We start from the raw sequence: 55,952 nt of genomic DNA on the forward strand, positions 1-55,952 counted from the left end.
TCGAAGTTTCCGCGCAGCCGCTTCACGCCGGTCGCCGCGTCGCCGAGATAGCACGGCAATAGCGCGCGGCCGATGCCGGCCTGGCAGGCCGCCAGCGCCGCCGGCAGCGAATTGACGCGCATCGCGATGCGTTCCGGCGGCACGTGCGTGCGCAGCCAGCGCGCCGAGGACAGGTGCGCCAGCGTATCGTCGAAACCAACCCAGTCGGCGTCCGCCGTCGCGGCTCCGCCCGCTTCCGCGGCGGGCGCGTAGGCCGCAGTGGCGATCGCGCCGATGCGCCGCGCCGACAGGCCGTCCGGCGGCGCGGCGCTCGCGCGCAAGGCGACTTCCGCGTCCTGGCGCTGCAGGTCGAAGAACGCGTTCGCCACGACGAGATCGCAGCGCAGCGCCGGGTGCCGCGCGCTGAACTCGCGGCACAGGCGCGCGGCAAGGCCCGCCAGCGTGTCCGGGATCGTCACGCGGATGCGCCCCTCGGCGCGCGCGTCGCGGCCGGCGAGCTGCCGCTGCAGCTGGTCGACATCGACCAGCAGGCGCTGCGCTCCGGCGATCGCCAGCTCGCCGGCCTCGGTCGGCACGTAGCCGCGGCGGCCGCGCCGGAACAGCGCGCTGCCGACGCGCGCCTCGATCGCGGCCAGGCGCCGGAACGCGCCCGAATGCTCGATCGCGAGCGCCTTCGCAGCCGCGGTCAGGCTGCCGTGCGTGCCGATCGCGCGGACCAGTTCGAGGTCGTCGAGGGACAGCCGTTCTTGTCGCATCTGCAAGCAATCCTTGTCCATCCGGCGTGTTGGAACGCGGCGCATGCGCGCCGACATCGACGGCTCCACCACACGAGGAGTCCGTCATGAAACTCTACTTCACTCCCGGCACCTGCTCGCTGGCGCCGCACGTCGTCATCCGCGAACTCGGCCTGGACGTCGAACTGCGCCGCGTGCGCCTGGGCCCCGACGCCGTCGTGGTCGCCGACGGCCGGCGCTACCGCGACCTCAATCCGCTCGGCTACGTGCCCCTGCTCGAACTCGACGACGGCAGCCTGCTCGGCGAGGGCGTCGCGATCGTGCTGTACCTCGCCGATCTCGCGCCGCAGGCCGGGCTGGCGCCACCGTCGGGAACGCGCGAGCGCGCCGAACTGCACACCTGGCTGACCTTCATCTCCTCGGAGCTGCACAAGTCGTTCAGTCCGTGGCTGTTCCATCCCGAATACGGCGAACAGGCCGCGCAGATCGCACGCGAACGCATCGCGCAGCGTTTCGCCCACGTCGAGCGGCACCTGGACGGGCGCGACTACCTGCTCGGCGAGCGCTTCGGCATCGCCGATGCCTACCTGTTCACGATCGCCGACTGGGCGCGTCCAGCCGGGATCGCGTTGGAGCCGTACCCGCGGCTGGCCGCCTATCTGGAACGCGTGCGTGCCCGCGACAGCGTGGCGGCCGCGCTGCGCCACGAGAAGGCGGCGACGGCGGCGCAGCGATGAGCGCTTCCGCCGCCTGGGCGATGCTGATCGCCGCCGGTTTCGTCGACGTCGTCTGGGCGACAACGATGAAGCTGTCGCAGGGCTACACGCGGCCGCTGTGGACGATCGCCTCGCTGCTGTCGCTGGCCGCGTTCGTGTTCCTGCTCGGCCGCGCGCTCGTCGCGCTGCCGGTCGGCAGCGCCTACGCGGTGTGGAGCGGCATCGGCGCGGCCGGCACCCTGCTGGCCGGCGCGGTCTTCTTCGCCGAGGCGTTGACGCCGCTGCGTCTCGCCGGCGTCGGGCTGATCGTGCTCGGCATCGTCCTGCTGCATTCGGCGCGGGCTTGAGGTGGGCGTCGCCTGGGAAACCGCATTCGCCCAGCCGCAGAGTACGCGGAGGTCGACGAGTTCTTTCTCCGCGGCTCTGCGAGAAGTGCTTCTGCGCAGCCTACCTATTCGCCGAGTGCCGGCGCGAGGATCGAGACCCACAGTGCATAGCCGGCACGATTCATGTGCAGGCGATCGTCGAGGAACAGCTCGGCGCGCGGTTGGCCCTGCGCGTCGAGCATCGGCGTGAACACGTCGACGTAGCCGACGTTCTCGCCTCGCTCGATGTCCGCGCGGATCAGCGCATTGGCCTGGCGTATCGCCGGCAGCAGCGCGGCGCGCGACGGGCTCGGCTTGATCGAGACGAACAGGATGCGCACCGCCGGCAGCCGCGCGCGCACGGCGCGCACGAAAGCGTCGAAACCGGCGCGCACCTGCGCCGGCGTGGCGCCGGCGGCGAGGTCGTTGTCGCCGGCGTAGAGCACGACCGTGTGCGGCGAGTACGGCGTGACCAGCTGCTCGACGTGGCGCGTCGCGTCGGCGATGGTCGAGCCGCCGAAGCCGCGGTTGAGCACGTTGCGCCCCGGGAAATCCCCGGCCAGGCCGCTCCACAGCCGGATCGACGAACTGCCGGTGAAGACGATGCCGCCGGGCGCGGTCGGCTGCGCACGGTCGGCCGCGGCGAAGCGCTGCATGTCCGCTTGCCACGGATCCACCGGCGCGCGCTGCGCGCCGGCGCCACCGCCGAACAGGAGCAGCAGGGCGATCGCCGCCCACGATGCGCAACGGCGGAGCAGGGCGCGCGTCACGCCGCGTCCTCCGCCAGACGCAGTTCGCTGTCGCGATCGAAGTAGTGCATGCGCGCCGCGTCGTAGCCGAGGCGGACGCGGTCGCCGGGCTTGGGCAGGCCGTAGGGCGGCAGGCGCACGACCAGATCGCAGCCGCCGCAACCCAGGTTCAGGAACGCTTCGTTGCCGACCGGTTCGACCGCCTCGACCTGCGCCGGCAGCACGCCGTCTGTGTCGTCGCGGCCCAGATGCAGGTCTTCCGGGCGCAGGCCGACCGTGATCTCGCGGCCGACGTAGCCCTGCAGCTTCGGCCGCAGCGACGGCGGCGGCGCCAGCGGCATCTCGACGCCGTCGGCGATGCGCAGGCGAAGGCCGCCGTCGCCGTCGAGCAGGGCGCCCCACAGCAGGTTCATCTTCGGACTGCCGAGGAAGGTCGCGACGAAGGTGTTGACCGGGCGCTCGTACAGCCGCATCGGCGTGTCGATCTGCTGGATGCGCCCCTCGTTCATGACCACGATGCGGTGGCCGAGCGTCATCGCCTCGATCTGGTCGTGCGTGACGTAGATCATCGTCGCGTCGAGGTCGCGATGCAGCTTGGCGATCTCCACGCGCGTGGACAGGCGCAGCTTGGCGTCGAGGTTGGACAGCGGCTCGTCGAGCAGGAACACCGCCGGCTTGCGCACCAGCGCGCGGCCGAGCGCGACGCGCTGGCGCTGGCCGCCCGACAGCTGCGCCGGCTTCAGCGGCAGCAGGCGGTCGAGGTCGAGCATCGCCGACGCCTCGGCCACGCGCCGCTCCACCTCGGCCCGCGCGGTGCCGCGCAGCTTCAGGCCGAAGGCGAGGTTGTCGGCCACGCTCATGTGCGGGTACAGCGCGTAGTTCTGGAACACCATCGCGATGTCGCGATCGCGCGGCGAGACGTCGTTGACGACGCGCTCGCCGATGGTCAGCGTGCCCGAGGTGATCGATTCGAGCCCGGCGACCATGCGCAGCAGGGTCGACTTGCCGCAGCCGGACGGCCCCACCAGCACCAGCAGCTCGCCGTGCGCGATCTCGAAGTCCGCATCCGCGACGCCGACGTAGCCGTTGTCGTAGACCTTGCGCAGGTGATCGAGTCGGACCCTGGCCATCGTTCCCCTCGTCGCGGCCGGGTCGCGCACTGCAACCCGGGCTGCGGAGTTTGCATCAGTGAAGGGCCGCGGCGACGCAGGCATCGTCTGCACATCGCGCGCGGCTTCGGATACACTGCAATGTAATCGTTTTCATCCGGGCATTTCCAGCATTTCTCGCAGTGGGGCGGATCGATGAGCAGGGACTTCGAGTTTCCTAAGGGATTTTTGTGGGGCAGCGCGACCTCGGCCTACCAGATCGAAGGTTCGCCGCTCGCCGACGGCGCCGGACCGAGCATCTGGCACCGCTTCGTGCGCACGCCGGGCATGGTCAAGGACGGCGACACCGGCGACGTCGCCTGCGACCACTACCGGCGCTACAAGGACGACGTGAAGCTGATGCGCGACCTCGGCCTCAAGGCCTACCGCTTCAGCGTGGCCTGGGCGCGCGTGCTGCCCGAGGGCAGGGGGCGCGTGAACCCGGGCGGTCTGGACTTCTACGAGCGGCTCGTCGACACCCTGCTCGAGAACGGCATCGAGCCGCTGCTGACGCTGTACCACTGGGATCTGCCGGCCGCGCTCGACGACCGCGGCGGCTGGCTCAATCCCGACGTCGCGCACTGGTTCGCCGAGTACGCCTCGGTCATGTACCGCAAGCTCGACGGCCGCGTGAAGAAATGGGCGACCCTGAACGAGCCCTGGGTGGTCACCGATGGCGGCTACCTGCACGGTGCGCTCGCACCCGGACACCGCAACCGCTTCGAGGCGCCGATCGCCAGCCATCACCTGCTGCGCTCGCACGGCGCGGCGGTGCAGGCCTATCGCGCCGAGGGCAAGCACGAGATCGGCCTGGTGGTGAACCTGGAGCCGAAGTACCCGGCCAGCGACAGCGCCGAGGACCGCGCCGCGGTGCAGCGCGCCGACGCCTACATGAACCGGCAGTACCTCGACCCGGTCTTCCTCGGCCGCTATCCGGACGAGATGAAGGAGATCTTCGGCGAAGCCTGGCCGGAGTGGCCGGACGAGGACTACGCGCTGATCCGCCAGCCGATCGACTGGCTCGGCTTCAACTACTACACGCGCAGCGTGACGCGGCACGACGAGCAGTCCTGGCCGCTGCGCGCCAGCGCCGTGCGCCAGCACGCGACCTACAGCGAGACCGGCTGGGAGGTCTTCCCGCAGGGGCTCACCGACACGCTGGCCTGGCTGCGCGACCGCTACGGCAATCCGCCGGTGTACATCACCGAGAACGGCTCGGCCTTCTACGATCCGCCGACCGTCGAGGGCGACACGCTCGACGATCCGCTGCGCGTGGACTACCTGAAGAAGCACCTGCGCGCGATCCACGACGCGATCGGGCAGGGCTGCGACGTGCGCGGCTACATGGCGTGGTCGCTGCTGGACAACCTGGAATGGTCGCTCGGTTTCTCCAAGCGCTTCGGCATCGTGCACGTCGACTTCCAGACGCAGAGGCGCACGCCGAAGGCAAGCGGCCGCTTGTATGCGAAGATCGTCGCCTCGAACGGACGGGCCTTGTCGGAGCCGGCGTAGGAATCTTGCGAAGCACCCGGGAAGCCTCGATAAGCTTCGTCATTCCCGCGAACGCGGGAGGTGCTTTTCAACAGCCGGAGGCTGGTCATCCATCTCGCTCTTGATCGGGCGGGGAAAATCAAAATGGATCCCCGCGTTCGCGGGGATGACGGTCATCGAGGCTTTCGGGATGCCTTGGAGAAAAGCTCTCTCGCAGAGCCGCAGAGAACGCGGAGAAAAAGAAGAAAACGGCAGAGCGTCTCTCTGCGTTCTCCGCGCCTCTGCGAGAAAAAATGCTCGGTCGTTCGGCCCGTCCAGACTTCCAGGAGACCCCGCGAGTGCACGACACGCTGCTGCTGTTCGGCGCCACCGGCGACCTCGCCGCGCGGCAACTGTTCCCCTCGCTGCTGCATCTGCTGCGCGACCGCCTGCTGCCGGAAGACTTCCGCATCGTCGCGGTCGCGCGGCACGCCTACGATGACGAAGCCTTCCGCGCCTGGCTCGGCGAGCGCCTGGCCGGCATCGAGAACGGCGCCGAAGTGCGCGCCGAACTGCTGCGCCGGACCGAATACGTCGCCGTCGACCTGAGCCAGCCGGAAGCGATCGCCCAGACGCTGCGCGGCTACGCCGATGGCCATCGCTGCGTGAGCTACCTGGCCACTCCGCCGTACCTGTTCGTGCCGATCGCGCAGGGGCTGAAGGGCGCCGGTCTGCTCGAGGAGCCCTCGCGCCTGGTGCTGGAGAAGCCGATCGGCAGCGACCTCGAATCCGCGCGCGCGATCAACGCCGCGCTCGGCGCCTGCCTCGGCGAGGACCGCATCTTCCGCATCGATCACTACCTCGGCAAGGCGGCGGTGCAGAACCTGCTCGCGCTGCGCTTCGGCAACACCTTGCTGGAGGCGGTCTGGCATCACCGCTGGATCGAATCGGTCGACATCCTCGTCGCCGAGACCGCCGGCGTCGACGGCCGCGAGAGCTACTACGCCGACTACGGCGCGCTGCGCGACATGGTGCAGAACCACGTGCTGCAGCTGCTGTGCCTGATCGCGATGGAGCCGCCGGCCTCGCTCGACGCCGCCGTGCTGCGCGACGAGAAGCTCAAGGTGCTGCGCGCGCTGCGGCCGTTCCGCGCCGACAGCGTGCTGGCCGATTCGGTGCGCGGCCGCTACGAGGCGGGCCTGGTCGACGGCGAGCCGGTGCGCGGCTTCTCGCTGCAGGCGGTGCAGGGCCGCGAGCCGGTCGAGACCTTCGTCGCGCTGCGCGCCTCGATCGACAACTGGCGCTGGGCCGGCGTGCCGTTCCGCCTGTGCACCGGCAAGCGCCTGGCCGAGCGCGTGACCCAGGTCGTGGTCACGTTCCGGCCGACCTCGCACTGGCTGTTCGAGAAGCCGCGCCGCGAGCGCGCCACGCCCAACCGCCTCGTGCTGCGCCTGCAGCCGCAGGAGAACGTCGAGCTGGAACTGATGAGCAGCCTGGCCGGGCCGGAATGGGGCGCGCTCGAACTGCAGGCGCTGCCGCTGGACCTGTCGATGCCGACCGTGCAGCGGCGCATCGCCTACGAACGCCTGCTGCTGGACGCGCTGAACGGCAATTCGACGCTGTTCGTGCGCAGCGACGAAGTCGAGGCGGCGTGGACCTGGATCGACAGCATCATCGCCGCCTGGCGCGAGGCGGAGACGCCGATCCTGCCGTACATGGCCGGCTCGTGGGGGCCGGCGGCGGCGGCGAATTTCCTGCCGCAGGCACCGGCGCGCACGCTCGGTGCGCAACGCGACCGGCGCGTCCCATGAGCGGTCCGGCAGCGACCGGGCCGGTGCTGCTGGCCGACGTCGGCGGCACCAACGTGCGCTTCGCGCTGGCCGACCCGCTGCGCGGGCAGCCGCTGCTGTCCGACAGCATCCGCCGCTATCGCGTCGTCGATTTCGCCACCTTCACCGACGCCGCGCTGGCCTACCTCGGCGAGTGCGGCGTGCGTGCGCGCCGCGGCGTGTTCGCGTTCGCCGGGCAGGTGCGCGACGGCGAGGTGCAGGTCACCAATCACAGCTGGTCGGTCTCGCGCGAACGCGTGCGCGCCGAATTGGCGCTGGCCCACGCGGTGTTCGTCAACGATTTCGCCGCGATGAGCCTGTGCGTGCCGCTGCTGGGCGCGAGCGACGTGCACCGCATCGGCGACGCGCCGCCGCCGTCGCTCGAGGGCACGCGCACGTTCGCCGTCGTCGGTCCCGGCACCGGCCTGGGCGTCGGCGCGCTGCTGCTGCGCGAAGGACGCGCCGCCGCGCTCGAGACCGAAGGCGGCCACACCAGCTTCGCGCCGCGTACCGAGGAGGAGATCGAAGTCCTGCGGCGCCTGACCGCGCGCTTCGGCCGCGTCTCGAACGAGCGCCTGCTGTGCGGCAGCGGACTTTCCAACCTGCACGAGGCGCTGGGCGAGATCCACGGCGTCCTCGACGGCACGCTGACGCCGGAAGAGATCACCCGGCGCGCCGGCGCCGGCGAGGATGCGGCCTGCGTGCGCGCGGTCGAGACGTTCTGCGAGCTGCTCGGCGCGGTCGCCGGTGACTTCGTGCTCGCGTTCGGCGCCTGGGACGGCGTCTGGCTCGCCGGCGGCCTGACGCCGCTGCTGCTGCCATGGCTCGAACGCGGCGGCTTCCGGCGCCGCTTCGAGGACAAGGGGCGCTTCACCGAAGCGATGACGCGCGTGCCGAGCACTGCGATCCTGCATCCGGACGCCGGCCTGCTCGGCGCGGCCGCGTTCGCGCTGCAGGAGCCCGCGGCATGAGCGGCGCGGCTCGCGCGGACCGCGCCGTCGTGCACGCCGGCGCGGACGAGCGGGAATGGATCGCGGCCGCGGCGGCGTCGATCGCACGCGCACTGGGCGAGGCGCTGGCGGCACCGGGCGAGGTACGGCTGCTGCTGTCCGGCGGCACCACGCCGGCGCCGGTCTATCGCGCACTCGCCGCGCAGTCGCTGGACTGGTCGCGCGTGATCGTCGGCCTGGTCGACGAGCGTGACGTGGAACCGGAGGCCGACGGCAGCAATGCGCGCCTCGTGCGCGAATCGCTGCTGCGCGGGCAGGCCGCGGATGCACGCTTCGAACCGCTGCGCGCCGCCGGGCAACCGCTGGAGCAGGCCGTCGCCAAGGCCAACGCGCGCTGGCCGCTCGCGCCGGTCGCCGTCTGCGTGCTCGGCATGGGCGAGGACGGACACACCGCGTCGCTGTTCCCCGGCGCCGCCAACCTCGCCGCGGTACTGGCCAGCGACGAACCGTACGCCTCGATCGACGCCCGCGGCTGCGCCGTGGCCGGTGCGTTTGCGCATCGGATCAGCCTGACGCCGGCCGGCATGGCGCAATCGGCGCATCGGCTGCTGCTGATCCGCGGCGCCGACAAGCGTGCCGTGTTCGAACGCGCGCTGAAGGAGGGCGAGGCGGGCGAGCTGCCGGTGCGCGTCGCGCTTGATCTGCCGGGCGAGCCGCTCCACGTGTATTGGTGTCCCTAGAAACGATCGGCGGCGTCGTTTCTATTTTTTTCTCCCGTTTGCGGGAGACGGTGACCGGAAGAGTCGGTTGAAGGAAGTGTGAGAGGCCGTCTCCAGTTCTCCCTCACCCGCGCCTGCGGCGCGACCTCTCCCGCGAGCGGGAGAGGTGAATGGCCCATATCGCCGCGCCGCTCTCGCGCACGCGTCGAACAGCAGCGGCAACGGTACATTTCTAGAACGGTAGATTTCCAGAACGGTACGTTTTCATCACGGTACGTTTCCATGAGGAAGACAACGGCTCCCATGCACCCACGCCTCGAACAGGTCGCCGCGCGCATCCGCGAGCGCAGCCGCGACAGCCGCCGCGCCTATCTCGACCAGGTCGAAACCTCGCGCGCGCGTGGCCCGCATCGCGCGCATCTTTCCTGCGGCAACCTCGCGCACGGCTTCGCCGCGTGCGGCAGCGGCGACAAGGACGCCTTGAAGAACGGCGTGGCGCCGAACATCGGCATCGTCACCGCCTTCAACGACATGCTCTCCGCGCACCAGCCGTTCGAGACCTATCCCGAGCACATCAAGCGCGCCGCGCGCGCCGTCGGTGCGACCGCGCAGGTCGCCGGCGGCGTGCCGGCGATGTGCGACGGCGTGACCCAGGGCCGCGTCGGCATGGAGCTGTCGCTGTTCTCGCGCGACGTGATCGCGCAGGCGACCGCGATCGCGCTCAGCCACGACATGTTCGACGCCGCGCTGCTGCTCGGCGTGTGCGACAAGATCGTGCCGGGCCTGCTGATCGGCGCGCTGTCGTTCGGTCACCTGCCGTTCGTGTTCGTGCCCGCCGGGCCGATGCCGTCGGGCATTCCGAACAAGGCCAAGGCCGAGGTGCGCGAGCGCTACGCCGCCGGCCAGGCGACGCGCGCGGAACTGCTCGAAACCGAATCGGCCTCGTACCACGCGCCGGGAACCTGCACCTTCTACGGCACCGCCAACTCGAACCAGATCCTGCTCGAGGCGATGGGGCTGCAGCTGCCCGGCGCCTCGTTCGTCAATCCCGGCACGCCATTGCGCGACGCGCTGACCGACGCGGCCACCGCGCGCGCCGCCGCGATCACCGCGCTCGGCGACGACTACCGGCCGATCGGCCGTCTCGTCGACGAACGGGCCATCATCAATGCGATCGTCGCCTTGCTCGCGACCGGCGGCTCGACCAATCACACGATCCATTTCGTCGCCGTCGCGCGCGCGGCCGGTCTGGTCGTCACCTGGGAGGATTTCGACGCGCTGGCCGAGGTGGTGCCGCTGCTCGCGCGCATCTATCCGAACGGCGAGGCGGACGTGAACCATTTCCACGCCGCCGGCGGCACGCCGTTCCTGCTGCGCGAGCTGCTCGACGCGGGTCTGCTGTTCGACCTCGACACCATCGCCGCCGGCGGCATGCGCGCCTACGCGCAGGAGCCGCGGCTCGCCGACGGCAAGCTCGCCTGGGCCGATGCCATCCCCGCCAGCGCCGACGAGGCGATCCTGCGCGCGGCGGCGAACCCGTTCGAGGCGACCGGCGGCCTGCGCCTGCTGCGCGGCACGCTCGGCAGTGCCCTGGCCAAGGTCTCGGCGGTCAAGCCGGAATACCGTCGCATCGAGGCGCCGGCCGTCGTGCTCGACGATCCGGGCGAGTTGCGCGCGCGGCACAAGGCCGGTGCGCTGCCGCGCGATTTCGTTGCGGTGGTGCGTTACCAGGGGCCGCGCGCGAACGGCATGCCGGAGATGCACAGCCTGATGCCGCTGCTCGGCATGCTGCAGAACCAGGGCAGGCGCGTCGCCCTGGTCACCGACGGCCGCCTGTCGGGCGCCTCGGGCAAGGTGCTGTCGGCGATCCACGTGACCCCGGAAGCGGCGCTCGGCGGCGCCATCGCCTGCGTGCGCGACGGCGATACGGTCGTGCTCGACTGCGAGCGCGGCCGGCTCGACCTCGCCATCGCCGAGGACGAATGGCGCGCGCGCCGTCCGGCGCCGAATTCCGCGCCGGCGGGACAGGACCTCGGTCGTTCGCTGTTCGCGTTCAATCGCGCGAACGTGGGTTCGGCCGACGAGGGCGCGCTGTCGATTTCCTGCGGTCCAATTTCCCCGCGCGACGATCGGAAGCGCGGCACCGAAACCGAATACGACGTCGGACGGTTGACTGCGCACGCGCCGTTCGAAGCGAAGGACGCGTAGCCGTTGCAGCTAGCGGCGCCCAGCGGCGGAAAGCCGTTGCAGCAAACGCCGCAAGGGCTCGCGGTACTGCTCGCCGAGTTCCTTGTGCCGTGAATGAATGGCCTGCGCCCTGGTGGCCAGTTCGCGCGCCGGCGCGAGTTGGCCGAGCGCGAGCCGGCACTCGGCGAGCGCGATCTGCGCTTCGGCGATCTCCTGGCTCATCGGCAGCAGCAGTTCTTCGCGCGCCGCCAGCGCCCGCTGCAGCGGCTGCAGCGCGCCGCTCGCATCGCCCATGCCGGACAGGGCCAGTCCATCGAGCAGGTCGGCGCTCGACGCCTGTCTTTTGAGATATCCGGCCTGGCCGCTGCCTTCGATTTCCGCACGCGCGTTGGCGACCGACCGTCTCGCGCCAGCGAAGTCGGACGAACGCAGATGGAGCTTCGCTTCGAGCAGCCAGCGGGTGACCTCGCGTAGCGTCGAGTGCGCTTGCGCATCGCCACTGGTGGCGAAATCGTCGAGTGCTTGCCGCGCCTGGTCCACGCGGTTCTCGGCCAGCGCAAGGAATCCGCGCAGGCTGGCGACCCAATCGACGGTTTCCATGGATGGTTTCTGGCCTGCCGCCGCGCGCACCGCGGCGTCCTCGTCGATCGCCGCGCGCGCTTCCTCGTAGCGCCCGGCCTCGATTTTCGCCAAAGCGATGGAGCCAAGCGCGTCCGCCAGCCCGATTTCCTTGAATACGCGTCGGCGATACATCGCCACCGCCGTTTCAAGATCGGCCAGCCCCGCGTCGAGATCGCCAGCCGCGGCCAGGGCCCTGCCGTGCTCCTGGAATGCCCATCGGCGATCGTTGTTGTCGGGATCGGAATGCGCTACCGCTTGTGCCTTGGCGGTCGCCAGCAGATCGATCCCTTCGCGCGTGCAACCGCTCCAATACGACGCCTTGCCAAGCATCACTCGCGCGGTAGCCGCGTGCAGACTGTCTTCTCCACGCGTGTCGAGCGCGTTTGCCAGGGCCAGGCGCGCGTTGCGCTCGGCGCCCGCGAAATCAGGCAGTGCCAGCAGCATGTCGGCCAGATCGCGGTAGGCGGTCATCAGGTAGGTTCGCCCGCCCGGCTCGGCGTCGTACATGTCGATCGTGCGCCGCAGCGAGGCGATGCCCTGGCCTAGACTGCCACTGCGGCTCTGCTGCAAGCCCAGTTGGTACCAGGCGACGGCCAAGTCCCGCGACGGCGGAAACGCCTCGAATACCCGCACCGCGCGGCGCGCGCTGTCGAGTGCGTACGGGACGTCGATATAGCCGTAGAAATACGCCTGCACGACCAGCAAGTTGCCGCGTGTCGCCGAAGTCTCGTCGCCGTTGTCGTCGAGAATCGCGCGCGCTTCGCGCAGCAACGATTCGCCTTCCCTCGCCGCGCTGGTCGAGTACAAGGTGCCGGCGAGATCGGTCAGCACGCCGGCCAGCTGAGGGGAATGCGCGCCGTAGAGTTTGCGGGTGATTTCCTCCGACTGGCGCAGCGTGCGAATACGCTCGTCAGGCATCCACAGGTCGTCGTAGAGGTCGATCAGCAGCTGCAGCACGCCGAGTTTCGCCTCCGGCGCGTCGGCCATCGCGGTATCGATCTTGCGTGCGCCGAGATCGAGCAGTTCGCGCACCGTGGTTTGGCGGGCCTTGACGGGATCGCCTTGCGCGCTCGAATTGGCGCGGAAGATGTCGCGCAGGAAATCCTGCACCGCCGTGGCGGTACGCGCTTCGCGTTCGGCGCGCCGCGCCTGCCAGACGGTGCCGGCCAGCCCGGCGCCGAGCGCGAGGATCAAGGCGACGACGCCGGCCACCACCCAGCGATAGCGGCGCAGCAGGCGGCCGAACACGTACAGGCGCGCGCCGCTGCGCGCGGCGACCGGCTGATTGCGCAGGTGGCGTTCGACGTCGGTGCGCAGCGCGTCGACCGTCGCGTAGCGATGTGCCGGCTCCTTGCGCAGGGCGCGCGCGACGATCGCGTCGAGATCGCCGCGCAGGAGGCGTGCCGGCACCGGTGCGTCGACCAGGGAAAGCGCGGTCGCGCTCGGCTTGGGCGTGTTCGGATCGGCCAGCGCGCGCATCGCGCGCATGATCGGAAGGCCGTGGACGGGCGATGCCTTGGCGCCGGTGAGCAGTTCGTACAGCAGCAGGCCGAGCACGTACACGTCGGTGGCCGTGGTCACCGGCTCGCCGACCAGCTGCTCCGGTGCGCAGTAGTCCGGCGTCAGCATCATCTGCGTGGTGTCGCTCGAACGGCCGAACGCCGGATCGAGCAGCTTGGCGATACCGAAGTCGAGCAGGCGCACGCGGCCGTGTCCGTCGACCAGGATGTTCGACGGCTTCAGGTCGCGGTGCACGATCAGGTTGCGATGCGCGTAGGCGACTGCCGCGCAGGCCTGCAGGAACAACTCCAGGCGCAGGTTCCTGTCGGCGCCGTGCTCCTCGCACCATTGCGTGATCGTCCGGCCTTCGACGTATTCGAGCACGGCCCAGGGGCGGCCGTCGTCGGCGACGCCGCCGTCGAGCAGGCGTGCGATACCCGGATGGTCGAGCCGCGCGAGAATGCTGCGCTCGGCGTGGAAGCGCTCGATCTGCGCGACCGCTTCATGACGCAGCAGCTTCAGCGCCGCGCGTTGTTCGAAGCCGCCGATCGCGCGCGACACTTCGTAGACCTCGCCCATGCCGCCGCGGCCGATCGCGCGCACCACGCGCCAGGCGCCGAAACGGCTGCCGGCGAGGAGGTTCGGCGCTTCGACGGCGATCGCATCGATCTTGAGGCGCGGGATTTCGAGAAATTCCGCCGCGGCATCGTGCGCGCGCAGCAGCGCAGCCAATTCGTCGCGCAGGGCCGCATCGTCCGCGCAGCGCTGTGCGACGAACGCGTCGCGTGCCGACGCGGGCACGTCGCACGCCTGCGCGAAGAGATCTTCCAGACGCTGCCAGCGCTGCCCTGACATGGGGTCGCTCCCTCGCTCCCGCCTGGTAGCGAGCTTGGACGCGCCCCGGCATCCCGTCAATGCGATGCGTCGCGGGTCGCAAGGCGGCGCGCCACCGGCCAGTCGCGGTTGGAGCGACCGGCGGAATCAGGCATCCTGAGCATTCGACTCGTCGCATCGCGCGACCGGCATCGCCGATCGCCTCTGCGCTGCTTCATCTTCCTCCGACTTCAGCGCGCTTTCCCATGAAAACCCATTCCGATTTCCAGTCCAGCCAGGACACCGCGATCAGCGCCCTGCGCGCCGCCGGCGTGCTGCCGGTGGTGACCGTCGATTCCGCGGCGCAGGGCGTCGCGATCGCGCGTGCGCTGGCGCAGGGCGGCCTCGGAACCATCGAAATCGCGCTGCGCACGCCGGCCGCGCGCGACGCCATCGCGGCGATCAAGCAGGAACTGCCCGAGGTGATCGTCGGCGCCGGCACCGTGCGGGTGCCTGAAGACATCGAACGCGCGCGTTCGGCCGGCGCGGACTTCCTGGTCACGCCGGGCACGACGGCGGCGCTGGCCGAGGCGCTGGTCGAGTCGCGCATCCCGGCGACGCCGGCAGCGGCGACGCCGAGCGAGCTGCTCGAACTCGCCGCGCGCGGCTTCCGCATCGCCAAGCTGTTCCCGGTCGGCGCACTCGGCGGGCTGAAATTGATCCGCCTGCTGCAGGGACCGCTGCCGGACCTGCTGCTGGCGCCGAGCGGCGGCATCACCGAGGCCGAGACGCCGGAGTACCTGGCGCAGCCGAACGTGGTCTGCGTTGGCGGCTCGTGGATGGTGCCGCGCGACTGGCTCGCGGCCGGGAAGCACGACGAGGTCGCCGCTGCGGCGGCGCGCGCGCGGCGTCTGGTCGACGCGGCGGCGCTGGCCTAGATCGGAAGATTGCCCCGCACTTCTCCCTCTCCCGCTGGCGGGAGAGGGCTGGGGTGAGGGCAAGCTTGAGATGTCGTTGCGGATTTCCCTCACCCGTCGCGCGGTGCGCGCCGACCTCTCCCGCACGCGGGAGAGGTGAACGCGTCCAAGTGCGGATCGCTTGCACTTCTCCCTCTCCCGCTGGCGGGAGAGGGCTGGGGTGGGGGCAGGCTGGAGATGTCGTTGCGGATTTCCCTCACCCGTCGCGCTGCGCGCGCCGACCTCTCCCGCATGGGGAGAGGTGAGAGCACCAGAGCGCGGATCGCGCGAAATCTTCCCTTTCCTGCCGGCGGGAGAGGTGAAGGCATTCGATTGCGGATCGCGCGCACTTCTCCCTCTCCCGCTGGCGGGAGAGGGCTGGGGTGAGGGCAAGCTCGAGATGTCGTTGCGGATTTCCTTCGCCCGTCGCGCGGTGCGCGCCGACCTCTCGCGCACGCAGGATAGGTGACGCTGACGGAACCTTTCAGCGCTGCGGCGCGGGTTGCACGATCACGTCGGCCGGCAGGCTGTGCACGACCAGCTCGCCGTTGCGCCAGCTCAATGCCTTGCCGTCGAGCCGCGCCTTGCCGCCGACGTATTCCTTGGGTGCGGCGAAGACGAAGCCGCCCGGCGGCTTCGCCCCGGTGTCGGCAATGCGCAGGCGCAGCGCGTCGCCTTCGCGCTGCAACGAATAGCCGAGCTTGCCGTACGGCGTGTGCAGGTTCTCGATCGCTATGCCTTCGCCGGCCAGCCATTCGGCCGGCACGCCGGCGGCGAGCACGAGCGCGCGGTCGCTTTCGCGCTCGTAGGCGAACAGGTCCAGTGCGGAGCGGATGAAATCGGACGCCACCCAGCCGTGCGGCATGTCGCCGATGAAGCGCGATTCGCGCGGCAGGCGGCCGACGACCTCGGCCCACTGGTTCCATTCCGCCGGACGGCGGTCGCGCATGAACCCGTCGATCGCCTCGTGCGCGCGCTCGCGCCAGCCCAGGCGCACGAAGGTGCCGACGCTGCGCCATTCGTACGGCGTGTAGTCCTTCCACGTGGCCGAGTCGCGACGCTGCGTGAACTGCTGCCAGTAGCGCTCGAACGTGTGGTGCAGCAGGTCCTGCGGCAGGTGCGCCTGTTCGCCGCCGGGCGACAGCGCGATCGTGGTCGAGGTGGCGTCGAAGTCGCCGAGCTCGGCTGCGCCGGGCAGGTAGTCGATGCCGTGCATCGCGACGGCGGTGCGGATCGAGGCGTACAGGTCGTCGCGGAACTGGTCGCGCGAGCCCGCCAGCCGGCGCGCGTCGTCGTCGCGGCCGAGCGCCCTGGCGAGGTCGACCGCGTCCTTGTAGCCGGTCAGCGCCCAGAAATCGTCCCAGTACGAATGCATCGGCTTGGCCGAATAGCCCTCGTGGCTGATCGAGGCCGGCATCAGACCGTAGAACGCCCGACGCTCGCCGCTGCGGTTGGCCGGCGTGCGTTCGCTCGCGCGCAGTTCGTCCATGTAGCGCGCGGCGGCGTCGACGTGCGGCCACATGCGGTCGAGCAGGGCGCGGTCGCCGCCGTAGCGCCACACTTCGGCGACGAGATGGATCAGCTCGCCGTGGCTGTCGTTTTCCGGTACCGGATCGGAGCCGCGCCGGTCGATGCAGCACGGCACCTTGCCGTTGGCGAACTGATACGGCGCGTACCATTCCAGGTAGTCGCGCGCGACGTCGCCGCGGCCCAGGCGCAGCAGAGCCTCCGAGGTCATCGCGCCGTCGCGGATCCACGAGCGCGCGTAGGCGCGCGTGCCGGGCCGGATCGCCGCGCCGTCGCGATTGATCAGGATGTGCGCCAGCGCCGTACGCAGCGTATCGGCGAGCGCGCGGCCCTGCGCAGGCAGGTGCAGCACGACGCGATCGAGCTTGTCGCGCCAGTCCTGCGCGGCCCTGTCGCGCAGCAGGCGGTACCAGCCGTCGGCGGTGATCTGGAACGCGTCGGCCTGCGTGGCGCCGTCGAGCGGCATCTGCAGCACGACCGTGCGCTGCGCGCCCGCCGGCAGCTCGACACGATAGAGCAGCACGCCGGAAGCGAAGCCGGTATCGTCGCGCACCGCGTTCGTCTCGGGCAGCGTGCCGTCGGCGAGGCGGTCGACCGCCATGCCGGCGTCGAACGCGCTGGCGCGGAAGCCGTCGACGTGGTCGAGCGGATAGACGCGCGGCTTGCCGTCGACGTAGACCGCTTCGCGCGCGCCTTCCGACGGCTTGCGCCAGGCCAGCTCGCGGATCGGGCTGATGCCGCCGGGCGTGTTGAGGAACTGCACCGACGGATTGACCTGGAACGGCCGCAGCGCCAGCGCCAGCACCAGCGAGCGCGGCGTCGCGTCTTCGTTCTTCAGCGTGTAGCTCGCGTACAGATTCGAGCCGTTTACCGCTGGAGCGGTTCCGGCGTTCGACGCGGCGAACGTCTCGACCTCGAGCGCGAGCCCGTCGCGGCGCCAGCCCACGCGCGGCACCGGCAGATAGCCGTCGAGCAGGCCGTGCGAGATGTCCACGTCGGCCCAGCTCAGCAGGCGGCGCTCGCCGGTGCTCGAATCGAGCAGGAACGGCTCGATCGAGAATCCGCCGCGCGCCACTTCCAGCGCGCCGTCTTCCGAGAACAGGCCGGTCTCGTGGCCGCCGTCCGTACCGACCACGGTCCAGTAGGTCTGCTCGTCGTAGAAACCGCGCGGGTAGCGGCCGCGTGGCGCGGCCTTGGCGAGTTCGGCGAAGAACGAATTGGCCGAGGCGCCGAAGGCGAGATCCTTTATCTCCACTTCCGCGAGCGCGTAGCCCTTGTGCGGGCCGTCGTGCAGGCGCAGGCGCAGGTAGCGCGCTTCGGATTCGGGCAGGTGCAGCGGATCGACGCCGCCGTTGCCCTGCGTCACGCGGCGCACGGTGCGCCAGCGTTCGCCGTCGTCGGAGAGGTCGACGTCGTAGCGCGAGGCGTGGGAGCCGTCGGCCCAGCGCAGGAGGAGGCCGCCGAATTCGCGCGACGCGCCCAGATCGAGCGTCAGCGACTGCGCGCCGCCGCCGCGGCTGCGCCAGCTCGTGTCCGCGTCGCCGTCGACGGCGTTCGCCGCCGGCGCGCCGTTTTGCTGCGAGCTGGCCCGGGCCAGCGGCCGCGGCCAGCTCGCCGGCGCCGGCGGCAGCTCGCGCAAGGTCAGCTGCTCGAAGCAGACCGAGCCACGGCCGCCGTTGCCGGCGTAGACCGTGAATTCGACGCCGTCGCTGTGGCGCAGCGTCCTGTCCTTCGTCGGCCCCCAGGCGAAATCGACGTGGCGGCGCTTGTAGCGCTGTTCGCGCCATTCGCGCGGGAAGGCGAAGTCGGGCCGGTTCACCCACCAGACGTTGTCTCCGGAGGCATCGGCGAGCTTGAACTGCAGCGCGTTGTCCGCTCCGTCGCCGCGCACGCGAAAGGAGAACTCGTAGTTGTCCGGGTAGTCGATCGGCAGCTTGCGCCGCATCGCGGCATAGCCGGAAACGCCGTGGAAATCGAAGTCGAGGCAGAGCGCGTTCGCGTTGCCGTCGCGCAGCGGGCGCAGCCTGGCCTCGACCTGGTCGGAGGCGACCGCGGTCCAGGCGGAGGCGTCGTCGAAGCGGTCGAGCTGGCGAGGTTCGGTCGCGTCCGCCAGCATGGGACAGAGAAGGAGCGCAGCCGCGATGCCGATCCTCATCCCTTCACGCTCCCGAGCAGCAGGCCCTGGATGTAGTGCCGCTGCAGCACGAGGAACAGCAGCAGCACCGGCAGGATCGTCACCACCGAGCCGGCCATCATCAGTTCGTTGTCCTGCACGTGTTCGCGCGAGAGCGCGGCGAGCGCCACCGGCGCGGTCTGCCAGGCCTGGTCGCTGAGCACGATCAGCGGCCACATGAAGTCGTTCCAGCTGGCCAGGAAGGTGAAGATCGCCAGGGTGACGACGATCGGCTTCAGCAGCGGAAGCACGATCGTGGCGAAGATGCGCGCTTCGCCGGCGCCGTCGATGCGTGCGGCCTCGAGCAGGTCGTCGGGAATCGAGCCGGCGTACTGGCGCACCAGGAAGATGCCGAACACGCCGGCCATCATCGGCACCACGACGCCGCCGTAGCTGTTGACCAGCCCCAGCCATTTCATGATCAGGAACAGCGGGATCATCGCCACCTGGGCGGGGATCACCAGTGCGCCGAGCAGCACCTGGAACACGCGCTCGCGGCCGGCGAAGCGCAGCTTCGCGAACGCGTAGCCGGCGGCGAGGTTGAAGGCGAGCGAGAGCAGGGTGGTGGCGACCGCCACGCCGAGGCTGTTGAGCAGGTAGCGGCCCATGCCGGCGCGCTCGAACAGTTCGCGGTAGTTCTCCAGCGTCGCCTGCGCCGGCAGCAGCGGCGGCGGAAAGCTGCTCGCCTCGCCGCGATGCATGAACGAGACCGACAGCATCCACAGCAACGGGAACAGCGCGACGAAGGCCATCGCGACCAGCAGGCCGTTGACGGCGGCGCGCTGCCAGAGGGAGTTCTTCATGCGTAGCCTCCGCGCCGGCCCAGGCGCAGCAGCAGCCGCGTCACCAGCAGGATCAGCGCGAACAGCAGGAACGCGATCGCCGAGGCGCGGCCCAGGCTCCACCACTTGAAGCCTTCCTCGTACATGAAATACAGCACGCTGACCGTGCTCTGCAGCGGATCGCCCTGGGTCATCACGTACGGTTCGGCGAACAGCTGGAAATAGCCGGACACCGTGATGATCGACACCAGCAGCAGGGCCGGGCGCAGCATCGGCAGCGTGATGTGGCGCAGGCGCTGCAGGAACGAGGCGCCGTCGATCTGCGCCGCTTCGTACAGGTCGCCGGGAATGCTCTGCAGCGCGGCCAGCAGGATGATCATGTTGTAGCCGAAGTTCTTCCACACCGCGAACGCGATGATCGCCGGCATCGACCAGTGCGGATCGCCGAGCCAGTCGATCGGCGCGATGCCGAAATGCGCGAGCGTGTAGTTGATCAGGCCGTAGCGGGTGTGCAGCAGGTAGCGCCAGATCACCGCCACGGCGACGATCGTGGTGACCACCGGCGCGAACAGCGCGGTGCGGAAGAAGCCCTTGAAGCGCGCGAGCCTGGAGTCCAGCAGCAGCGCGGCGCCGAGCGAGGCGGCGATCGACAGCGGCACGCCGACGCCGACGAAGTAGAACGTGTTCAGCAGCGACTTCCAGAACAGCGGCGTGCGCAGGATGTCGAGGTAGTTGCCCAGCCCGACGAAGCGCAGGTTGTGCAGGTCGGCCAGCGCGTACAGGTCGAAATCGGTCAGGCTCAGCGCGAAGGCGGCCAGCACCGGCACGAAGAAGAAGCCGCCGATGACGATCAGCGCAGGGCCGACGAACAGCCAGGCGGCGCGGCGCTCGTTCATCGCGCCGCCTCGTGCGCGAGCATCCAGCGGCGCTTGTCGAGAATCTCGTCGGTGCGCGCGTCGAGCTGGCGCAGCACGGCGTCGACCGGCTGCCCGCCGCGCACGGCGCGCTCGGCGGCCAGGCGCAGCTCCTGCGCGATGCGCTCCCATTCGGGCACCTTCGGCGCCGGCCGGGCGCGCTCGAGCTGGTCGCGGAACGCGCGCGCGTACGGATCGCCGGCGAGCGCGGGCGCCGCCCAGGAACTGCGTCGCGGCGGCAGGTCGCCGCACAGTTCGTGCAGGCGGCGCTGCTGCTCGGGCGCGGAGAGGAATTCGATCAGGCGCCAGACTTCGGGTTTGCGTTCGGATCCGGCGAACATCACCAGGCTGCTGCCGCCGGCGACGGCGGCGCCGGGGCCGTCCGGGCCGGGCAGGGGCGCGGTGCCCCACTGGTCCTGCAGCGCCGCCGGCAGGCGGCGGCGGAACTCGCCGACGTTCCACGGCCCGGTGATGTAAAAGACGTAGAAGCCGGCGGCGAATTCGTCCCAGACGTTGGAGATCTGCGTCGCGCTCATCGGCGGCGCCCAGTCCTGGTGGAACATCTCCAGGTAGAACTCGAACGCGCGGCGGAAGCCGGCACTTTCGAAATTGCCGAGCGTGTCGTGCTCGCGCAGCAGCGGATCGGGCATCTGCACGGCGAGGTTGAGCAGCGGCTCGTACTCGTTCAGCGGCAGCAGGATCGCGTATTTGTCCGCGCCGGCGTTGCGCTTGATCGCGGCCAGCGCGCGTTTCCATTCCGCCCAGTCGCGCGGCGGTTCGGCGAAGCCGGCCTGCGCGAGCAGGTCCTTGCGATAGAACAGCAGGCGCGTGTCGACGTACCACGGCACGCCGTAGAGGCGGCCGTCGAGCACGTTGGTGTCCCAGATGCCGGCGAAGTAGTCGTCCTGGCGCACCACGGGCGATGCGTCCACGTGCGCCTGCAGCGGCTCCAGCGCACCGAGCGTGGCCAGCTCCGGCACCCAGGTGTTGCCGAGCTGGGCCAGGTCCGGCAGAGCATCGCCGGCGAACGCGGTCAGCAGCTTCTCGTGCGCCGCGGTGAGCGGCAGCGCCTGCACCTCGACGCGGATGCCGGGATTGTCGCGCTCGAAGTCGGCCAGCAGCGCCGGCACCACCTCGGCCTCGCGTCCCATCGCCCAGAATTTCAGCACGGTGACGTCTGGGTCCGTGCGCGTGCAGGCCACCAGGGAAAGCAAGGCGAAGAAAATGGCGGCGTGGAATCGCCCGATGTGGAACGACCTCCGCACGATCTCGGCGAGGTCATGCCCGCGAAAGCGGGCATCCATCGAAAGCGGCGACTCGGATTGCGGCTTTGCTCGCGCTACGCGCCCGCCCTTCGGGCCGGCCCCGCCGCTCGCCCGCTGCGCCGGCCGCCGCGGGAGCGACGAACCTGCGCGCGGGGCCGCTTCGCCCCTCATTTCGCCTTCTTCGCCGCCGGAGCCTTCGCGCTCCCGCCTTCCTCGAGCCAGCCGCCGGTGAAGCCGGCGCGTTCCAGGCCCTTGCGGATGTACGGGTTCTTCTTCATCACGTTCCAGACGAAGTCGTCGCGGTAGTTCTCGATCATCGCGATGATCGGCCCCTGGTCGATGCCGATGTAGTCGCTGGCGACCCAGCCGAAGTTCGGGATCAGCTGGCCGGACTTCAGCGGGATGTCGTAGTTGAAGCTCGGATTGAAGGCGTCGAGGAAGCCGTACTTGGAATAGATCTGCGCGCCGTAGAGGCGGTGCATCTCCTCGACCGCCGGAATCACGATTTCCGGCGCGAACGGCAGCGAGGCCGCGGCCGCGGTCGGCGCGATGGTGCCGTCGTCGAACGCGTCGGCGAGGCCGGCGCCGCGCGCGGAGTAGTGGCGGAACTCGCGCAGTCCGCCGCCGTAGTCGAGGTTCGCGCCCTGCGGGCCGTCGCTCGCGGTCAGGCCCCAGATGTTCTCGCCGTACAGCTTCCAGCCCATCGGGTTGGCGATGGCGTAGGCGCGCTGCGCGTAGGTGGCACGGCGGCTGTTCTCGAAGTAGTCGAAGCCGCGCTCGCGCATGTAGGCGTCGCGGATGCCGCGGAAGTCGATCCAGACGTGCGAGTACTGGTGACCGAACTGCGGCGCGAAGCCGAGATATTCCTGCTCGTGGAAGGTGCCCCACGCGCGCGCGTAGGTCTTGGTCCACGCCGCCCAGGCGTCGCTGCCGATCGCCTGCGTCGGCGAGCCGAGCGCGAGCACGTAGACCAGCATGCCTTCGTTGTAGCCCTCCCAGTCGAACGGAATGTAGCCCTGCTTGGGATACCAGCCCATCGAGATCAGCGGCGGGCGCGCCTGCATCCACGGCCATTCCACGCGCCGGTAGAGCGTGTCGGCCAGGCGCCGGATCTCGGCCTCGTCGGCGGACGGAGCGTCGAAGTAGGACTGCGCGAACAGCACGCCGCCGAGCAGCAGTGCGGTGTCGACCGAGGACAGCTCCACCCATTCGTCGAAGCGCGCGCCGGTCTTCATGTCGATGAAGTGGTAGAAGAAGCCGCGGTAGCCGGCCATGCCCTCGTTGCGCGAGCCCTGCGGCAGGCCTTCGAGCGTGCGCAGGGTCAGCAGGGTGCGCTGCGCCGCCTGCTCGCGCGTAACGTAGCCGCGCTCGACGCCGATGCCGTAGGCGGTCAGGCCGAAGCCGACCGCGGCGACGCTGGAAAACGCCTCGGTATACGGATAGCGATCCGGAATCAGGCCGTTGTCGGGATCGGCGGTGTCCCAGAAATAGTCGAAGGTGCGCCGTTCGATGTCGTCGAACAGCGGCGTCAGCTGCGGGCGCAGCAGCGGCGTGACGGCGACGGGAGGCGCTTCCGGTTCGCCGTGGCAGGCGCCGAGCAGGGCCGCGGCGAACAGAAGGGGGAGCAGTCGGGAGAGCGGATGTCCGTTGCGAAAGGGCACTGGAAGAAACTGTCGGCGGAAAGGGCGAAGGAAAAGCAGGGCCGGAAAAATCCGGCCACCCGATTCCCTGGGCGGCCGGTTCCCGAGTGTGCGCCACGGCGGCGTCATCGCCGTGGCGATTGCATCAGAAGCGCACTCCCATCGTGAACTTGATCGTGCGCGGCACGGTGAACATGTTGCCGTTCTTGTTGACCGGCGCGTAGCCGACGAACTGTCCGTTCGAACCCCAGTTGGTGATGTAGTCGGAGTAGTTCTTGAAGTTGAAGAAATTGATCGCGTCGAGGCGGAAGTACATGCTCAGGCCGCCGGTGAGGTCGATGTTCTTGTTCACCGCGAAGTCGATCTGGCGCGTGCCGAAGATCGGTCCGCCGAACAGGAAGCTGGCGCCGTGCGGCGTCACCGCGGCCGGCGTGCAGTGGGTGGTCGGATCGTAGCAGGCGATGTCCGACAGCGGCCGCGGCGTCGACAGGGTCAGCTTGGCGGTGTAGGTCAGGCCCCACGCGCCGTCGATGCTGCCGACCGCGACCAGGCGGTGCTTGGACACGCCCGAGGACTGCAGCCACGGATAGTCCTTGATGTCGGGTTCGTCGAGCGCGTAGTTCTCGCCGGACTTGCGGTTCTCCTCGGCGTCCGTGTAGGTGTAGGCGACCGAGGCGTACCAGCCCGATTCCTTCGTATAAGGCTTTTCCAGCGAGAGCAGCAGCGAATTGGACTTCGTCTGGACGCCGTTCTTGCCGAGGATCAGCGAGCCGAAGCCGGGAATCGGGAAGCCCCACGGCTGGCCGCCGCTGCCGGGCAGCCAGAACGACCCGTCGGGCTGGCGGTTGCCGAGCACGAAGGCGAAGCCGTCCTTGCTGACGATGCGCGACACGATCACGCTGGTGTTCCATTCGCCGACCTTGTTGCGCATGCCGATGCTGAACTGGTCGGAGTAGGGGACCTTGAGATTGTTGTTGATCAGGTTGATCTCGCGGCCGCCGCCGGTCGCGCTGACCAGCGAGCGCAGGTTGTTGATGTCGTAGAAGCGCGGATCCCAGTCGAAGCAGTTGGGCTGCGTCGTGTCGCAGGCGCGGTCGGCCGAGTTGAAGCGGATCTCGTAGGTCGGGAAGGTCGCCTTGGACTGCTCCAGCTGCAGGTAGTCGAAGCTGTCGCGGTCGTAGGAGCGGCCGGCACCGCCGACGATCACGTGCTGCTCGTCGGCGTCGAGGTCGTAGGAGAAGCCCACGCGCGGCTGCCACTGGTCCTTCGGCGCCTTGCGGTTGTTGCCGGTGCTGATGTAGTCGTCGATGTTGATGCCGGAATTGGGATTGTTGATGTTGCCCCAGCCGCGCAGCGCGGAGACGACGTCGGGCGGCGTCACGTAGTTCAGGTACGAGGGCGTCTTCTCGTAGTCCCAGCGCACGCCCAGGTTCAGGGTCAGGTGTTCGTTGACGATCCAGTCGTCCTGGAGGTAGAGGCCGAACTGCTTGTTCTCCGATTCGGCACTGCCGTTGCCGACGCCGGCCAGCGGCACGCCGAATCTCGCCTTCCATGGCAGGTCCGCGGCACCGCCGGACGTCACGTCGTAGAAGAACTGCGGATTGGCCGGATTCATCTCCTGCGTCTGCAGCTTCACTTCCTTGTACTTGAAGCCCATCTTGACCAGGTGGTCGCCGTTCCAGTGCAGGTCGGTCAGGCTGAAGTCGTCCTGGATCGCCGGCCCCTTCTGGCCCTTGTTCTGGAAGCTCGCGCCGGCGCCGGTCTCCAGCAGGGTCCGGTCCTGGCTCAGCGGGTTCGTGTAGATCCGCGCGATGCCGTTGTTGAGCGGGCGCGGACCCCACTCGGCGTCTTCCCAGGTGATGTGCAGGTCGTTGATCCAGCGGTCGGCGGTGTGCTGCCAGCGCAGGTCGGCGCGCTTCTCGTCGTTGACGATGTCCACGCCGAACGACGGCGCGCGCGTGCCGCCGACGTTGTCGCGCTGGGCTTCCTTGCGGTACTTGCCGGTCAGCTCGATCAGGTCACGGTCGGTGGGCTGCCAGTCGATCTTGCCGAAGTACAGATCTTCGGAGAACGGCTGCTCGGCCGGCCCGATGGCGTCGGCGACGCCCGGCGGCAGCGGGCCGGGCAGCGGCAGTTCGCCGGGCACGACGGCGACCGGCGTGACGTAGTCCTTGGCCTCGTAGGTGAAGAAGAAGTGCGCCAGGTCCTTCACGATCGGGCCGCCGATGGCCAGGCCGTATTCCTTGTCCGGCGTCTCGAGCTTGCGGCCGGAGGAAATCTCCGACGGGTACTTCGAGCGCCAGGTGTCGCTGGTGTAGTTGCCGAACACCTCGCCGTGGAACTCGTTGGTGCCCGACTTGGTCACCGCGGTCACCGCGGCGCTGCTGAGCTGGTCGTACTCGGCCTTGTAGTTCTGCGTGATGACCTTGTACTCGGAGATGCCCAGCTGCGGGAACGGGTTGCCGCGGCTGTTGTCCTGTCCGCTGATGCCGCCCTTCAGCACGTAGCCCTTCTGGCCGACGCCGTCGACGTAGACGTTGATCGCGTTGGCCGACTGCGCGCCGCTGCGCAGCGAATAGGTGCCGTTGGCCGGATCGCGGTTGAAGGCCATGCCGGGCACGGTGTCGGCGAATTCGAGGAAGTTGCGCGTGACCTGCGGAATGGTGTTGATCTGGCGCAGCGAGATGGTGTCGCCGATCTCCGAGGTCTTCACCTCGGCCAGCGCGTTCGCGGTGACCGTGACGCCTTCCAGCTGGGTCCCGCCCGAGGGGGCCGGTTCGCCGCCGGCGAAATTCAGCGTCGCCGTGGAGGCGACGGCGAGGGTCACCGTCCTCTCGGTGCCGGGACCGGCGCTGACGCGGTAGGTGCCGGGCGGCAGGCCGGCCAGCGAGTAACTGCCGTCGGAGGTGACCATCGTGCGGCGGGTCAGGCCGTTGTCGACGTTGGTCGCGCTGACCTCGGCGCCGGCGGTGGCCTGTCCGCGCAGCGTCGCGTTGGTGCTCTGCGCGAACAGGCTCGGCGTCGCCGCGCAGAAGCAGCCGGCCAGTGCGCCGGCCAGCAGCTTGCGGGACAAGGTACGGGACTTGATGTGAATCGCTTTCATCGTGTGCTCCTCTCCCCGGAGAGTCTTCGAGTCGTGATGTCTTGCGAAACGAGGCGGACGGTTGCGAGCGCGGCCCGGACCTCAGCTGGTATCGGCGTGCGGACGTGCGCCGCTGGATTGCCGCGCGACCAGGCTGCACTCCAGCTCGCGCGCGAGCCGCGGCTGGCTGCGGCCGTCGATCACCGAGGCGAGCCGCTCGAGCGCCTGCGCGCCGAGATCGGCGATGCGCACGCGCACCGTCGTCAACGGTGGGCTGACGAAGCGCGCGATCGGAATGTCGTCGAAGCCGGCGAGCGCGATGTCGCCCGGCACGTCCAGGCCGGCTTCCTTCAGCGCGAACAGGCAGCCGATCGCCATCATGTCGTTGGCGGCGAAGACGGCGTCCGGGCGCGGATCGAGCCGGGACACGTCCAGTCCCGCGCGATAGCCCGATTCCTCGCTGAAGTCGCCCTGCAGCACCTGCGGTGCCTGCTTCGGCCGCTGCTTGGCGAGCGCGTCGCGGTAGCCGCGCAGTCGCTCGTCGGCGTCGAAGTTGTTCGGCGGCCCGGCGACGAAGGCGATGCGGCGATGACCGCATTGCACGAGGTGCTCGACCATGGCGCAGGCGCCGCCGTAGTTGTCGATCGACAGCGACAGATAGTCGCTGCCGCCCACGCGCGTGTTCATCAGCACGGTCGGCAGGGCGGCAGGGAGGTTTTCCGCCAGCGTGCCGGCGTCGGCGTGCGGCGACATGATCAGCACGCCGTCGACGCGCCCGCGCAGCGCGCGCAGCACTTCGCCGACCTCCGACGCGGAACCGTGCGAGCTCGACACCAGCAGGTGCAGGCCGCGCGCGCGTGCGGCGGCGTCCATGCCGCGGATCAGCTCGGAGAAGAACTCGCCGTGCAGGTCGGGCAGTACCGCGCCGACCGTCTGCGTACGCTGCGTGATCAGGCTGCGCGCGGCGCCGTTGGGCATGTAGCGCAGGCGCTCGGCGACCTCGACGATGCGCTGGCGCGTTTCCGGGGTGACGCTGTCGTGGCCGTTCAGGGCGCGCGAAACCGACGCGACCGATACGCCGGCCGCTTTCGCCACGTCTTTGATCGTCACGCTCAAGAGGCCGATCCGTCCCGCGGATGTAAACGTTTACATCATGCGGGACGGTTAAAGCGCTTGTCATGCTGCGGTACAGCAGCCGAAGGCTTCGGGCCGCGCGCGGCGACGGAGAAAAGCGTTCCCGACGAGGCGGAGCCGATGACGGTCGTCCTCGGCATGTCCGACACGCGCGTTCCGCAAATCCTCCGCCTGCGGCGAGCCCGGCCGGATGAAGGGAACCTACCTGCCATCCGCCCGGCGGCAGCAAGGAGCCTTATTCCGCAATGATTGTGCGAGCGAGCGCGGCATCCTGTTCCGGAGAGCCGCCCGATACCCCCAGGCCGCCGAGCAATGTCCCATCGTCGTCGAGCAGCGGAACTCCGCCGCCGACGAGCAGCAGGCCGCCGCTGTGGACGTGATCGAAATGCAGCAGCGGCTCGCCCATCCGCAACGGAGCGTTCAGCGCTTCGGTGGGAGCCTGGAACATGACCGACGTGCGCGCCTTCGCGATGGCCAACTCGTTCGACGCCAGCCACGCGCCGTCCATGCGCGAGAACGTCACCAGGTTCGCGCCGCGGTCGAGGATCGCGAAGACCGCCTTCATGCCGGCTCCTTCCGCCGCGGCGCGGCCGCGCGCCACGAGTCGATGCGCGTATTCGAGCGTGACGTCAGGCATTCTGGGTCCACTCCGTTTCCTGCCACTGCCTGGCCACGTCGATGGTGGCCAAGGGGCGCATGGTGCGATAGAGATGTTCCTCGGCCGGAATGATCTCGACCATCGCATCGATCATTTCCCGGGGATCGAACTGATCGGCAAGGGCGCCCGCGAAATCCGGCATCGGAACGACGGCACGTCCGGCGTCGTACCACTGGACGTGGCTCTCGGCGCCGGTGTCGTTGAAGCCGGTCCCGAACACGCCGGGATTCACGGTCGCGACCTTGATGCCGTAAGGCGCCAGCTCGGCTTTCATGGAGCCGGCGATCGCCTCGATCGCGTGCTTCGTGGCGCAGTACACGCCGACGAACGGAATGACGAGGATGCCTCCCATCGACGAGGTCCACACCACCTTGCCGGACTTGCGCGCCACCATCTTCGGGACGATGCCCTGCGCCAGCTGGAGATGCCCGAAGACGTTGATCTCGAACGACTCGCGCACCCGCCTGAGCGGGATGTCGACGACGGAACCGCTTTCCATCACGCCGGCGTTGAGCACGAGCACGTCGGGGTCGTAGCCCGTGGCGTGCGCAATGTCGATCTCGTCGAGGAGGTTGAGCTTGATGACGTCGAGCGTCACGCCGGCTTCCGCGGCGTCCGCGCGCAGGCTGCGCACCTGCGGCCAGGTTTCGGCGGTCGCGACGACTTCGTGCCCGCGGCGGGCGAGCTCGATCGCCGCGCCGCGACCGAAGCCGGAGCTGGCGCCGGTAATCAGGATTTTCTTCGCCATGGTTGCGTTTCCTTCTGTGAGTGTCCGAATGCCTGCCGCGCGGGAGATCGGAAGGGGTGCGCCGGACTCCGACCGTCGATGTCCACCTGCAATGCGGGCGTGCGGTTTGCCCCGGCGGTCCGTCAGTAGCCTATGGAACGTTGAATGTTGAAACAATATTTCCAATACTTAATGTCAAGATGAGCAGAATTCATCAAATGAAGATCGGCGATCTGTCGGCTTTCAGCGCTTTCCTGGCCGTGGCGGAACATCGCAGTTTCCGCGCCGCCGCGATCGAGCTCGACATCACTCCGCCGGCCATCAGCCACTCGATCAAGACGCTCGAGAAACGCCTCGGCACGCGCCTGTTCAACCGAACCACGCGCAGCGTGTCCTTGAGCGAGGCCGGGGAACGCCTTGCGGCGAAACTGCGTCCGGCGATGGGTGCGATCGAGGAGGCGGTGCAGGAGATCGAAGGCCGCCGCGAAACGGCATCCGGCACGGTTCGCATCAACGCCAGCGAGGGCGCCATCCGGATGGTCCTGAAGCCCGTGCTCGCGCACTTCCTGCGTGAGCATCCGCAGATCCACCTCGACATCGTCAGCGACGGTCGGTTGAGCGACATCGTCGCGCACGGTTTCGACGCCGGCATTCGACTGGCGGAAGCCGTACCGCGGGACATGATCGCGGTGCCGATCGCCGAGGAAGCGCGCTTCGCGGTTGTCGCCAGTCCTTCCTATCTGAAAGCGAGAGGGCGGCCGCGCGTGCCGCAGGAACTGCACGACCACGACTGCATCCGGTTCCGCTTCGAAAGCGGCGCGATCTACCATTGGGAGTTCGAGCGCCGTGGCATCGCCGAAAGAATCCACGTCTCCGGCCCGCTCACGCTGACCGACCAGCCGCTGATGGTGGAAGCGGCGATGGACGGCATCGGCATCGCCTTCGTGCCGGAGCATCTGGCGGCGAGCGGACTAGGCGACGGTCGCCTGGAGCGGCTGCTGGAGGACTGGTGCCCGCCTTTTCCGGGGTTGTGTCTCTACTATCCCGGTCATCGGCACGTTTCCCCCGCGCTGCGCGCACTGATCGACGCATTGAGCCGGGAGCGGCTGCGTTCCTGAGCGCAACGCGCGCGAATGCCGATGCCGGCATCGGCATCGGCGTATCGGTTTGATGCAGCGCTTGTGCCTTCTTCTTCGCGACTGTGCATCGGCGCGGGAAGCCCTTCCTGATGGAAAGGCGCCTGCGCGTCCCGCCGTCAGAACATGCCGCGCACGCCGACGGTGAAATTGCGTCCGGCCAGCGGCACCAGGTCCTTGATCAGCGAGGTCGACAGCCGCGCGGTCTGGTTGGTCAGGTTGTCGGCGTTGACGAAGGCTTCCCAGCTCGAGCGGTCGTTGTTGAAGAAGCTCCACGCCACGCGGGCGTTGACCAGGGTGAAGCTCGCGGTGTCGGTCTCGAATTCGGCGGTGTGATCCTGCTCGAAGTAGTGCGTCGCGCCGAGGCTGGCGCGCCAGTCGTCGTTGCGCCAGCTCAGTTCGGTGCCGACGCGTGCCGCCGGAATGCGCGGCAGGTTGCCGCCGCCGGCCAGCGTCGCGCGCACCGTGTCGCCCCAGATGCGCCAGTCGTAGTGGCCGCTCTCGTTCTTGGCCAGGTGGAACGTGGCTTCGGCTTCGCCGCCGCGGAACTTCGCGTTGCGCTGCGACCACTGCCGCACCGGCAGGTCGTCCTCGACCAGGCCGGTGTCGGCGAGGTAGATGAAGTTGTCGTAGCGGTTGTAGTACGCGGCGATCTTCGCCTCGACCAGTTCGCTGTGGTAGTGCAGGCCGATCTCGGCCTGGTTCGCGGTTTCCTTGGACAGGTTCGGATCGCCGATCTCGTACGTGGCCGAGGCCACGTGCGGTCCGTGCGAGAAAAGCTCCTCCTCGGCCGGCGCACGCTGGGCGCGGTCGAGGTTCAGGCTCAGGTGCCAGTGATCGTCGAAGCGCCAGGCGAGGCCGGCGGAAAGGCTGAGCGGGCTGAAGTCGCGCTTGCTGCCGTTGTCGGGCGTGCTGCTCTGGCGGTCGGCGCGCGCGCCGAGCTCGGCCTTCAGCGGGCCGAATTCGCGCTGCTCGGTGACGAACACGCCCACGCCCTTGGTCGAGGTCGGCGGCACGAAGCTCTCTTCGCCGACGGCGGCGAAGTCGCGCTGGAACGCCTGCACGCCGAACGCGCCGGTCCAGCCGGCCAGCGGCGCGTGCGTGAGCTGCACACGGCCTTCGTCGGTCTTGTTGGTGAAGGTCGTGCCGGCTTCGTCGCCTTCGTATTCCACGTGCTGGTAGTCGCTGTGGCCGAAGCTGAATTCGGCCTTGTCGATGCCGGCGAACGGCGTATTGAGCGCGCCCTTCAGGTCGTAGCGCGTCTGGCCCATCGACACGCGCACGGCCGGTTCGTCCTCGAGCGGATCGCCCGGTTCGGCCGGATTGCCGTAGTTGCTCAGGTAGCGCGAGACGGACAGGCCCAGATAGCCCCAGTCGCCCAGCCACGAGCCGCCGACCGCGCCGGACTTGGTGTGCACGAAGCTGTTGTCGAGGGTGCGGCCGGGAATGTCGTAGTCGTCGGCGTGGCGGTACAGGCCGTCGGCGTGCAGGGCGAAGCCGTCGCCGCCGGCGTCGACGCGGAACATGCCGGTGCTGCCGTCGGAGACGCTGTCGTAGCCGATCTGCGTGCGGCCGGAGAAGCCGTTCGCCGGGGCGCTCTGCGGGATGCGGCCGTCGACGAGGTTGACGACGCCGCCGATCGCGCCGGAGCCGTAGAGCAGGGTGGCCGGGCCCTTGAGGATCTCGATCTGGTCGGCGAGGAACGGCTCGACGGTGACCGCGTGGTCCTGGCTCACGTTGGAGACGTCGGCCGAACCGAGGCCGTCGGCGAGCACGGCCACGCGCGAGCCGTCCAGGCCGCGGATGACCGGGCGTCCCACGCCGGCGCCGAACGCGGTGGTCTGCACGCCGGGCACGCCGGCGACGGTCTGGCCGATGGTGCCGGTGCGCGCGTCGTCGAGCTCGCTGCCGGTCAGCACGCTCACCGGCGTCACCAGCTGGTCGGCGCTCTGGCCGAGCGGAACGGCGGTGACGACGACTTCCTTGAGCTTGGCGGCCGGTTCGGCATCGGCCGGCGGAGGGGCATCCGCGGCCGGATCGGCGAAGGCGCGGGCGGACTGGACGAGGGCGAGGCCGATGCAGGCGACGAGGGCGGTCTTTTTCATGGGCAGGCAGGGCAGGTGGCGTTGGGAAAGTAATGTTATAATATTTCAGAGTCGCGACGCGCCAGTCCTGCCGGAAGTCATGGCCACGCGCTGGCGCGGTGTCGGGTTATGTTATAACGTCAGTTGGAGTACCCATGAGCAGTCCGTCGTCTCGCCCATCCTGGTTTGCTCGCTTCGCCGACCGCTTCGGGGCGACCGCGTCCTTCCTGTGCGCCGTGCACTGCGCGCTGCTGCCGCTGGTGATCGCGGTGCTGCCGATGCTCGGTCTGGGCTTCCTGGCCGACCATCGGTTCGAACGCTTCTTCGTGGCCTTCGCCGGCGTGCTGGCGCTGTCGACGCTGATCATCGGCTTCCGCCGCCACCAGCGCTTCCGCGCGTTCTGGTTCCTGCTGCCGGGCATCGTGCTGCTGGTCGCCGGCATCCTCATCGACGTCGACCACGCCACCGTGGGGCATGCCGTGCTGGTCAGCATCGGCGGCACCCTGGTCGCGCTGGCGCATCTGGTGAACCTGCGCCTGGCGCACACCCACGTGCACGACGCCGCCTGCGGGCACTGACTCCCGCCACGCGTCGCGCTGCGATTGTGTAACGCGGCGGGCGCCTCCTAGGCTTGCGGCTTCTCCGCCGCCGCGCCGCTTTTCGATGAGTCACAGCCACGATCACTCCCATGATCACGCGCACGGCCACGCCCCTGCGCAGCCGGGCGACCGTCGCGCGCGCAAGCTGCTGATCGCCTTCGCGCTGACCGCGATCACCCTGGTCGCCGAGGCGATCGGCGGCTGGCTGTCGGGTTCGCTGGCCTTGCTGGCCGACGCCGGGCACATGCTGGTCGACGCGGCGGCGCTGATGTTCGCCTGGCTCGGCGCGCACTTCGCGCGCAGGCCGGCCGACGCGCGACGCAGCTTCGGCTATGCGCGGCTGGAGGTGCTGGTCGGCTACAGCAACGCGCTGGTGCAGTTCGTGCTCGTCGCCTGGATCGCGGTCGAGGCCCTGCTGCGCCTGGCCGAGCCGCAGCCGATCCTGTCCGGCACGATGCTCGCGGTCGCCGTGGCCGGTCTGCTCGTCAACGCCTTCGTGCTGTTCGTGCTGTCCGGCCACGACCACGACGACCTCAACACGGCCAGCGCGCGGCTGCACGTGCTCGGCGACCTGTTCGGTTCGGTCGGCGCGGTGAGTGCGGCGCTGCTGATCGGCTGGCTCGGCTGGCTGTGGGCCGATGCGGTCGTCTCGATCCTCGTCTCGCTGCTGATCCTGTCCAGCGCCTGGCGGCTGCTGCGGCGCTCCGCGCACATCCTGCTCGAAGGCGCGCCGGAAGGTGTCGACGCCGATCTCGTCGGCGAAGCGCTGCAGCGCGAAGCGGTCGGCGTGAGCAGCGTGCATCACGTGCACGTGTGGCAGCTCGCCGGCGGCTATCACGTGGCGACCCTGCACGCGCAGCTGCGCGCCGGCAGCGACGCCGACGAGGCGATCCGCTCGATCCACGGCGTGCTGCGCGAGCGCTTCCGCATCGAACACGCGACGGTGCAGATCGAACGCGGCGGCTGCGCCGGCGCGGGCTGCGCGCACTGAGGCGCTTTTTGGGCTGTCAGCTGGAGCGAAGCTGCTGCAGCCAGCGCCCGGCGGCATCGCGGCCGAGGTCGCGCAGCTCGAGCAGGAAGCCCAGTTCGGTGTTCAGGCGCGTCTTGGCGCGGTATTCGCTCAGCGTGTCGCCCGGTTCGACCAGATGCAGGCGCAGCGCTTTCATGCGCCGCCCGAGAGCGCTCAGGGGCACGCTGCCGCGCAGCGCGGCCTGCGCATGGACCAGGGAATCGTATTCGCGCAGGAACGTGGTCGAGAAGCCGAGTTCGGCCACCCGTTCGGCGATTTCGCGCGCCGTCGCCGGCAGCTGCGGGCGCGACAGCGGCTGCACCAGCACGCAGACCACATGCGCCGCCGTGCAGCGGTAGACCAGCGGCTCCAGCGCCGGGTTGCCGGCGTAGCCGCCGTCCCAGTACGTCTCGTCGTCGACGACGACCGCGGCGAACAGCTGCGGCAGGCAGGTCGAGGCGAGCAGGGCGTCGATCGACAGCTCCTCGTTGCCGAACAGCTTCAGCGCGCCGTCGCGCACGCGCGTGGCGGCAACGAACAGTTTGAACGGGGCCTGCGCGCGCAGGCGTTCGAAGTCGAACAGGCGCTCGCCGAGCGCGCGCAGCGGATTGAGGCCGAGCGGATTGATCTGTTCGGGCGTGAAGTGGTTCGCCCAGCTCGACAGCAGGTTGCCGCCGAAGGCCCAGCGCAGCGGATTGGACTGCGCGGCGACCGCCTGCCACAGCGCCTCGAGCTTCGCGCGCGCGCCGTCGCGTCCGTTCTCGAGCCAGCCCTGCGCCAGCGCGAGGGCGTTCATCGCGCCGCTGCTGGTCGCGCTGACGCCGTCGATCGCCAGCGCGGGTTCTTCCAGCAGGCGGTCGAGCACGCCCCAGGTGAACGCGCCGTGCGCGCCGCCGCCCTGCAGGGCGAGGCTCAGCGGCGGCAGCGGAAGCGGCGATCCGGACATGGGCGTCGGCACGCGGAAAGCCGCGATTCTTGCATAGGCGGGACGGCCTGCTATCCTGCGCGCCCCGGATTACCTACGGATATCAAGAGCGAACATGGGCAGAGGCGACCGCAAGACCAAGAAGGGCAAGATCGCAATCCGCAGCTACGGCAACGCGCGTCCGCACGCGGCGAAGTCCGTCGCCGGCACGAAGACGGCCGTCGCCGCCAAGCCGGCTGCCAAGCCGGCGGTGAAGAAGGCCGCGCCCGCGAAGAAGGTTGCGGCGAAGAAGACCGCCTGATCCCGTCGTTTCCGGCGATCCGGCGCGCTCGTGCGCCGGACCGTCCCGGCGATCGCCGCCGCGGCAGCTGAGCCGCGATCGCTTTCCCCGGCGCCGTCGCCTGGGCGGTCTTCCCGCAGCGCCGGACGTCCGCGCGGTTCCCGACGCGCTTGCCGGCACGCTCTGGCATCGAATTTGCTTGCGCTCTGCGCATCATTCGACGCGGCCCGACCGCAGCCGCCGGAGATTCACGACCCGCCATGCTCCTCCTGCCTGCTCCCGTCGCGCGCCCGTCCTCCGCTTCGCTGCACTTCGTCGTGCGCGTGCACCGGCTGCGCACGCTCGGCCTGGGCCTGGGCGCGCTGGCCGTCGCCGGGGTCTTCCACCAGAACGGCGCCGCGTTCCAGACCTGGGCGCTGCTGCTGTTCAACGGCTTCCTCTGGCCGCACCTGGCGCGCCTGATTTCGTCGTATTCCGACGATCCGCAGCAGGCGGAGATGCGCAATCTGCTGGTCGATTCGGCGATGGGCGGCATCTGGGTCGTGCTGATGCAGTTCAACCTGCTGACCAGCGTGCTGCTGCTGACCATGCTCGCGATCGACAAGATCAGCGTCGGCGGCTGGCGTTTCCTGCGCCGCTCGATGGCGGTCGGCGCGGCGGCGGGCGCGCTGACGCTGGCCGGGTGCGTGCTGTTCGGCGACTGGACCTGGCGGCTGGACAGCACCATGCCGGCGGTGATTTCGGCCCTGCCGATGCTGGCGATCTATCCGCTGGTGATCAGCACCTCCACGCACGCGCTGGCGAGCCAGGTGCGCCGGCAGAACCGCGAACTGGAGCGGCGGGCGGCGATCGATCCGGCCACCGGATTGCTGAACCGGCCGAGCTGGGAGCGCGCCGTCGGGCGCGAGCTGGCGCTGGCGCAGCGGCACGGCCGGCCGGCTTCGCTGCTGATGATCGACATCGACCGCTTCAAGGAGATCAACGACGGCTACGGCCATCCGGCCGGCGACGAGGTCATCCGCGCCACCGCCCGCACGATCATGGCCTGCATCCGCGACGGCGACGTCGCCTGCCGCTACGGCGGCGACGAATTCGGCATCCTGCTCGCCAACGCCGGCGTCCAGGCCGCCCTGGCCACCGCCGAGCGCCTGCGCGCGCGCGTGGCGGCGACGGTATTCGCCGGCGAATCGGGGCCCAGTTGCACGCTGAGCGTGGGCGTCGCCGTGGCCTCGGCGGACGTGCCGGACGCGCGGGCCTGGATCGAGCGGGCCGACGCGGCCTTGTACCGGGCCAAGACGGCGGGCAGGGACCGGGTCTGGCGTGCTACCGAAGGGGTAGCCGAACCGGGACTTTCGTCACTTTAAAATCGGTGTTAGCACTCGTTCGATTTTGCGAGTATGATCCGCGCACTGTGTTTGCAAGGGTCACTGTGAATCGTGGCCCGATGCGGTTGATCCTCGGCGATCCGCTCCATCGATTTAGCCTCGCTAGCTCCCTGCAACCCAGTCTCGATGGGGAATGTTCCGCCATCGCGATGTCAATCGTGTTTTCAGGAGTTTTGCAAGATGTCGAATCGTCAGAACGGTACCGTCAAGTGGTTCAATGACGCCAAGGGTTTCGGTTTCATCACCCCGGAAAGCGGCCCGGACTTGTTCGTGCACTTCCGCGCCATCCAGGGCACCGGCTTCAAGTCGTTGCAGGAAGGCCAGCGCGTCAGCTTCGTCGCCGTGCAGGGTCAGAAGGGCATGCAGGCCGACCAGGTCCAGGTGATCTCCTAAGATCCCGGCAGTCCGTTTTTACTAAGAACCCCGGGCGGAAACGCCCGGGGTTTTTTTATGCGTCCGTTGCGGGACCATTGCGGACGGGGCCATTGCGGCCCGGGGCATTTCAGGTCAGCCGCCGGGTGCGTCCATCGATGACCGTGTGCGTCTGCCCGCCGACCCAGACCGCGCGGCGGCCGTCCGCGCCCGGTTCGTCGATGCGGATCGTGATCGACGCGTCGCGCCCGATCTCGCGGCCCTGGCTCACGCGATAGCCGCGGGCCAGCGCGCCGTGCGGCTCGCGCAGGGCGATCCAGGCGGCGATCAGGCCGTTGGCGGCGCCGGAGGCGGGATCCTCGACGATGCCGACGCCGGCCGGAAATGCGCGCACGACGAGGTCGTAGCCGGCGTCGGTGCCGTTCGCGCAGCGTGCGAAGGCGCACAGGCCGAGCGTGTCGGTCTCGCGTGCGAGCGTGCCGATCGAGGCGTGCTCGGGTTGCCAGCTGCGCAGCGCGGCCTCGCTGGCGAATTCGGCCACCCACCAGCGCCGGCCGCCTTCGACGCAGGCCGGCGGCAGGGCGCCGAGCGCGATGCCGCGCAGCAGGTAGGAAAGGATCGGCTCCACGTGCACGCCTTCGCGCACGACGCGCGCGCCGGGCGCCTGCACGAACAACCGGCGCCGCTCGCCTTCGCCCTCGACGCGCACCGGCAGCAGTCCGGCCGCGCATTCCTGCATGAGTACGCCGTCGCGCGCCGGCGCGAAGCCGGTTTCCAGCACCGCGTGCGCGCTGCCGATCGTCGGATGCCCGGCGAACGGGATCTCCTTGGCCGGCGTGAAGATGCGCAGGCGGTAGCTCGCCGCGGGAGTCGTCGGCGCCAGCACGAAGGTGGTTTCGACGAGGTTGGTCCAGGTCGCGAAACGCTGCAGGTCGGCGTCGCTCCAGCCGTCCGCGCCGATCACCACGCCGAGCGGATTGCCTCCGCCGGCGCGCGCGCAGAACACGTCCAGTTGCAGGTAGCGCGAAGTCGTCATCGGATGTCGTCTGGACAGGGCGGGGGAGGCGGATGATACCGTTGCCCGCAGCGCCCGCGCCGCGGCCGGATCGTCGCGCGCGGCATGCACCCGATTTCCTTCGAACCCGGAGAACGTCGATGGACAAAGCCCGTGATGTCGCCGTGATCGTCGGCAGCCTGCGCAAGGAGTCGCTGAATCGCAAGATGGCGCACGCATTGATCGCACTGGCGCCGGCGCCGCTGAAACTGGAGATCGTCGAGATCGGCGACCTGCCGCTGTACAACCAGGACCTGGAAACCTCCACGCCGCCGCCGGCGTACACGACGTTCCGCGAGCGCGTCGCGCGCGCCGACGGCGTGATCTTCGTGACCCCGGAATACAACCGTTCGACGCCCGGCGCGCTGAAGAACGCGGTCGACGTCGGCTCGCGCCCGTACGGCCACAGCGTGTGGAGCGGCAAGCCGGGCGCCGTGGTCAGCGTCTCGCCCGGCGCGATCGGCGGCTTCGGCGCGAACCATCACCTGCGCCAGTCGTTCGTGTTCCTCGACATCAAGGTGCTGCAGCAGCCGGAGATGTACATCGGCGGCGCGGACAAGCTGTTCGACGAGGCCGGCAAGCTGTCCAGCGACTCGACGCGCGAATACCTGGGCAAGTTCCTGCGCGCGTACGCGGACTGGGTCGAGCGCATCCTCGCCAAGTGAGTGCGCCGCGCCGCCGTCGCGCGGCGCTCACAGCCAGCCGCGGCGCCGGAACCAGAGCAGGGGCAGGACCACGCTGAGCACGATGGCGGTCAGCGCCAGCGGGTAGCCGTACGGGAGTTTCAGCTCGGGCATGCGCACGAAGTTCATGCCCCAGATGCCGGCCAGGATCACCGGCGGGATCGACACCACCGAGGCGACGGTCAGCAGCTTCATCACGTCGTTCTGGTCGATGTTGATGAAGCCGAGCACGGCGTCGAGCAGGAACTGCAGCTTGTCGGTCATCTGCCCGTCGAGTTCGCCGAGCGCCTCGAGATCCTTGTGCACGGTCTTCAGCCGCGCCAGCTCCGTCTTGGCGATCCACGGCGGCGCGTTTTCCTGGGTGAAGCCGACCGCGCGCGACAGTCCCGTCATGGTCTGGCGCGCACGCGTCAGGCCGCTTTCCAGGCGGCCGATTTCCGCCAGCATGCCGGTCAGGGCGCGCGTGGAGTGCCTGGCCTGGCACAGGATCCGCGTCGACAGCTCGCCGGCCTTGGCGATGATCGTTTCCAGATGATCGGCCAGCTGTCCGACCAGCGCTTCCACCAGCGCGGCGAACACCATCGCGCCGTCGGCCGGCGTCCGCGCGGCGTACACCGATTCCGCGGCGCGGGCGAAGCCGGGCGAGTCGCCGTAGCGGATCGAGACCAGGAATTTCGGCGCGACGATCAGGCCGAACGGCGATTGCGGCTGGTCGACGTCGTGCGCGAAGAACGGCACGTTGAGATGCAGCACGTCGCCGTCCAGGCGCAGGCGGCTGGACATCTCGATCGCGCGGATGCGTTCGAGCGTCGGCAGCCGGACGCCGGTGACCCGCTCGACGCGGCCGATTTCCTCGCCGCTCGGGTCGCACAGGTCGAACCACAGGCATCCCGACGTGGCGGCGTCCGCCGAATCGGCGGGCAGTGCGCGGCCGTCGCCGCCGTGGCAGGTCAGCATGCGACGCTCGGGCGATCGGCGCTTGTGGGCGACATGCGCGCCATCATATCGTGCGCCTCGCCCCGCAGTCGCAGGAAGCCGATCTACCCATGACCATCACCCTGATCATCATCGCGGTCACCAGCGTCGTCTCGTTCATGGGGTTTTCCAATACCCAGCTGATCGACCGCCTGATCCTCTGGCCGCCGGCGATCACGCGCGGCAAGGAATGGTGGCGCCTGGCCAGCTGCGGCCTGATCCACGCCGACGTCCCGCACCTGCTGTTCAACATGATCACGCTGTTCTTCTTCGGGCGCGCGATGGAAGGCTTCTACGTGAGCCGCGGCGGCGCGATCGGCTATCTGATCTTCTACGTCGGCGCGCTGGTCGTGTCGAGCCTGCCGAGCTACCTGCAGCACAAGAACGACAGCCGCTACCGCAGCCTCGGCGCGTCCGGCGCGGTGTCGGCGGTGCTGTTCGCCTACATCCTGCTGGCGCCGTGGAGCAAGATCATCGTGTTCGTGCTGCCGCTGCCGGCGATCCTCTACGCGGTGGCCTACGTCGCCTATTCGATCTACATGGACAGGCAGCGCGTCGACAACGTCAATCACAGCGCGCACCTGTGGGGTGCCGCCTACGGCGTGTTCGCCACGATCCTGATCGAACCGGGCGTGGTCGAGCACTTCCTGCGCCAGCTGACTCAGCCGTCGCTCGGCTTCGGCTGATACGCTGGCGCACCTGAGCATCGGAGATCGCCCGCCATGACCACCCACGCCGGCAGCTGCCATTGCGGCAGGATCGCCTTCGAAGTCGACGCCGAGATCAACAAGGCCATCGACTGCAACTGTTCGATGTGTTCGCGCCGCGGCGGCCTGCTGGCCTTCGTGCCGGACGCGAGCATGCACCTGAAGACGCCGGAAGACGCGCTGTCCACCTACACCTTCAACACGCACCGCATCCGCCACCACTTCTGCGCGAACTGCGGCATCGCCCCGTTCGGCCGCGGCACCGACCAGAACGGCAACGCGCTGTGGGCGATCAACGTGCGTTGCCTGCCGGACCTCGACCTCGCCACGCTGGAGATCCAGAAGGTCGACGGGCGCAAATTCTGAGCGGCGTGGCGTGCACGCGCCGCCGGAGGCTTCGGTGGTATAAGAGTTGCGTTTTCCAGCCGGCCCTTGCCGCCGGCCGGGAGGGAAGGGCGATGGCGCGAATCGTGTTGCTGCTGTGCTTGGCCGTGCTGGGCGTTTCCTCCGCCGTCGCGGCGGACGGCTACGTCACGGCGAACGTGAACCTGCGCGCCGGTCCCGATTCGGACTATCCGCGCATCACCACCCTGCCGATCGGCACGCCGGTGTCGATCCAGGGCTGCGTCGACGGATATCTGTGGTGCGACGTCGTCGGTCGCGGCGAGCGCGGCTGGGTCGCCGGCGATTACATCCAGTTCGACTACCAGAGCCACCGCGTCTACGTGCCCGAATACGGCGCGCGCATCGGCATTCCGATCATCGCCTTCGTGCTCGGCACCTACTGGGACGACCACTACCGCTCGCGGTCGTGGTATCGCGACCGGCCGTACTGGGTCGGACGCCCGCCGCCGGTGCATCGTCCGCGTCCGCCGTCGCATCGGCCGCCGGTGCACAAGCCGCGGCCCCCGGTGCGACCGCCGGCGCACAAGCCGCGTCCTCCGGTGCAGCCGCCGCGCCCGCCGGCGACGCGTCCTCCGGTCGGAACGCGTCCGCCGGGCACGTCGCGCCCGCCGGCCAGGCCGGCACCGCCGAACGCACGCCCGCCGGCGCGGCCGAATCCGCCGCCGGGCAACCGCCCGCCGTCGCAGAAGCGGCCGGCGCCGCCGCCCTCGCGGGACGGCGATCGCCGCTGAGATCGCCGCTGACCGGCGACGCCGGGCGGTTGCCCTGCCCGGATTCGGCGCGCTTGTTGTAACGTGCGAACTGCGGTGCCCGCAGGGCGCGCGCTCGCTCTTTCACGGAACTGCCTGATGTACCGTCCGCTCGCATCGCTGTCGCTGCTGCCTCTCGCGCTCGCCCTGCAATCGGCTTTCGCCGCCGACGTCGATCCCGCGCTGCGCGCCGGCGCGGCGGACGGCGCGCGCGTCGATGCGCTGATCGTGTTCGCCGATCAGTCGCGGCCGGCGCTGGCGCCGCTGGACGCGCGCGCCGGCTATCGCGAGCGCCGCCGCGCCCTGGTCGACGCCTTGCGCGGCCGCGCGCAGGTGCAACAGGCCGGCGTGCGCGCATGGCTGGACGAGCGCGGCCTCGCGTACCGGCCGTACTGGATCGCCAACCTGATCGCGGTCCGCCTCGACGCGGGCGAACTGGGCGCTGTCGCGCGTCGCGACGACGTCGCCCGCGTGGTGGCCAATCCGAGGATCGCCGCGCGCCTGCCGCAGCCGCTGCAAGGGCCTGGGCCGGCCGCGCCGCGGGCGATCGAATGGAACGTGAGCAAGATCGGCGCTCCACTGGCCTGGGAAGCGGGTTACCGCGGGCAAGGCGTGGTGATCGGCGGCGAGGACACCGGCTACCAATGGGATCATCCGGCCCTCAAGCCGCAGTATCGCGGCTGGGCCGACGGCGTCGCCGAGCACGCCTACAACTGGCACGACGCGGTCCACGACTCGAGCGGCAATCCCTGCGGCAACGATGCCCCGGCGCCCTGCGACGACCACGGCCACGGCACGCACACGGCCGGCACCTTCGCCGGCGACGACGGTGGAGACCACCGCATCGGCGTCGCGCCCGGCGCGCGCTGGATCGGCTGCCGCAACATGGACGGCGGCGTCGGCACGCCCGCCAGCTACATCGAATGCATGCAGTGGATGCTGGCGCCGACCGACGCGGCCGGCCAGAACGAAGATCCCGATCGCGCGCCGGACATTGTCAGCAATTCCTGGACCTGCACTCCGGACGAGGGCTGCACGACCGGCGCCGAGATCGCCACCGCGGTCGACAACCTCGCCGCCGGCGGCATCTTCTTCGTCGCCGGCGCGGCCAACGAAGGCCCTGCCTGCGGCTCGATCGCCCAGCCTCCGGCGATCTACGAGGCGAGTTTCGTCGTCGGCATGACCGACGCCGCCGACGCACTCGACTTTCAGTCCAGCCGCGGTCCGGTCAGCGGCACGGCGAGGGTCCGGCCCGACGTGGTGGCGCCCGGCGTGGCGATCGTTTCGAGCGTTCCGAACGACGACTATGCGGTCATGACCGGAACCAGCATGGCGACGCCGAACGTGGCCGGCGCCGCGGCCCTGCTGATGTCGGCCGATCCGACGCTGAAGGGCGATCCGCAGCGCGTCGCCGCGCTGCTGCGCGACACCGCCGTGCGCGACGGCGTGAGCGATCCCTACAACAGCGGCTGCGGTGGCCTGACGATGGCGGACTGGCCGAACTACCAGGCCGGCTACGGCCGCATCGACGTGTGGGCCGCGGTGCAGGCGGCGCTGGCCGGCGACGACGGGATTTTCGCGGATGGATTCGATGAGTGAACGAACCTCGCCCGACGAGGGCAGGCAAGCCCGCGACACGCTGGTGGTGGCGATTTCCTCGCGCGCGCTGTTCGATCTCGGCGCCAGCCACGAACTGTTCGAGCGCGAAGGCGTCGATGCGTTCGCCGAGCACCAGATCGAGAACGAGAACGAGCTGCTCGCGCCGGGCATCGCCTTTCCGCTGGTACAGAAGCTGCTGCACCTCAATCGCGCGCAGCCGGAAGCGCCACGCGTGGAGGTGATCCTGCTGTCGCGCAATTCGGCCGACACCGGTCTGCGCATCTTCAATTCGATCGAGCACTACGACCTGGGCATCGTGCGCGCCGCCTTCACGCGCGGCGAGCCGACCCTGCCGTACGTGCGCGCGTTCGGCGCCGACCTGTTCCTTTCGGCCAATCCCGACAGCGTCGCCAACGCGCTCGCCAGCGGCATCGCCGCCGCGACGATCCTGCCGTCGAAGGCGCCGCAAAGGCAGTCCGAGCAGCTGCGCATCGCCTTCGACGGCGACGCGGTGCTGTTCGGCGACGAATCCGAGCGCGTCTCGGAAGAGGCGGGCATCGATGCGTTCCACCGCCACGAGGCCGAGCGCGTGCGCGAGCCGCTGTCCGGCGGTCCGTTCCGCAGCTTCCTCGACGCGCTGCACCGGCTGCAGGCGGCGTTCCCGAGCGAGGCCTCGCCGATCCGCACCGCGCTGGTCACGGCGCGCTCGGCGCCGGCGCACAAACGCGTGATCCTGACCCTGCGCCACTGGGGCGTGCGCATCGACGAGGCGCTGTTCCTCGGCGGGCGTCCGAAGGGGCCGTTCCTCGAGGCGTTCGGCGCCGACATCTTCTTCGACGATTCCACCGTCAACGTCGAGTCCGCGCGCCAGCACGTCGCCACCGGTCACGTGCCGCGGCGGCGCCTGGCCGAGTAGTCCGGCTGCGCGGCGGCGTCGCCGCGTCGGGTATGCTTGCCGGCACGGCCGCGTCCGGTCTCCGAATCCGCAGGATCATCCGCCCGCCATGAGCGATGCATTCGACGACTTCATCATCGTCACCGAAGTCGACCGCGGCCCCGCCTTCGCGGCGGCGATCTTCGAGCGCAAGTACCGCGCGCGCGTGCCGGATTTCCGCCACCACGTGGTCGCCTTCTGGAAGCGCGCGGACGGCAGCTTCGTACCGGTCAGCTACGTGCACTTCACCGACTGGGGCGACATCATGGCGATCGGCGGCGCCTGCACGGATGGCGACCTCCTGCGCCGCATGAGCGACGCCGAGCGCGCCGAGATCGACCGCGTCGGCGGCATCAACCGCGCCGTCACGCGCTACAGCCTGGACCGTTTCGCGCCGCGCTGCGACGCGGTGTTCGGCAACTGCGGCGACGAGCGCTCCTGGGGCATCCTGTCGGGCCTGGGCTTCGAGCGCGTGCGCGATCCGCACCTGATCGCGCGCTGGTCGCGTCCGCTCGATGCGGAAAGGCAGCGCGAACTGATCGAGAAGGCCGCGGCGTTCGCGCCGTTCTAGCTTCCCGAGCAGCGGTTCACAGGCCGGCGCCGTCGCGCAGGATCCTTTCCAGCTCGCCGGGCGAGGACCAGTGGTGGCCGCAGACGTAGCGCGGCAGGGTCCATACGTCGCTGTCCGCGCGCACCGGTTGCGGATCGGTGCCGACCGCGGCGATCAGCCGGTGCTCGTGCGCGTGGCGCGGGAAGTATTCCTGCACGAGGTAGTCGTTGCTTTCGCCGTACGGGTAGGCGAACAGCGAAGTGGCCCGAGCGGGACAGTGCGCGTCGAGCCAGTCGCTGGCCTGGCGGATCTCCGCGTCGGCGTCGGCGTAGGTGTCGACCGAGCGGAAGGTGCCCTTCACCTGCGCGCGCTGCACGGTGTGGGGCAGCTCGGCGTGGTTGTGGTCCCAGCTGTGGTTCTCGATCGAGATCAGTCCGGACGCCTGCGCGGCGCGCCACCAGCCGTCGCGCATCCAGCCGCGGTCGAACAGGCAGCGCCGGTCGAGCACCGCGCGAGCCTCGGGCGAGGCGATCACGAAACTGGTCAGGTGCAGGTGCGGCTGCGCCTGGTAGCCGTGCTCGCGCCGGAAGTCGATCATCGCGTTGAACAGGCTGCGCTGGCGGCCGTGGCCGGGATAGTCGACGTCGAAGTAGTCCAGGTCCGAGCCGTCGTCGCAGGTCAGCACCACCGCGCGCGACAGGTCGCGGTCGGTGCGCCCGAGCAGCCCCTCGGCGAGCCAGCGCAGCGGCACCACGCGCAGGCCGAGCCGGTGGATCAGCCTGAGGTCGGCGGCGAAGGCGACGTGGTCGTTCTTGTCGTAGCCGGCGCCCGCGACGTTGACGGCGTGGTAGGCGAGGATGGTCGCGCGCATCGGCAAGGGCGGCCTGGGTCGTGTGCTGGGGAAAACCGCAAGGATACTCAAATGCGCCGCCGCGGACGGCACGGCCTGCGCGCCCCGTCGCGGCGGCGGTCCCGGCGGGCGCCGCGCGCGGCCGGGGCGGCGTGACCGGGTCCCCGGCCGACCGCTACAATACGCCGCTTTGCCCCGCCTTCCGGACCCCATTCATGGCCGCCACCCCGCTCAACCCCACCGACCTCTACGACGTCCGCTCCCTGCTCACCGAAGAAGAGCGCATGGTGCAGGACACCGTCGCGCGCTTCACCGACGAGCGCGTGCTGCCGATCATCGGCGACTGCTTCGACCAGGGCCGCTTCCCGACCGAGCTGATTCCGGAGATGGCCGAGCTGGGCCTGCTCGGCTCCTCGCTGCCCACCGAGTACGGTTGCGCCGGCATGAACGGCGTCAGCTACGGCCTGGTCTGCCAGGAACTGGAGCGCGGCGATTCGGGCATCCGCAGCTTCGCCTCGGTGCAGTCCTCGCTGTGCATGTACCCGATCTACGCCTACGGCAGTGAGGAGCAGCGCCAGCGCTGGCTGCCGCGGATGGCGGCGGGCGAGGTGATCGGCTGCTTCGGCCTGACCGAACCGCACGGCGGCTCGGATCCGGCCAACATGAAGACGAACGCGAAGAAGGACGGCGCCGACTGGATCCTCAACGGCGCCAAGATGTGGATCACCAACGGCAACCTCGCGCACATCGCGATCGTCTGGGCGCAGACCGAGGACGGCATCCAGGGCTTCATCGTCGAGAAGGACTTCAAGGGCTTCACCGCGCAGGAAGTGCACAAGAAGATGAGCCTGCGCGCGTCGGTGACGTCGGCGCTGTTCTTCGACAACGTGCGCGTGCCCGAAGCCAACCGCCTGCCGAACGTGAAGGGCCTGAAGGGTCCGCTCGGCTGCCTGACGCAGGCCCGCTACGGCATCACCTGGGGCCCGATCGGCGCGGCCATTGCCTGCTTCACCGAGACCACCGAGTACGCCAAGAACCGCACGCTGTTCCAGCGTCCGATCGCGGCCACGCAGGCGGTGCAGATCAAGCTCGCCGAGATGGCGCGGCGGATCACGCTGGCGCAGCTGCTGTCGCTGCAGCTCGGCCGCCTCAAGGACGCCGGCACGATGCAGCCGACCCAGGTGTCGCTGGCGAAGTGGAACAACTGCCGCATGGCGATCGACATCGCGCGCGAATGCCGCGACATCCTCGGCGGCGCCGGCATCACCACCGAGCACTGCCCGATCCGCCACGCGCTGAACCTCGAGTCGGTCATCACCTACGAGGGCACCGAGACCGTGCACCAGCTGGTGGTCGGCCGCGAAGTCACCGGCATCAACGCGTTCTGAGCGCATCGCCGTGCGCAAGGCCGCCGCGGTGTGGGCGAGCGCGCTGCTGCTGGCGGCGGCAGCGCTGGCCGCCTACCGGTTCCTCGCCGTCGACCGGGAACAGCGGCGGCTCGGCGGCGAAATCCAGGCGCTGAAGCAGGACCAGCAGCGCATGCGCCAGACGCTGGACGCGTCGCAGGAAGCGCTGGCGGCCGCCAGCGACGAGGCCAGCCTGCGCATGCGCGAGGATCTGCAGGCGGTCGCCGGCATGCGCGTGGCGATCGTCGAGTACTACCAGACCAACGGCAGGATGCCGGCGCAGCAGGCCGACGCGGGACTGCCCGCGCCGGACCACTACCGCGGCAGGACGCTGAAGTCCGCCACGGTCGCGCCCGACGGCAGCATCGATCTCGTGTTCGATGCCGCGTCCGGCGTCGACGGCGGGCGCATCCGTTTCGTCGCCGACACCACGCGCGCCGATGCGATGGGCGTGCGCTGGCGCTGCGAGACGGCCGACTATCCGCAGATCAAGCGCGTCAGCCCGCTGTGCGAATACGAGCCGCCGGTGCCGAAGATCGCCGGCGCGCCGGCAGCGCCCGGTTCCTGAGCGTTTCGTCCGAGCATCGCCCGCGCCGGCGCGCCGGACGGGCAACTGAAGTGGAGTCCCCGTGAGTCGTTCCGACATCCGCATCGAAACCGAACGCCTGGTCCTGCGCCTGCCGCGCGCGGAGGACTTCGGGCGCTACGCCGAGCTGTACGCCAGCGAGGAGGCCTCGCGCTTCATCGGCGGCACGATGCCGCGCGCCGCGGCGTGGCGCAAATTCCTGCAGATGCCCGGCGCCTGGGCCGTGCAGGGCTTCGCCATGTTCTCGGTCGAGGAAAAATCCAGCGGGCTGTGGCTCGGCCAGATGGGGCCGTGGCGGCCGGACGGCTGGCCCGGCAACGAGATCGGCTATGCGTTCCATCCGGACGCCTGGGGCCGCGGCTACGCGATGGAGTCCGCCGTCGCCTCGATCGACTGGGCCTTCGCGCAGCTCGGCTGGAACGACATCATCCACTGCATCGATCCGGACAATCTCCCCTCGCAGAAGGTCGCGCAGCGCCTGGGTTCGACGCTCAAGGGGCCCGGCCGGCTGCCCGAACCGTTCCAGGACCACCCGGTGCGCATCTGGGGCCAGCCGCGCGAGCAGTGGCTGGCCCGGCGTGCGCAGGAGCGCCAGCCGTGATCACCGTCTACGGCTACTCACCGTCGGGCAACTGCCACAAGCTGCGCATGCTGCTCGGTCATCTCGGTCGCCAGCCCGACCGGGACTTTCGCTGGATCGAGACCGACAGCGCGCACGGCGCCACGCGCACGCCGCAGTACTTGGCGAAGAACCCCAACGGCCGGGTGCCGATGATCGAACTCGACGACGGCCGCCGCATGGTCGAGTCGAACGCGATCCTCGCCTGGCTCGCCGACGGCACGCCGTACTTCGCCGGCGACGCCTGGCAGCGCGCGCAGACGCTGTCGTGGATGTTCTTCGAGCAGTACAGCCATGAACCCTACATCGCGGTCGCGCGCTTCATCTGCGGCTGGACGCCGGCCGATTCACCGCGCCGCGCCGACCTGCCGCGCCTGCGCGAGCGCGGCCACCAGGCGCTGGCGGTGATGGAGCGGCATCTGTCCGCCAGCGACTGGTTCAGCGCCACCGGCTACGGCATCGCCGACATCGCGCTGTTCGGCTACACGCACTGCGCCGCCGACGGCGGCTTCGATCTCGCCGCGTTCCCGCGCGTCGTCGACTGGCTCGAGCGCGTGCGCGCGCAGCCGGGCTTCGTGGCGATGCCGCCGATCGCGGAGGAGAATCTGGCGTTGATCGCGCGGTCTTCTTGAGACGAGTGGCTGAGTGCTCGCGCCAATGAGTTTGAATTTCACGCCGCCGCCGACGATGCGCACGAAGGTCACTCCGATCGAATCCGGCCTCGAACTGGAAATGCCTGCTCGTAGGAGCGTCTCCGCTGTCGCTTTTTCTTCGCTCTGGCTGGTGATATGGGCGGTCATCGGTTACTCCTTCGTCTCGTATCGAGGAGGTGAAGGCGAGGATTCGACCGGCGGTTCGTTGGCGATGCTGCTTCTATGGTCCGCCTTAGGGGCACCAGCGATTTTTGCTTGGCTCTGGAACATCATGGGCAAAGAGCGCCTTTGCCTGAGTCCGAACAGGATTTCTTTTCGATTGGAAATGCTTCGGATGGGCATAGGCAATCACTATGATCCATCTCTTGTTCGCAATTTTCGCGCCGTGGATGTTCCAGCAACGACCGCGGCATGGTTTTGGACCTCGCCCGTCACGATAGTCGCAGGCGGACCACTGGCATTCGATTATGGTGCGAGAACCGTTCGCTTGGGCGCGGGCATCGACTATGCCGAGGCAGTCGAACTCGCAAGAAGAATCACCACGGCCGCAACTTGGTTGAACTCCGAACACTGACCCCATGAACGCCATCCCCAACCCAATCCCCGCTCGCCACAAGAACGTCAACCGTGCCGAAGTCTGCGACCAGAACTTCGCCGAGTTCGTGCAGAACTGGCAGGGCCAGCCCTCGGCCCTCGGCCCTCAGCCCTCGGCCCCCGTGCTGCCGGGCAGCCTGTGCACCGCGCGCGATTTCCTCGCGCTGTTCGAATCGCAGCTGGTCTCGCGCCACCTCGACCTGATGGCGCGCGTGCTGCGCGTGAAGAACAAGGTGTTCTACACGATCGGCTCGAGCGGCCACGAAGGCAACGCGATGGTCGCGCGGCTGACGCGCCATACCGATCCGGCCTTCCTGCACTACCGCAGCGGCGCGTTCATGGCCGAGCGCTTCCGCAAGCTGCCGGGCATGGACCCGATCATGGATTCGGCGCTGTCGTTTGCCGCGAGCAAGGACGATCCGGCTTCCGGCGGCCGCCACAAGGTGTGGGGCAGCAAGCCGCTGTGGGTGCTGCCGCAGACCTCGACCATCGCCTCGCACCTGCCCAAGGCGCTCGGCACCGCGGTGGCGATCGAGCAGGCGCGGCGCATCGGGCACGCGCTGCCGGTGCCGGAAGATTCGATCGCGATCTGTTCGTTCGGCGACGCCTCGGCCAACCACGCCACCGCGCAGACCGCGTTCAACGCCGCCGCCTGGACTGCGTACCAGAAGCTGCCGGCGCCGGTGCTGTTCGTGTGCGAGGACAACGGCATCGGCATCTCGGTGAAGACGCCGAACGACTGGATCCGCGCCAGCTTCGGCGGCCGCCGCGATCTCGACTACTTCTACGCCGACGGCCTCGACCTGGCCGAAGGCTTCGAGCAGGTGGCGCGCGCCGTGCACCACTGCCGCACGACGCGGCGGCCGACCTTCCTGCACCTGCGCACCACGCGCATCATGGGCCACGCCGGCACCGACTTCGAGATCGAGTGGCGCAGCGTCGAGGAACTGGTCGCGGTCGAGGCCACCGATCCGCTGCTGCGCTCGGCGGCGATCGCGCTGGAGTCGGGCCTGCACACGAAGGAATCGCTGCTGGCGCAGTACGAGGACGTGCGCAAGCGCTGCTTCGCCGCCGCCGAGGAAGCCGACCGCCGGCCCAAGCTCGACCGGCTCGACGACGTGATGGCGCCGCTGGCGCCGTACACGCCGGAAAAGGTCGCCGCCGAAGCCGTGCGCGCCGACTACGCGGTCAAGCGCGCGGCCGTGTTCGGCGCCGACAAGCTGCCGGAGAACCTGCCGCCGCGGCACCTGGCGATCCAGATCAACAACGCGCTGCACGACCTGTTCTGCAAGTATCCCGAGACGCTGCTGTTCGGCGAGGACGTGGCGCAGAAGGGCGGCGTCTACACGGTCACCAAGGGCCTGCACAAGGCGTTCAAGAACGCGCGCGTGTTCAACACGCTGCTCGACGAGACGATGATCCTCGGCCTGGCCCAGGGCTACGCCAACATGGGCATGCTGCCGGTGCCGGAGATCCAGTATCTGGCGTACTTCCACAATGCCTGCGACCAGATCCGCGGCGAGGCGGCCAGCCTGCAGTTCTTCTCCAACGACCAGTACCGCAATCCGATGCTGGTGCGCATCGCCGGGCTCGGCTACCAACGCGGCTTCGGCGGGCATTTCCACAACGACAACTCGATCGCCGCGCTGCGCGACATCCCCGGCATCGTGGTCGGCTGCGCCAGCCGCGGCGACGACGCGGCGACGATGCTGCGCACCTTGGCGGCGCTGGCCAAGGTCGACGGCCGCGTGGCGATCTTCCTCGAGCCGATCGCGCTGTACATGACCAAGGACCTGTACGAAGCCGGCGACGGCCAGTGGCTGACCTCGTATCCGCCGCTGGACCAGGCGATGCCGCTCGGCGAGGGCCGCATCTACGCAGAGGACGCGGAGGACCTGGTGATCTTCACCTACGGCAACGGCGTGCCGATGAGCCTGCGCGCGGCGCGCGAGATCGAGAAAAAGCTCGGCTGGAAAGTACGCACGGTCGACCTGCGCTGGCTGGTGCCGCTCAACGAGGCCTTCATCGCCGGGCAGGCGAAGAACGCCAGGCGCATCCTGGTCGTCGACGAGGGCCGTCATTCGGCCGGTGTCGGCGAGGGCGTCGTCACCGCGATCGTCGAAGGCGGCCACGGCGCCACACCGCTGCGCCGCGTGGTCGGCGCGGACACCTACACGCCGCTGGCCGGCGCAGCTTTCCTGGTGCTGCCGGGCGACGCCGACATCGTCGCGGCGGCCGAAGCGTTGCGCTGAGCGCGGCGGTCGCGGACGCGCCGGCGCCCTGCGGCCGGCGCGAGTTCGGCGGCGCGCGCGGTGGGTTCAATCCGGACGCGCGTCGCCGGTGGCATCCAGGTTCAGCGTCATGAAGACGCTGTTGGGATCGGCGGCGTAGTCGCCGAACGGCGCGCAATCGACGAAGCCGTGGTTCCGGTACAGCGCGCGGGCCGGCTCGAAGTAGGCCCACGACCCGGTTTCCAGGCTGACCTGCCGCATGCCGCGGCGACGCGCGACGTCGAGCAGGTGACGCAGCATCGTGCTGCCGACGCTGCGGCCGCGCGCGCGCTGCGCCACGTGCATGGACTTGATCTCGCCGTGCTCGGGCGACAGCGTGCGCAGGGCGCCGATGCAAAGCAGGTCGTCTCCCGACCAGGCCGCGCAGAGCCGGATGTCCGGCGCGCGCAGGCTGGAAAGATCGAGCGCATGCGCGCTGCCCGGCGCGGTTTGCGCGCGGGCCGTGGCGTAGTGGGTTTCGAGCAGGGCGACGACGCGGCCGTCGTTCAGATCCGCCGTCACGATGCGCAGCGGCTGGTCGAAGGTGGCTGGCATGCGAAGGAATCCTGCGGAGCGGGATCGTGCCGGAACGCCGGCCTGCGAGCCGGTGCGAATGCGCCCGCCGACGGCTTCAATCGAAGCCGTTGGCGAACACCGCGTCGAAGCCGCCCGGCGGCAGGTCGCTGCCCTGGAAGATGCCCAGCGGCGTGTAGTTCGAATAGCCCGGAAAGGCGTAGTAGATGTTCGAGTTGTGCAGTCGCCGGATCAGCGCCTCGGACAGCACGCTGCGGTAGTCGGTGGTGACCATCACGTCGGCGCCTTCGAACATCTGGTCGCCGGCGAGTCCGGCGAACTCGCCGAAGGTGCGGCCGCCGTTGACCGATCCGCCGAGCGCGAGCATGACGTTGCCGTAGCCGTGGTCGGTGCCCTGGTCGTCGTTCTCCTGCACGCGGCGGCCGAATTCGCTCATCGCCACCGTGCTGACGCGCTGCGCGTAGTTGCCCGCGTCGTTGGCGAGGTCGGCCTGGAACGCGCCGAGCCCGCGCGAGAGGCGGGCGACGATCTCGCCGAAGAAGTAGTTCTGTCCGTTGTGCGTGTCCCAGCCGCCGAGGTCGATCGCCGCGTAGCGCAGGCCGACGTCGAGCTTGATCAGCTGCGCCAGCATGCGCAGCTGCTGCGAGAACGCGTCGCCCGGGTCGTAGTTGGCGCCGGCGGCCGGCACGTAGCCGTCGAAGTCGATGCCGCGGATCACCTGCAGCGCGTCGAGCGTCTGCCGGCCGGCCGCCTCGAGGCTGCTGCTGCCCGACCACAGCTGCGGCAGCGCGGCCAGCATGCCGTGCACGCCGTCCGGCGCGTCGCCGGCGTAGTCGGGGCTGACGTTCCACGCCCAGTTGCCGGTGTCGATGCGGAAGTCGCCGCCGCTGGCCATCGTGATCGCCTCGGTGCTGCCGAGCAGGCTGGTCGAGGTCAGGCTGCCGACCGACAGCGCCGGAATCATCACGTCCGGCGGCAGCGTGGTGCTGGCCAGCGCGCGCGTGATCCAGCCGATGCCGCCGCCCTGGCCGGCGAGGCCGACTTCCATGTTGACCTGAGCGTCGAAGTGGCTGCGCGTGACCGGCGCCGGCATGCCCGCGCCGAGCACGACGGCGAGGCGGTTCTGGTTGTACAGCGCCTGCAGTTCGGGCGCGCGCGGATGCACCTGCCACTGGCCGTCGCCGCCGAGCGCCAGGCCGGCGCCCTCGCCGGACAGGGCGATGCGCGTCGCGTTGCGCGCCTGCTCGTAGCGGCCGCGTTCGGCGTTGCTCGCGCCCGGGGAGATCAGGCTGAGCCCGTCCATGCCGCCGCGCAGGAACACCACCACGAGAGTGTCGTAGTCGTTGGCGGCGGTCGCGCCGAACACCAGGCGCGTGCCCGGCACGGTGCCGGCGACCAGGCCGCTGGCGCAGCAGGCCTTGAGGAAATCACGGCGATCGATGTGGGTCATGGTTGTTTCCTGGTGCGATCGTCCGTGATCGCCGCGGTTTTGACGGCTCATGGTGTACGGGTAAGAAGATGACTTCGGAGGATCTACCCGCGGCCATCTATGGCCGCACTTCTCAATTAGCGGGCGAAGAAATCGGGACTGCACAGGATCAGCGCGACCGTCGAGCGCAGGCGGTCCTGCGTGTAGTGCTTCTTCAGGTCGTTAGCGGCCCAGTCGTTGTGCTCGAGGTCGAGCGCTTCGTCGGCGGTCGCGTTCTGGCGCAGGAAATCGACCGCCTTGCCGCGCACCGGTTCGGGCCGCGAGCCGAGGATGCGGTCACACCAGTAGCCGACGACCGCGTTCGCGCTGCGGCCGCCGGCGGCGATCGCGGCGTTGGTCTGCGCGACGACGTCGGCGACGTACGGATAGGTGTCGTCGTAGCCGACCTGCTGGCGCACCGTGGTCAGGCGCGTGAGCAGCTTCCAGCTCATCGCCAGTGCGCCGGTGCTGCTCCAGGCCGAGGCCTGGTCCGGATAGCCGTTCGGCGCCGGCCAGTAGAACAGGCGGTGGCCGGCCTGCTGCAGGCGCGAGGCGAGCTCGTCCGAGGTCGGCCATTCGTCCGGATAGTCGCGCGTGGTCGGCGTGAAGTCGGCGTCGAGCGCGCGCAGCGCGCCGGCGAAGCTGTTGAACGGCCGCTTGACCTTGCCGCCCCAGGCGTTCTTGAACGCATCGGAGACGAGGATCGCGCGCACGACCTGCGCGATCTGGTCGGCCGCTCCGGCCTGCGCGGTGAACAGCGCCGCGGCGCTGTCGACCAGGCTCGACGGCGGGTTGTCGCCGACCAGGCGCCGGCACAGCTTGCGCACGACGTGGCGCGCGGTGTTCGGATGCGCGCACAGGCGGTCGAACACGTCGAAGCCGTCCTGCATCGCCGGCTGGTCCGGCGGCAGGTAGCGGCCGAGGAAGATCTTGTTGCGGCGATCGTGCCACTCGCTGCGGTAGACGAAGGTGCCGTCGTCGTCGGCCGGAAACTGCCAGTTGCCGTCCTTGATCGTCCATCCGGTCAGCGCGGCGGCGGCCTCGTAGACGTCGTTGTCGACGTAGCCCTGCGGGAAGCCGCCTTCGCAGTGGATGTCCGAATCCAGGCACGGCACGCCGAGCGGATCGGTCGGGCCGAAGTAGTGTTCGGCGCCGAGCGTGTGCAGTTCGAGCAGCTCGCGCGCGTAGTTCTCGTTCGGACCGGCGCGCGTGCTGGCGTAGAGGTCGAGCGAGTACATCATCGTCGTCGAGCGGCAGACCTGCTCGAGCATCTGGCGGAAGTTGCCGAACGCGTTCGTGCGCAGTCCGCGGTCGAGGTCCGGGAACAGCGGCGCGCCGTCGTAGTCCCAGCCGAACACGCTGAAGTGGTCGTGCCAGAAGTCCACCAGCACCTCGAACAGCTGGCGCTCGCTGTAGACGGCGCGGATGGTCGTCGCGCATTCGGCTTCGGCGACCGGCAGCATGCGCGTGGCGTAGTCGCCGGTATCGTGGTGGTCGGCCCACAGCTGCGGCAGCGTTTTGTTCAGCGTGAGGAAACCGGCCGAGGCCAGGCGCGACTCGCAGGCGGCGTCGGCGATCGCCGACGGATTGAGCTGCCAGTCGACCCAGTTCTGCCAGCGCGCGTCGTCGTTGGCGCCGGGGCGGGCGTCGAACGCGGTTTTGGCGCGCGCCGAATAACCGAACGTCGCCTTCTGCAGCCAGCGCACCGGCGACGGCGGCGTACTGGCGAAGGGCACCACCGGTCCGGCGGCGAGCGCCGACTGGGCGGAGCGGCGCATGGCGGCTCGCGGCCGGCCGACGGCGGCGGACAGGGCGGTGAACAGGCGGCGGCGCGAAGCGAGCGAAACGGACGCGGCGGTCATGGCGGAATCCCGTGCCGATGGGTGGCGAGAAACAGTCGGCCAAGCATAGGCGGCCGATTTGACGCGATTTGTGACGGCCGGCTCAGCCGTCCGGCGCTGTGCCGCGGCTTGCGGGACGGGCGCAGCGCGGGCGTCAGATTACCAGCGGTTCGGGCTCGAGCAGCACGCCGTAGCGCGCGCGGACCTCGCCGCGGATGCGCTCGGCCAGGGCCCAGATCTCGGCGCCGCTGGCGCGGCCGTGGTTGACCAGCACCAGCGCATGCCGCTCCGACACGCCGGCATCGCCCGCGCGCTCGCCCTTGAAGCCGAGCGACTCGATCAGCCAAGCGGCGGAGAGCTTGGCGCCGCCGTCGCCGGCCGGCCACGCCGGCAGGTCCGGATGGTCCCGGCGCAGGCGTTGCGCCTCGTCGGCCGTCACGAGCGGGTTCTTGAAGAAGCTGCCGGCGTTGCCAATCAGCGCCGGGTTCGGCAGCTTGCGCGTGCGCAGGCGCGCGATGGCCTCGGCCACGTTCGACGGCGTCGGCTCGGCCATGCCCAGCGCGGCCAGTTCCTCGCGCACGCCGGCGTAGTCCAGGCGCAGCGCGCGTTCGCGCGGCAGGTCGAACTCGACCGCGGTGACGACGTAGCGCTCGCGCTCGCGCTTGAAGCGCGAATCGCGATAGCCGAACGCGCATTGGTCGTTGTCCAGGCGCACCAGACGCGCTTCGCGGCGGTCCCAGGCTTCGACGCCGGCGATGAACTCGCGCACTTCGACGCCGTACGCGCCGATGTTCTGGATCGGCGCTGCGCCGACCGTGCCCGGAATCAGCACGAGGTTCTCCAGGCCGGCGAAGCCGTGCGCCAGCGACCAGCGCACGAAGTCGTTCCAGCTTTCGCCGGCTTCCACGCGCACGCGCGCGTCGTCGCCGCGGTCCTCGAGCACGGCGATGCCGCGCGCCGCGATCGCCAGCACGATGCCCGGCCAGTCGCGCGTGAACAGCACGTTGCTGCCTTCGCCGAGCACCA

At 69.6% G+C, this 55,952-nt stretch carries 49 protein-coding genes (2 of these 49 cut by a window edge); 27 read left to right on the forward strand and 22 right to left on the reverse strand.

The features are described from left to right. On the reverse strand, positions 1-755 hold the 5' portion of the coding sequence (locus ACFO6Q_RS13280) for a LysR family transcriptional regulator (protein WP_380021586.1). The gene continues 112 nt to the left of window position 1, outside the view; the window shows 755 of its 867 coding nt (coding positions 1-755); its start codon is at positions 753-755; its stop codon lies beyond the left edge, outside the window. An 86-nt stretch (positions 756-841) separates the two neighbouring features. Between ACFO6Q_RS13280 and ACFO6Q_RS13285 the strand changes: the two genes are divergently transcribed. Further along, the gene (locus tag ACFO6Q_RS13285; RefSeq protein WP_380021587.1) at positions 842-1,471 is read left to right on the forward strand and encodes a glutathione binding-like protein; all 630 of its coding nucleotides are present in this window, start codon (positions 842-844) and stop codon (positions 1,469-1,471) included. Continuing rightward, on the forward strand, positions 1,468-1,797 hold the full coding sequence (locus tag ACFO6Q_RS13290) for a DMT family transporter (protein WP_380021588.1): 330 nt from the start codon (positions 1,468-1,470) through the stop codon (positions 1,795-1,797). The genes ACFO6Q_RS13285 and ACFO6Q_RS13290 overlap by 4 nt, the downstream gene beginning before the upstream one ends. Positions 1,798-1,901: 104 nt before the next feature. On the opposite strand, the gene ACFO6Q_RS13295 is transcribed toward ACFO6Q_RS13290, so the two are convergent. Both ACFO6Q_RS13295 and ACFO6Q_RS13300 read right to left on the reverse strand, forming a co-directional pair. Continuing rightward, positions 1,902-2,585, reverse strand: coding sequence for an SGNH/GDSL hydrolase family protein (locus ACFO6Q_RS13295; protein WP_380021589.1), 684 nt, complete (start codon positions 2,583-2,585; stop codon positions 1,902-1,904). After that, positions 2,582-3,694: an ABC transporter ATP-binding protein gene (locus ACFO6Q_RS13300; RefSeq protein ID WP_380021590.1), complete on the reverse strand. Its 1,113-nt coding sequence runs from the start codon at positions 3,692-3,694 to the stop codon at positions 2,582-2,584. The genes ACFO6Q_RS13295 and ACFO6Q_RS13300 overlap by 4 nt, the downstream gene beginning before the upstream one ends. A 174-nt stretch (positions 3,695-3,868) precedes the next feature. Between ACFO6Q_RS13300 and ACFO6Q_RS13305 the strand changes: the two genes are divergently transcribed. The 5 genes from ACFO6Q_RS13305 (at position 3,869) to edd (ending at position 10,888) form a co-directional block, all read left to right on the forward strand. Further along, a complete protein-coding gene (locus ACFO6Q_RS13305) occupies positions 3,869-5,224 on the forward strand; it encodes a GH1 family beta-glucosidase (RefSeq protein ID WP_380021591.1) in 1,356 nt (451 codons plus the stop codon). 317 nt (positions 5,225-5,541) lie between these two features. After that, a complete protein-coding gene (gene zwf / locus ACFO6Q_RS13310; protein ID WP_380021592.1) occupies positions 5,542-6,993 on the forward strand; it encodes a glucose-6-phosphate dehydrogenase in 1,452 nt (483 codons plus the stop codon). After that, a complete protein-coding gene (gene glk / locus ACFO6Q_RS13315; protein ID WP_380021593.1) occupies positions 6,990-7,982 on the forward strand; it encodes a glucokinase in 993 nt (330 codons plus the stop codon). The genes zwf and glk overlap by 4 nt, the downstream gene beginning before the upstream one ends. Next, on the forward strand, positions 7,979-8,701 hold the full coding sequence (gene pgl, locus ACFO6Q_RS13320) for a 6-phosphogluconolactonase (RefSeq protein ID WP_380021594.1): 723 nt from the start codon (positions 7,979-7,981) through the stop codon (positions 8,699-8,701). Before glk ends, pgl begins: the two co-directional genes overlap by 4 nt. Before the next feature lie 282 nt (positions 8,702-8,983). Continuing rightward, a complete protein-coding gene (gene edd / locus ACFO6Q_RS13325) occupies positions 8,984-10,888 on the forward strand; it encodes a phosphogluconate dehydratase (protein WP_380021595.1) in 1,905 nt (634 codons plus the stop codon). Between the two features lie 9 nt (positions 10,889-10,897). On the opposite strand, the gene ACFO6Q_RS13330 is transcribed toward edd, so the two are convergent. Further along, the gene (locus tag ACFO6Q_RS13330) at positions 10,898-13,843 is read right to left on the reverse strand and encodes a protein kinase domain-containing protein (protein ID WP_380021596.1); all 2,946 of its coding nucleotides are present in this window, start codon (positions 13,841-13,843) and stop codon (positions 10,898-10,900) included. A 224-nt stretch (positions 13,844-14,067) separates the two neighbouring features. Between ACFO6Q_RS13330 and eda the strand changes: the two genes are divergently transcribed. Continuing rightward, the gene (gene eda / locus ACFO6Q_RS13335) at positions 14,068-14,739 is read left to right on the forward strand and encodes a bifunctional 4-hydroxy-2-oxoglutarate aldolase/2-dehydro-3-deoxy-phosphogluconate aldolase (protein WP_380021597.1); all 672 of its coding nucleotides are present in this window, start codon (positions 14,068-14,070) and stop codon (positions 14,737-14,739) included. Positions 14,740-15,241: 502 nt separating this feature from the next. On the opposite strand, the gene ACFO6Q_RS13340 is transcribed toward eda, so the two are convergent. From ACFO6Q_RS13340 to ACFO6Q_RS13380, 9 genes are all read right to left on the reverse strand, one after another. Next, positions 15,242-18,439, reverse strand: a complete 3,198-nt coding sequence (locus tag ACFO6Q_RS13340; RefSeq protein WP_380021598.1) for a discoidin domain-containing protein — start codon at positions 18,437-18,439, stop codon at positions 15,242-15,244. Then, positions 18,436-19,260: a carbohydrate ABC transporter permease gene (locus ACFO6Q_RS13345; protein WP_380021599.1), complete on the reverse strand. Its 825-nt coding sequence runs from the start codon at positions 19,258-19,260 to the stop codon at positions 18,436-18,438. The genes ACFO6Q_RS13340 and ACFO6Q_RS13345 overlap by 4 nt, the downstream gene beginning before the upstream one ends. Next, positions 19,257-20,135 (reverse strand): carbohydrate ABC transporter permease, encoded by an 879-nt coding sequence (locus tag ACFO6Q_RS13350; protein WP_380021600.1) that lies wholly within the window; start codon positions 20,133-20,135, stop codon positions 19,257-19,259. The genes ACFO6Q_RS13345 and ACFO6Q_RS13350 overlap by 4 nt, the downstream gene beginning before the upstream one ends. After that, positions 20,132-21,457 carry a sugar ABC transporter substrate-binding protein gene (locus ACFO6Q_RS13355; RefSeq protein ID WP_380021601.1) on the reverse strand — a complete coding sequence of 442 codons (1,326 nt, stop codon included), beginning with the start codon at positions 21,455-21,457 and terminating at the stop codon, positions 20,132-20,134. Before ACFO6Q_RS13355 ends, ACFO6Q_RS13350 begins: the two co-directional genes overlap by 4 nt. Positions 21,458-21,585: 128 nt before the next feature. After that, a complete protein-coding gene (locus ACFO6Q_RS13360) occupies positions 21,586-23,046 on the reverse strand; it encodes a glucoamylase family protein (protein WP_380022205.1) in 1,461 nt (486 codons plus the stop codon). 157 nt (positions 23,047-23,203) lie between these two features. Further along, complete coding sequence (locus ACFO6Q_RS13365) at positions 23,204-26,161, reverse strand: TonB-dependent receptor (RefSeq protein WP_380021602.1); 2,958 nt, start codon at positions 26,159-26,161, stop codon at positions 23,204-23,206. Positions 26,162-26,242: 81 nt separating this feature from the next. Beyond that, positions 26,243-27,256: a LacI family DNA-binding transcriptional regulator gene (locus ACFO6Q_RS13370; protein ID WP_380021603.1), complete on the reverse strand. Its 1,014-nt coding sequence runs from the start codon at positions 27,254-27,256 to the stop codon at positions 26,243-26,245. A 253-nt stretch (positions 27,257-27,509) separates the two neighbouring features. After that, on the reverse strand, positions 27,510-27,911 hold the full coding sequence (locus ACFO6Q_RS13375) for a GlcG/HbpS family heme-binding protein (protein WP_380021604.1): 402 nt from the start codon (positions 27,909-27,911) through the stop codon (positions 27,510-27,512). Beyond that, a complete protein-coding gene (locus ACFO6Q_RS13380) occupies positions 27,904-28,680 on the reverse strand; it encodes an SDR family oxidoreductase (protein ID WP_380021605.1) in 777 nt (258 codons plus the stop codon). The genes ACFO6Q_RS13375 and ACFO6Q_RS13380 overlap by 8 nt, the downstream gene beginning before the upstream one ends. A 197-nt stretch (positions 28,681-28,877) precedes the next feature. On the opposite strand from ACFO6Q_RS13380, the gene ACFO6Q_RS13385 reads away from it, so the two are divergent. After that, on the forward strand, positions 28,878-29,777 hold the full coding sequence (locus tag ACFO6Q_RS13385; protein ID WP_380021606.1) for a LysR family transcriptional regulator: 900 nt from the start codon (positions 28,878-28,880) through the stop codon (positions 29,775-29,777). Between the two features lie 137 nt (positions 29,778-29,914). Here the strand turns inward: ACFO6Q_RS13385 and ACFO6Q_RS13390 are convergent, their stop codons facing one another. Continuing rightward, positions 29,915-31,900, reverse strand: a complete 1,986-nt coding sequence (locus ACFO6Q_RS13390; RefSeq protein WP_380021607.1) for a TonB-dependent receptor — start codon at positions 31,898-31,900, stop codon at positions 29,915-29,917. Between the two features lie 134 nt (positions 31,901-32,034). On the opposite strand from ACFO6Q_RS13390, the gene ACFO6Q_RS13395 reads away from it, so the two are divergent. Next, positions 32,035-32,457: a MerC domain-containing protein gene (locus tag ACFO6Q_RS13395; RefSeq protein ID WP_380021608.1), complete on the forward strand. Its 423-nt coding sequence runs from the start codon at positions 32,035-32,037 to the stop codon at positions 32,455-32,457. A gap of 85 nt (positions 32,458-32,542) precedes the next feature. Next, the gene (locus tag ACFO6Q_RS13400; protein WP_380021609.1) at positions 32,543-33,469 is read left to right on the forward strand and encodes a cation diffusion facilitator family transporter; all 927 of its coding nucleotides are present in this window, start codon (positions 32,543-32,545) and stop codon (positions 33,467-33,469) included. 16 nt (positions 33,470-33,485) lie between these two features. Here the strand turns inward: ACFO6Q_RS13400 and ACFO6Q_RS13405 are convergent, their stop codons facing one another. Beyond that, on the reverse strand, positions 33,486-34,433 hold the full coding sequence (locus tag ACFO6Q_RS13405) for a patatin-like phospholipase family protein (protein WP_380021610.1): 948 nt from the start codon (positions 34,431-34,433) through the stop codon (positions 33,486-33,488). 94 nt (positions 34,434-34,527) lie between these two features. On the opposite strand from ACFO6Q_RS13405, the gene ACFO6Q_RS13410 reads away from it, so the two are divergent. From ACFO6Q_RS13410 to ACFO6Q_RS13420, 3 genes are all read left to right on the forward strand, one after another. Beyond that, positions 34,528-34,713, forward strand: coding sequence for a 30S ribosomal protein THX (locus ACFO6Q_RS13410; protein WP_380021611.1), 186 nt, complete (start codon positions 34,528-34,530; stop codon positions 34,711-34,713). 239 nt (positions 34,714-34,952) lie between these two features. Next, on the forward strand, positions 34,953-36,056 hold the full coding sequence (locus ACFO6Q_RS13415; RefSeq protein ID WP_380021612.1) for a sensor domain-containing diguanylate cyclase: 1,104 nt from the start codon (positions 34,953-34,955) through the stop codon (positions 36,054-36,056). Positions 36,057-36,257: 201 nt separating this feature from the next. Beyond that, the gene (locus ACFO6Q_RS13420) at positions 36,258-36,470 is read left to right on the forward strand and encodes a cold-shock protein (protein WP_380021613.1); all 213 of its coding nucleotides are present in this window, start codon (positions 36,258-36,260) and stop codon (positions 36,468-36,470) included. Positions 36,471-36,579: 109 nt separating this feature from the next. On the opposite strand, the gene ACFO6Q_RS13425 is transcribed toward ACFO6Q_RS13420, so the two are convergent. Further along, positions 36,580-37,485, reverse strand: coding sequence for a PhzF family phenazine biosynthesis protein (locus ACFO6Q_RS13425; protein ID WP_380021614.1), 906 nt, complete (start codon positions 37,483-37,485; stop codon positions 36,580-36,582). 119 nt (positions 37,486-37,604) lie between these two features. On the opposite strand from ACFO6Q_RS13425, the gene ACFO6Q_RS13430 reads away from it, so the two are divergent. Further along, positions 37,605-38,168 carry an NADPH-dependent FMN reductase gene (locus ACFO6Q_RS13430; RefSeq protein ID WP_380021615.1) on the forward strand — a complete coding sequence of 188 codons (564 nt, stop codon included), beginning with the start codon at positions 37,605-37,607 and terminating at the stop codon, positions 38,166-38,168. A gap of 27 nt (positions 38,169-38,195) precedes the next feature. Here ACFO6Q_RS13430 and ACFO6Q_RS13435 read toward each other — a convergent pair whose 3' ends face one another. Then, complete coding sequence (locus tag ACFO6Q_RS13435) at positions 38,196-39,143, reverse strand: CorA family divalent cation transporter (protein WP_380021616.1); 948 nt, start codon at positions 39,141-39,143, stop codon at positions 38,196-38,198. Between the two features lie 89 nt (positions 39,144-39,232). On the opposite strand from ACFO6Q_RS13435, the gene ACFO6Q_RS13440 reads away from it, so the two are divergent. The 6 genes from ACFO6Q_RS13440 (at position 39,233) to ACFO6Q_RS13465 (ending at position 44,126) form a co-directional block, all read left to right on the forward strand. Then, positions 39,233-39,847 carry a rhomboid family intramembrane serine protease gene (locus tag ACFO6Q_RS13440; RefSeq protein WP_380021617.1) on the forward strand — a complete coding sequence of 205 codons (615 nt, stop codon included), beginning with the start codon at positions 39,233-39,235 and terminating at the stop codon, positions 39,845-39,847. 36 nt (positions 39,848-39,883) lie between these two features. After that, positions 39,884-40,234 (forward strand): GFA family protein, encoded by a 351-nt coding sequence (locus ACFO6Q_RS13445; protein ID WP_380021618.1) that lies wholly within the window; start codon positions 39,884-39,886, stop codon positions 40,232-40,234. 92 nt (positions 40,235-40,326) lie between these two features. Then, complete coding sequence (locus ACFO6Q_RS13450) at positions 40,327-41,004, forward strand: SH3 domain-containing protein (protein ID WP_380021619.1); 678 nt, start codon at positions 40,327-40,329, stop codon at positions 41,002-41,004. A 117-nt stretch (positions 41,005-41,121) separates the two neighbouring features. Further along, positions 41,122-42,621: a S8 family serine peptidase gene (locus ACFO6Q_RS13455; protein WP_380021620.1), complete on the forward strand. Its 1,500-nt coding sequence runs from the start codon at positions 41,122-41,124 to the stop codon at positions 42,619-42,621. Beyond that, positions 42,614-43,537, forward strand: coding sequence for a 5'-nucleotidase (locus tag ACFO6Q_RS13460; RefSeq protein WP_380021621.1), 924 nt, complete (start codon positions 42,614-42,616; stop codon positions 43,535-43,537). The genes ACFO6Q_RS13455 and ACFO6Q_RS13460 overlap by 8 nt, the downstream gene beginning before the upstream one ends. Positions 43,538-43,625: 88 nt before the next feature. Then, positions 43,626-44,126: a hypothetical protein gene (locus ACFO6Q_RS13465; RefSeq protein ID WP_380021622.1), complete on the forward strand. Its 501-nt coding sequence runs from the start codon at positions 43,626-43,628 to the stop codon at positions 44,124-44,126. A 16-nt stretch (positions 44,127-44,142) separates the two neighbouring features. Here ACFO6Q_RS13465 and ACFO6Q_RS13470 read toward each other — a convergent pair whose 3' ends face one another. Then, on the reverse strand, positions 44,143-44,976 hold the full coding sequence (locus ACFO6Q_RS13470; protein WP_380021623.1) for a polysaccharide deacetylase family protein: 834 nt from the start codon (positions 44,974-44,976) through the stop codon (positions 44,143-44,145). Between the two features lie 194 nt (positions 44,977-45,170). Here ACFO6Q_RS13470 and ACFO6Q_RS13475 point away from each other — a divergent pair, with 194 nt between their 5' ends. From ACFO6Q_RS13475 to ACFO6Q_RS13500, 6 genes are all read left to right on the forward strand, one after another. Further along, positions 45,171-46,343, forward strand: coding sequence for an acyl-CoA dehydrogenase family protein (locus tag ACFO6Q_RS13475; RefSeq protein ID WP_380021624.1), 1,173 nt, complete (start codon positions 45,171-45,173; stop codon positions 46,341-46,343). Positions 46,344-46,353: 10 nt separating this feature from the next. After that, positions 46,354-46,929, forward strand: a complete 576-nt coding sequence (locus ACFO6Q_RS13480) for a pilin (RefSeq protein WP_380021625.1) — start codon at positions 46,354-46,356, stop codon at positions 46,927-46,929. A 61-nt stretch (positions 46,930-46,990) separates the two neighbouring features. Further along, the gene (locus ACFO6Q_RS13485; protein ID WP_380021626.1) at positions 46,991-47,548 is read left to right on the forward strand and encodes a GNAT family N-acetyltransferase; all 558 of its coding nucleotides are present in this window, start codon (positions 46,991-46,993) and stop codon (positions 47,546-47,548) included. Continuing rightward, positions 47,545-48,198, forward strand: a complete 654-nt coding sequence (locus tag ACFO6Q_RS13490; protein WP_380021627.1) for a glutathione S-transferase family protein — start codon at positions 47,545-47,547, stop codon at positions 48,196-48,198. The genes ACFO6Q_RS13485 and ACFO6Q_RS13490 overlap by 4 nt, the downstream gene beginning before the upstream one ends. 25 nt (positions 48,199-48,223) lie before the next feature. Next, entirely contained in the window at positions 48,224-48,793 is a 570-nt protein-coding gene (locus ACFO6Q_RS13495; protein WP_380021628.1) for a hypothetical protein, read from the forward strand. 4 nt (positions 48,794-48,797) lie between these two features. Continuing rightward, positions 48,798-51,065, forward strand: a complete 2,268-nt coding sequence (locus ACFO6Q_RS13500) for a thiamine pyrophosphate-dependent enzyme (protein ID WP_380021629.1) — start codon at positions 48,798-48,800, stop codon at positions 51,063-51,065. Positions 51,066-51,131: 66 nt separating this feature from the next. Here the strand turns inward: ACFO6Q_RS13500 and ACFO6Q_RS13505 are convergent, their stop codons facing one another. The 4 genes from ACFO6Q_RS13505 to murB form a co-directional block, all read right to left on the reverse strand. Further along, a complete protein-coding gene (locus tag ACFO6Q_RS13505; protein WP_380021630.1) occupies positions 51,132-51,638 on the reverse strand; it encodes a GNAT family N-acetyltransferase in 507 nt (168 codons plus the stop codon). Between the two features lie 76 nt (positions 51,639-51,714). Then, entirely contained in the window at positions 51,715-53,067 is a 1,353-nt protein-coding gene (locus ACFO6Q_RS13510) for a DUF1501 domain-containing protein (RefSeq protein ID WP_380021631.1), read from the reverse strand. 116 nt (positions 53,068-53,183) lie between these two features. After that, positions 53,184-54,947 carry a DUF1800 domain-containing protein gene (locus ACFO6Q_RS13515; RefSeq protein WP_380021632.1) on the reverse strand — a complete coding sequence of 588 codons (1,764 nt, stop codon included), beginning with the start codon at positions 54,945-54,947 and terminating at the stop codon, positions 53,184-53,186. A gap of 133 nt (positions 54,948-55,080) precedes the next feature. Beyond that, on the reverse strand, positions 55,081-55,952 hold the 3' portion of the coding sequence (gene murB, locus ACFO6Q_RS13520; RefSeq protein WP_380021633.1) for a UDP-N-acetylmuramate dehydrogenase. It continues 181 nt past the right edge of the window; 872 of the gene's 1,053 nt are visible here — the last part of the coding sequence; its start codon lies beyond the right edge, outside the window; it ends in the stop codon at positions 55,081-55,083.

This window comes from Dokdonella ginsengisoli (assembly GCF_042652785.1).
GTDB classification, from domain to species: Bacteria; Pseudomonadota; Gammaproteobacteria; order Xanthomonadales; family Rhodanobacteraceae; genus Dokdonella_A; species Dokdonella_A ginsengisoli.

Excerpts from the sequence above, each read along its gene's own strand:
- ACFO6Q_RS13285 (WP_380021587.1), top strand. The coding sequence starts at position 842 with ATGAAACTCTACTTCACTCCCGGCACCTGCTCGCTGGCGCCGCACGTC.
- ACFO6Q_RS13290 (WP_380021588.1), top strand. The coding sequence starts at position 1,468 with ATGAGCGCTTCCGCCGCCTGGGCGATGCTGATCGCCGCCGGTTTCGTC.
- ACFO6Q_RS13300 (WP_380021590.1), bottom strand. The coding sequence starts at position 3,694 with ATGGCCAGGGTCCGACTCGATCACCTGCGCAAGGTCTACGACAACGGC.
- ACFO6Q_RS13305 (WP_380021591.1), top strand. The coding sequence starts at position 3,869 with ATGAGCAGGGACTTCGAGTTTCCTAAGGGATTTTTGTGGGGCAGCGCG.
- glk (WP_380021593.1), top strand. The coding sequence starts at position 6,990 with ATGAGCGGTCCGGCAGCGACCGGGCCGGTGCTGCTGGCCGACGTCGGC.
- pgl (WP_380021594.1), top strand. The coding sequence starts at position 7,979 with ATGAGCGGCGCGGCTCGCGCGGACCGCGCCGTCGTGCACGCCGGCGCG.
- edd (WP_380021595.1), top strand. The coding sequence starts at position 8,984 with ATGCACCCACGCCTCGAACAGGTCGCCGCGCGCATCCGCGAGCGCAGC.
- ACFO6Q_RS13330 (WP_380021596.1), bottom strand. The coding sequence starts at position 13,843 with ATGTCAGGGCAGCGCTGGCAGCGTCTGGAAGATCTCTTCGCGCAGGCG.
- eda (WP_380021597.1), top strand. The coding sequence starts at position 14,068 with ATGAAAACCCATTCCGATTTCCAGTCCAGCCAGGACACCGCGATCAGC.
- ACFO6Q_RS13340 (WP_380021598.1), bottom strand. The coding sequence starts at position 18,439 with ATGAGGATCGGCATCGCGGCTGCGCTCCTTCTCTGTCCCATGCTGGCG.
- ACFO6Q_RS13345 (WP_380021599.1), bottom strand. The coding sequence starts at position 19,260 with ATGAAGAACTCCCTCTGGCAGCGCGCCGCCGTCAACGGCCTGCTGGTC.
- ACFO6Q_RS13350 (WP_380021600.1), bottom strand. The coding sequence starts at position 20,135 with ATGAACGAGCGCCGCGCCGCCTGGCTGTTCGTCGGCCCTGCGCTGATC.
- ACFO6Q_RS13355 (WP_380021601.1), bottom strand. The coding sequence starts at position 21,457 with ATGGATGCCCGCTTTCGCGGGCATGACCTCGCCGAGATCGTGCGGAGG.
- ACFO6Q_RS13365 (WP_380021602.1), bottom strand. The coding sequence starts at position 26,161 with ATGAAAGCGATTCACATCAAGTCCCGTACCTTGTCCCGCAAGCTGCTG.
- ACFO6Q_RS13375 (WP_380021604.1), bottom strand. The coding sequence starts at position 27,911 with ATGCCTGACGTCACGCTCGAATACGCGCATCGACTCGTGGCGCGCGGC.
- ACFO6Q_RS13380 (WP_380021605.1), bottom strand. The coding sequence starts at position 28,680 with ATGGCGAAGAAAATCCTGATTACCGGCGCCAGCTCCGGCTTCGGTCGC.
- ACFO6Q_RS13385 (WP_380021606.1), top strand. The coding sequence starts at position 28,878 with ATGAAGATCGGCGATCTGTCGGCTTTCAGCGCTTTCCTGGCCGTGGCG.
- ACFO6Q_RS13390 (WP_380021607.1), bottom strand. The coding sequence starts at position 31,900 with ATGAAAAAGACCGCCCTCGTCGCCTGCATCGGCCTCGCCCTCGTCCAG.
- ACFO6Q_RS13395 (WP_380021608.1), top strand. The coding sequence starts at position 32,035 with ATGAGCAGTCCGTCGTCTCGCCCATCCTGGTTTGCTCGCTTCGCCGAC.
- ACFO6Q_RS13400 (WP_380021609.1), top strand. The coding sequence starts at position 32,543 with ATGAGTCACAGCCACGATCACTCCCATGATCACGCGCACGGCCACGCC.
- ACFO6Q_RS13405 (WP_380021610.1), bottom strand. The coding sequence starts at position 34,433 with ATGTCCGGATCGCCGCTTCCGCTGCCGCCGCTGAGCCTCGCCCTGCAG.
- ACFO6Q_RS13410 (WP_380021611.1), top strand. The coding sequence starts at position 34,528 with ATGGGCAGAGGCGACCGCAAGACCAAGAAGGGCAAGATCGCAATCCGC.
- ACFO6Q_RS13415 (WP_380021612.1), top strand. The coding sequence starts at position 34,953 with ATGCTCCTCCTGCCTGCTCCCGTCGCGCGCCCGTCCTCCGCTTCGCTG.
- ACFO6Q_RS13420 (WP_380021613.1), top strand. The coding sequence starts at position 36,258 with ATGTCGAATCGTCAGAACGGTACCGTCAAGTGGTTCAATGACGCCAAG.
- ACFO6Q_RS13425 (WP_380021614.1), bottom strand. The coding sequence starts at position 37,485 with ATGACGACTTCGCGCTACCTGCAACTGGACGTGTTCTGCGCGCGCGCC.
- ACFO6Q_RS13430 (WP_380021615.1), top strand. The coding sequence starts at position 37,605 with ATGGACAAAGCCCGTGATGTCGCCGTGATCGTCGGCAGCCTGCGCAAG.
- ACFO6Q_RS13435 (WP_380021616.1), bottom strand. The coding sequence starts at position 39,143 with ATGCTGACCTGCCACGGCGGCGACGGCCGCGCACTGCCCGCCGATTCG.
- ACFO6Q_RS13440 (WP_380021617.1), top strand. The coding sequence starts at position 39,233 with ATGACCATCACCCTGATCATCATCGCGGTCACCAGCGTCGTCTCGTTC.
- ACFO6Q_RS13445 (WP_380021618.1), top strand. The coding sequence starts at position 39,884 with ATGACCACCCACGCCGGCAGCTGCCATTGCGGCAGGATCGCCTTCGAA.
- ACFO6Q_RS13450 (WP_380021619.1), top strand. The coding sequence starts at position 40,327 with ATGGCGCGAATCGTGTTGCTGCTGTGCTTGGCCGTGCTGGGCGTTTCC.
- ACFO6Q_RS13455 (WP_380021620.1), top strand. The coding sequence starts at position 41,122 with ATGTACCGTCCGCTCGCATCGCTGTCGCTGCTGCCTCTCGCGCTCGCC.
- ACFO6Q_RS13460 (WP_380021621.1), top strand. The coding sequence starts at position 42,614 with ATGAGTGAACGAACCTCGCCCGACGAGGGCAGGCAAGCCCGCGACACG.
- ACFO6Q_RS13465 (WP_380021622.1), top strand. The coding sequence starts at position 43,626 with ATGAGCGATGCATTCGACGACTTCATCATCGTCACCGAAGTCGACCGC.
- ACFO6Q_RS13470 (WP_380021623.1), bottom strand. The coding sequence starts at position 44,976 with ATGCGCGCGACCATCCTCGCCTACCACGCCGTCAACGTCGCGGGCGCC.
- ACFO6Q_RS13475 (WP_380021624.1), top strand. The coding sequence starts at position 45,171 with ATGGCCGCCACCCCGCTCAACCCCACCGACCTCTACGACGTCCGCTCC.
- ACFO6Q_RS13495 (WP_380021628.1), top strand. The coding sequence starts at position 48,224 with ATGAGTTTGAATTTCACGCCGCCGCCGACGATGCGCACGAAGGTCACT.
- ACFO6Q_RS13500 (WP_380021629.1), top strand. The coding sequence starts at position 48,798 with ATGAACGCCATCCCCAACCCAATCCCCGCTCGCCACAAGAACGTCAAC.
- ACFO6Q_RS13505 (WP_380021630.1), bottom strand. The coding sequence starts at position 51,638 with ATGCCAGCCACCTTCGACCAGCCGCTGCGCATCGTGACGGCGGATCTG.
- ACFO6Q_RS13510 (WP_380021631.1), bottom strand. The coding sequence starts at position 53,067 with ATGACCCACATCGATCGCCGTGATTTCCTCAAGGCCTGCTGCGCCAGC.
- ACFO6Q_RS13515 (WP_380021632.1), bottom strand. The coding sequence starts at position 54,947 with ATGACCGCCGCGTCCGTTTCGCTCGCTTCGCGCCGCCGCCTGTTCACC.